At 36.7% G+C, this 57,671-nt stretch carries 44 protein-coding genes, 4 tRNA genes and 1 pseudogene (1 of these 49 running past the window's edge); 28 read left to right on the top strand and 21 right to left on the bottom strand.

Annotated elements, in window-relative coordinates:
* Together DPX34_RS04890 and DPX34_RS04885 are read right to left on the bottom strand one after the other, a co-directional pair.
* A protein-coding gene (locus DPX34_RS04890) for a ThuA domain-containing protein (RefSeq protein WP_111977295.1) crosses the window boundary here: on the bottom strand, nucleotides 1–837 show its 5' portion. It extends 189 nt beyond the left edge of the window; only the first 837 of its 1,026 coding nucleotides appear in the window; its start codon is at nucleotides 835–837; the stop codon falls past the left edge of the window.
* A 59-nt stretch (nucleotides 838–896) separates the two neighbouring features.
* Nucleotides 897–1,577, bottom strand: a complete 681-nt coding sequence (locus DPX34_RS04885) for a putative glycoside hydrolase (RefSeq protein ID WP_111977294.1) — start codon at nucleotides 1,575–1,577, stop codon at nucleotides 897–899.
* A 394-nt stretch (nucleotides 1,578–1,971) separates the two neighbouring features.
* Here DPX34_RS04885 and DPX34_RS04880 point away from each other — a divergent pair, with 394 nt between their 5' ends.
* The 3 genes from DPX34_RS04880 (at nucleotide 1,972) to DPX34_RS04870 (ending at nucleotide 7,169) form a co-directional block, all read left to right on the top strand.
* Complete coding sequence (locus DPX34_RS04880) at nucleotides 1,972–2,754, top strand: family 16 glycosylhydrolase (protein ID WP_111977293.1); 783 nt, start codon at nucleotides 1,972–1,974, stop codon at nucleotides 2,752–2,754.
* A 91-nt stretch (nucleotides 2,755–2,845) separates the two neighbouring features.
* Complete coding sequence (locus tag DPX34_RS04875) at nucleotides 2,846–6,091, top strand: glycoside hydrolase family 2 TIM barrel-domain containing protein (protein WP_198673627.1); 3,246 nt, start codon at nucleotides 2,846–2,848, stop codon at nucleotides 6,089–6,091.
* Nucleotides 6,092–6,212: 121 nt separating this feature from the next.
* Nucleotides 6,213–7,169 (top strand): family 16 glycosylhydrolase, encoded by a 957-nt coding sequence (locus DPX34_RS04870; RefSeq protein ID WP_111977292.1) that lies wholly within the window; start codon nucleotides 6,213–6,215, stop codon nucleotides 7,167–7,169.
* Between the two features lie 27 nt (nucleotides 7,170–7,196).
* Here DPX34_RS04870 and DPX34_RS22260 read toward each other — a convergent pair whose 3' ends face one another.
* Nucleotides 7,197–7,322 carry a hypothetical protein gene (locus DPX34_RS22260; RefSeq protein ID WP_269815510.1) on the bottom strand — a complete coding sequence of 42 codons (126 nt, stop codon included), beginning with the start codon at nucleotides 7,320–7,322 and terminating at the stop codon, nucleotides 7,197–7,199.
* Between the two features lie 3 nt (nucleotides 7,323–7,325).
* Here DPX34_RS22260 and DPX34_RS04865 point away from each other — a divergent pair, with 3 nt between their 5' ends.
* From DPX34_RS04865 to DPX34_RS04855, 3 genes are all read left to right on the top strand, one after another.
* Nucleotides 7,326–9,170 (top strand): sulfatase-like hydrolase/transferase, encoded by a 1,845-nt coding sequence (locus DPX34_RS04865; protein WP_111977291.1) that lies wholly within the window; start codon nucleotides 7,326–7,328, stop codon nucleotides 9,168–9,170.
* A 374-nt stretch (nucleotides 9,171–9,544) separates the two neighbouring features.
* The gene (locus DPX34_RS04860) at nucleotides 9,545–10,840 is read left to right on the top strand and encodes a c-type cytochrome (protein WP_157964621.1); all 1,296 of its coding nucleotides are present in this window, start codon (nucleotides 9,545–9,547) and stop codon (nucleotides 10,838–10,840) included.
* Nucleotides 10,841–12,292 (top strand): DUF7133 domain-containing protein, encoded by a 1,452-nt coding sequence (locus DPX34_RS04855; RefSeq protein WP_111977289.1) that lies wholly within the window; start codon nucleotides 10,841–10,843, stop codon nucleotides 12,290–12,292.
* A 540-nt stretch (nucleotides 12,293–12,832) separates the two neighbouring features.
* On the opposite strand, the gene DPX34_RS04845 is transcribed toward DPX34_RS04855, so the two are convergent.
* From DPX34_RS04845 to DPX34_RS04830, 4 genes are all read right to left on the bottom strand, one after another.
* Nucleotides 12,833–12,909: transfer RNA gene (locus tag DPX34_RS04845), tRNA-Met, on the bottom strand.
* Nucleotides 12,910–12,973: 64 nt separating this feature from the next.
* A tRNA-Met gene (locus tag DPX34_RS04840) sits at nucleotides 12,974–13,050 on the bottom strand.
* A gap of 64 nt (nucleotides 13,051–13,114) precedes the next feature.
* Nucleotides 13,115–13,191, bottom strand: a tRNA-Met gene (locus DPX34_RS04835).
* Nucleotides 13,192–13,256: 65 nt separating this feature from the next.
* Nucleotides 13,257–13,333, bottom strand: a tRNA-Met gene (locus DPX34_RS04830).
* Nucleotides 13,334–13,576: 243 nt separating this feature from the next.
* On the opposite strand from DPX34_RS04830, the gene rlmKL reads away from it, so the two are divergent.
* Genes rlmKL through DPX34_RS04805 form a run of 4 tightly spaced genes read left to right on the top strand, consistent with a single transcriptional unit; the run spans nucleotide 13,577 to nucleotide 19,683 of the window.
* Nucleotides 13,577–15,685 carry a bifunctional 23S rRNA (guanine(2069)-N(7))-methyltransferase RlmK/23S rRNA (guanine(2445)-N(2))-methyltransferase RlmL gene (gene rlmKL / locus DPX34_RS04820; RefSeq protein ID WP_111977287.1) on the top strand — a complete coding sequence of 703 codons (2,109 nt, stop codon included), beginning with the start codon at nucleotides 13,577–13,579 and terminating at the stop codon, nucleotides 15,683–15,685.
* Nucleotides 15,686–15,687: 2 nt separating this feature from the next.
* Nucleotides 15,688–15,921 carry a glutaredoxin family protein gene (locus DPX34_RS04815; protein ID WP_111977286.1) on the top strand — a complete coding sequence of 78 codons (234 nt, stop codon included), beginning with the start codon at nucleotides 15,688–15,690 and terminating at the stop codon, nucleotides 15,919–15,921.
* On the top strand, nucleotides 15,921–17,810 hold the full coding sequence (gene uup / locus DPX34_RS04810; protein ID WP_111977285.1) for an ATP-binding cassette ATPase Uup: 1,890 nt from the start codon (nucleotides 15,921–15,923) through the stop codon (nucleotides 17,808–17,810). The genes DPX34_RS04815 and uup overlap by 1 nt, the downstream gene beginning before the upstream one ends.
* Nucleotides 17,797–19,683: a DUF3466 family protein gene (locus tag DPX34_RS04805; RefSeq protein WP_111977284.1), complete on the top strand. Its 1,887-nt coding sequence runs from the start codon at nucleotides 17,797–17,799 to the stop codon at nucleotides 19,681–19,683. Before uup ends, DPX34_RS04805 begins: the two co-directional genes overlap by 14 nt.
* Here DPX34_RS04805 and DPX34_RS04800 read toward each other — a convergent pair.
* Nucleotides 19,680–20,744, bottom strand: coding sequence for a GGDEF domain-containing protein (locus DPX34_RS04800; RefSeq protein WP_111977283.1), 1,065 nt, complete (start codon nucleotides 20,742–20,744; stop codon nucleotides 19,680–19,682). The genes DPX34_RS04805 and DPX34_RS04800 overlap by 4 nt on opposite strands.
* A 139-nt stretch (nucleotides 20,745–20,883) precedes the next feature.
* On the opposite strand from DPX34_RS04800, the gene DPX34_RS04795 reads away from it, so the two are divergent.
* The 3 genes from DPX34_RS04795 (at nucleotide 20,884) to ydiJ (ending at nucleotide 25,993) form a co-directional block, all read left to right on the top strand.
* The gene (locus DPX34_RS04795; protein WP_111977282.1) at nucleotides 20,884–21,369 is read left to right on the top strand and encodes a low molecular weight protein-tyrosine-phosphatase; all 486 of its coding nucleotides are present in this window, start codon (nucleotides 20,884–20,886) and stop codon (nucleotides 21,367–21,369) included.
* A 123-nt stretch (nucleotides 21,370–21,492) separates the two neighbouring features.
* Nucleotides 21,493–22,839, top strand: a complete 1,347-nt coding sequence (locus DPX34_RS04790) for a class II 3-deoxy-7-phosphoheptulonate synthase (protein WP_111977281.1) — start codon at nucleotides 21,493–21,495, stop codon at nucleotides 22,837–22,839.
* Between the two features lie 100 nt (nucleotides 22,840–22,939).
* Nucleotides 22,940–25,993 (top strand): D-2-hydroxyglutarate dehydrogenase YdiJ, encoded by a 3,054-nt coding sequence (ydiJ, locus tag DPX34_RS04785; RefSeq protein WP_111977280.1) that lies wholly within the window; start codon nucleotides 22,940–22,942, stop codon nucleotides 25,991–25,993.
* 49 nt (nucleotides 25,994–26,042) lie between these two features.
* Here ydiJ and queC read toward each other — a convergent pair whose 3' ends face one another.
* Nucleotides 26,043–26,714, bottom strand: a complete 672-nt coding sequence (gene queC / locus DPX34_RS04780; protein WP_111977479.1) for a 7-cyano-7-deazaguanine synthase QueC — start codon at nucleotides 26,712–26,714, stop codon at nucleotides 26,043–26,045.
* A gap of 91 nt (nucleotides 26,715–26,805) precedes the next feature.
* Here queC and queE point away from each other — a divergent pair, with 91 nt between their 5' ends.
* Nucleotides 26,806–27,468, top strand: a complete 663-nt coding sequence (gene queE, locus DPX34_RS04775) for a 7-carboxy-7-deazaguanine synthase QueE (RefSeq protein ID WP_198673636.1) — start codon at nucleotides 26,806–26,808, stop codon at nucleotides 27,466–27,468.
* A 44-nt stretch (nucleotides 27,469–27,512) separates the two neighbouring features.
* On the opposite strand, the gene DPX34_RS04770 is transcribed toward queE, so the two are convergent.
* The 5 genes from DPX34_RS04770 to DPX34_RS04750 all read right to left on the bottom strand — a co-directional run bounded on the left by DPX34_RS04770 (nucleotide 27,513) and on the right by DPX34_RS04750 (nucleotide 34,828).
* The gene (locus DPX34_RS04770) at nucleotides 27,513–27,914 is read right to left on the bottom strand and encodes a response regulator transcription factor (RefSeq protein ID WP_111977278.1); all 402 of its coding nucleotides are present in this window, start codon (nucleotides 27,912–27,914) and stop codon (nucleotides 27,513–27,515) included.
* 4 nt (nucleotides 27,915–27,918) lie between these two features.
* Entirely contained in the window at nucleotides 27,919–30,582 is a 2,664-nt protein-coding gene (locus DPX34_RS04765) for an ATP-binding protein (RefSeq protein ID WP_111977277.1), read from the bottom strand.
* Between the two features lie 11 nt (nucleotides 30,583–30,593).
* Nucleotides 30,594–31,646, bottom strand: a complete 1,053-nt coding sequence (locus DPX34_RS04760; protein ID WP_157964620.1) for a polyamine ABC transporter substrate-binding protein — start codon at nucleotides 31,644–31,646, stop codon at nucleotides 30,594–30,596.
* Nucleotides 31,647–31,924: 278 nt separating this feature from the next.
* Nucleotides 31,925–33,367, bottom strand: a complete 1,443-nt coding sequence (gene rimO, locus DPX34_RS04755) for a 30S ribosomal protein S12 methylthiotransferase RimO (RefSeq protein WP_111977275.1) — start codon at nucleotides 33,365–33,367, stop codon at nucleotides 31,925–31,927.
* Nucleotides 33,368–33,814: 447 nt separating this feature from the next.
* Nucleotides 33,815–34,828 carry a tyrosine-type recombinase/integrase gene (locus tag DPX34_RS04750; RefSeq protein ID WP_111977274.1) on the bottom strand — a complete coding sequence of 338 codons (1,014 nt, stop codon included), beginning with the start codon at nucleotides 34,826–34,828 and terminating at the stop codon, nucleotides 33,815–33,817.
* A gap of 920 nt (nucleotides 34,829–35,748) precedes the next feature.
* On the opposite strand from DPX34_RS04750, the gene DPX34_RS04745 reads away from it, so the two are divergent.
* On the top strand, nucleotides 35,749–37,359 hold the full coding sequence (locus DPX34_RS04745) for a S16 family serine protease (RefSeq protein ID WP_111977273.1): 1,611 nt from the start codon (nucleotides 35,749–35,751) through the stop codon (nucleotides 37,357–37,359).
* Nucleotides 37,360–37,444: 85 nt separating this feature from the next.
* On the top strand, nucleotides 37,445–37,957 hold the full coding sequence (gene fabA / locus DPX34_RS04740; protein WP_111977272.1) for a 3-hydroxyacyl-[acyl-carrier-protein] dehydratase FabA: 513 nt from the start codon (nucleotides 37,445–37,447) through the stop codon (nucleotides 37,955–37,957).
* A gap of 76 nt (nucleotides 37,958–38,033) precedes the next feature.
* Here the strand turns inward: fabA and rmf are convergent, their stop codons facing one another.
* The 3 genes from rmf to clpS form a co-directional block, all read right to left on the bottom strand.
* Nucleotides 38,034–38,213 (bottom strand): ribosome modulation factor, encoded by a 180-nt coding sequence (gene rmf, locus DPX34_RS04735; protein WP_111977271.1) that lies wholly within the window; start codon nucleotides 38,211–38,213, stop codon nucleotides 38,034–38,036.
* A gap of 212 nt (nucleotides 38,214–38,425) precedes the next feature.
* Nucleotides 38,426–40,696, bottom strand: a complete 2,271-nt coding sequence (gene clpA, locus DPX34_RS04730; protein WP_111977270.1) for an ATP-dependent Clp protease ATP-binding subunit ClpA — start codon at nucleotides 40,694–40,696, stop codon at nucleotides 38,426–38,428.
* A 30-nt stretch (nucleotides 40,697–40,726) separates the two neighbouring features.
* Complete coding sequence (gene clpS / locus DPX34_RS04725) at nucleotides 40,727–41,044, bottom strand: ATP-dependent Clp protease adapter ClpS (RefSeq protein WP_111977269.1); 318 nt, start codon at nucleotides 41,042–41,044, stop codon at nucleotides 40,727–40,729.
* 189 nt (nucleotides 41,045–41,233) lie between these two features.
* Between clpS and cspD the strand changes: the two genes are divergently transcribed.
* The 4 genes from cspD to DPX34_RS04705 all read left to right on the top strand — a co-directional run bounded on the left by cspD (nucleotide 41,234) and on the right by DPX34_RS04705 (nucleotide 45,390).
* Nucleotides 41,234–41,455, top strand: coding sequence for a cold shock domain-containing protein CspD (gene cspD, locus DPX34_RS04720; RefSeq protein WP_111977268.1), 222 nt, complete (start codon nucleotides 41,234–41,236; stop codon nucleotides 41,453–41,455).
* Nucleotides 41,456–41,563: 108 nt separating this feature from the next.
* Nucleotides 41,564–43,492, top strand: a complete 1,929-nt coding sequence (locus DPX34_RS04715; protein WP_157964619.1) for a GGDEF domain-containing protein — start codon at nucleotides 41,564–41,566, stop codon at nucleotides 43,490–43,492.
* A gap of 262 nt (nucleotides 43,493–43,754) precedes the next feature.
* Nucleotides 43,755–44,093 carry a P-II family nitrogen regulator gene (locus DPX34_RS04710; RefSeq protein WP_111977266.1) on the top strand — a complete coding sequence of 113 codons (339 nt, stop codon included), beginning with the start codon at nucleotides 43,755–43,757 and terminating at the stop codon, nucleotides 44,091–44,093.
* Nucleotides 44,094–44,106: 13 nt separating this feature from the next.
* Nucleotides 44,107–45,390 carry an ammonium transporter gene (locus tag DPX34_RS04705; RefSeq protein ID WP_111977265.1) on the top strand — a complete coding sequence of 428 codons (1,284 nt, stop codon included), beginning with the start codon at nucleotides 44,107–44,109 and terminating at the stop codon, nucleotides 45,388–45,390.
* 58 nt (nucleotides 45,391–45,448) lie between these two features.
* On the opposite strand, the gene tsaA is transcribed toward DPX34_RS04705, so the two are convergent.
* Complete coding sequence (gene tsaA / locus DPX34_RS04700) at nucleotides 45,449–46,168, bottom strand: tRNA (N6-threonylcarbamoyladenosine(37)-N6)-methyltransferase TrmO (protein ID WP_111977264.1); 720 nt, start codon at nucleotides 46,166–46,168, stop codon at nucleotides 45,449–45,451.
* A 71-nt stretch (nucleotides 46,169–46,239) separates the two neighbouring features.
* Between tsaA and DPX34_RS04695 the strand changes: the two genes are divergently transcribed.
* A complete protein-coding gene (locus DPX34_RS04695; protein WP_111977263.1) occupies nucleotides 46,240–46,536 on the top strand; it encodes a hypothetical protein in 297 nt (98 codons plus the stop codon).
* Nucleotides 46,537–46,577: 41 nt separating this feature from the next.
* Here DPX34_RS04695 and syd read toward each other — a convergent pair whose 3' ends face one another.
* Complete coding sequence (syd, locus tag DPX34_RS04690; protein ID WP_111977262.1) at nucleotides 46,578–47,132, bottom strand: SecY-interacting protein; 555 nt, start codon at nucleotides 47,130–47,132, stop codon at nucleotides 46,578–46,580.
* A gap of 52 nt (nucleotides 47,133–47,184) precedes the next feature.
* Between syd and queF the strand changes: the two genes are divergently transcribed.
* Complete coding sequence (gene queF / locus DPX34_RS04685) at nucleotides 47,185–48,039, top strand: NADPH-dependent 7-cyano-7-deazaguanine reductase QueF (RefSeq protein ID WP_111977261.1); 855 nt, start codon at nucleotides 47,185–47,187, stop codon at nucleotides 48,037–48,039.
* Between the two features lie 13 nt (nucleotides 48,040–48,052).
* Here queF and DPX34_RS04680 read toward each other — a convergent pair whose 3' ends face one another.
* Nucleotides 48,053–49,840 carry a M61 family metallopeptidase gene (locus tag DPX34_RS04680; RefSeq protein ID WP_111977260.1) on the bottom strand — a complete coding sequence of 596 codons (1,788 nt, stop codon included), beginning with the start codon at nucleotides 49,838–49,840 and terminating at the stop codon, nucleotides 48,053–48,055.
* Nucleotides 49,841–50,011: 171 nt separating this feature from the next.
* On the opposite strand from DPX34_RS04680, the gene DPX34_RS04675 reads away from it, so the two are divergent.
* From DPX34_RS04675 to DPX34_RS04650, 6 genes are all read left to right on the top strand, one after another.
* A complete protein-coding gene (locus tag DPX34_RS04675; RefSeq protein WP_111977259.1) occupies nucleotides 50,012–51,616 on the top strand; it encodes a GGDEF domain-containing protein in 1,605 nt (534 codons plus the stop codon).
* 198 nt (nucleotides 51,617–51,814) lie between these two features.
* Entirely contained in the window at nucleotides 51,815–53,173 is a 1,359-nt protein-coding gene (ppnN, locus tag DPX34_RS04670) for a nucleotide 5'-monophosphate nucleosidase PpnN (RefSeq protein ID WP_111977258.1), read from the top strand.
* A 3-nt stretch (nucleotides 53,174–53,176) separates the two neighbouring features.
* A complete protein-coding gene (locus DPX34_RS04665; protein WP_111977257.1) occupies nucleotides 53,177–53,869 on the top strand; it encodes an SDR family oxidoreductase in 693 nt (230 codons plus the stop codon).
* A 31-nt stretch (nucleotides 53,870–53,900) separates the two neighbouring features.
* A complete protein-coding gene (locus DPX34_RS04660; protein WP_157964618.1) occupies nucleotides 53,901–54,278 on the top strand; it encodes a DUF3192 domain-containing protein in 378 nt (125 codons plus the stop codon).
* 9 nt (nucleotides 54,279–54,287) lie between these two features.
* Nucleotides 54,288–55,916 (top strand): hypothetical protein, encoded by a 1,629-nt coding sequence (locus tag DPX34_RS04655; protein WP_111977255.1) that lies wholly within the window; start codon nucleotides 54,288–54,290, stop codon nucleotides 55,914–55,916.
* Nucleotides 55,917–55,966: 50 nt separating this feature from the next.
* Nucleotides 55,967–56,974 (top strand): isocitrate dehydrogenase, encoded by a 1,008-nt coding sequence (locus tag DPX34_RS04650; protein WP_111977254.1) that lies wholly within the window; start codon nucleotides 55,967–55,969, stop codon nucleotides 56,972–56,974.
* 379 nt (nucleotides 56,975–57,353) lie between these two features.
* Here DPX34_RS04650 and DPX34_RS04645 read toward each other — a convergent pair.
* Nucleotides 57,354–57,671 (bottom strand): annotated as a pseudogene (locus DPX34_RS04645) (IS4 family transposase); the annotation flags it as partial.

Below are 57,671 nucleotides of genomic sequence, written 5' to 3'. Positions count from 1 at the left end.
ACCATATTCAATCACCATTAATACGGGTTCATGTTTGCCTTCACCACCTTTTGAAGCCGTCGCATAGCTAGTCGCTAAAATGGTCATGTTTTTAGCTGGGCCTCTTAATTTTTCATAAAGCTCGTCAATGCCATGCATAAATACAGGTGGTAAACCTTTTGTTATCGGGTGTGGTTCTCTAAGTTCTATTTTCAAAGGGCTTCTTTTTTTGTGAAATCCGGCTGCGCCAGGTGAAAAGTCACGAACAAGGTTGCCTTTTTTATCATAATAAACAAAAGGGCCTGATTTTTCGTTTCGACCACCCCATGCGCCTAAACCTATCATTTCATTGTAGGCGGGCCACTTTGGCCAAGAGTTATCCGCGGCATGCACAACAACTAAACCTCCGCCATTTTTAACAAATTTTTCTAGTGATTTTTGGGTATCAACGGGTAGTGGTGCCGCCTTCCAGCCAAAGTTTGAAATAACCACGTCGTAATTTTCAAAACTGGGCTTAAAATTTGGATCTGCTTTAGGCTCGGGTAAAGCTTGGGTTGGGGCTTGGGTGGTTAACGGAAATTGCTCAATTAACTTTTCGCCTTTCCATGTAAATTGACTACGTTGAACATCAACGGTGAACAAGCCTGTTTGCTCTAAATTTTGTTTCATCATCATGGTTGATTTTGGCCAAGTAAAATGGTTGTTTTGGCCATCAATGATGAGTGTTTTAATTATTTTCGCATCGTTAGTTTTGTCACTTTGGGTAGAGGTGAGAGTTGAATTAGCTAATTCAGCGCAACCCGTAAATAATAAGCTGATTGCCGATAGGGCAGCCAAAGGTTTAAATAAATTTTTCATGTTAGCTCTTATTCTTATCAGTTAAATACGTGAATAATCCACTTATTCACGTTTGTTTATTATTTTTTACAGCCTTTATTGCCTTCTGGTAACGCAACCAGGCCAACGTTGGCTAAATCTATTTCCATCTTTCCTTGGGTCGAGATAGAGAAAATATCAGTCACTTTTTTAAAGTCGAAATTACCTGTTTGATTAAAGCAATTTAAAGGTAAGGTTAACGTTGTCCATTGATCTTCAGGTAGCTGTTTTAATAGGGGTTTTAAAGGTAATTTACCTTCACATTTATTAGTCCAATTACATCGCATAGAGATACTCGCCAACTTATTAGGTTGGCGCAATACTTTAATATCAAATTGAATGGCGGCTAAGTCTTCGACACTTGATATATCGATATTATGTTTGGTTACGGTAAATGTTGAATCATGCAACATGTTTCCGCCCCATTCATTTTTGACTTCTTTACCACGCCATTTGATATTAATCGCATCGTTTTCAGCATCTTTACTCGTTGGCTTGACAACTAAGTTGCCACGCTCTGTTTTTCCTTGCTGATCAACTACCGGAATGCCCCAATTCAATCCATTACCAACTTGCATCTTCCATGCTCCAACTGGTTTGCCTGCTTCGATATAAGTCGAAACCGGATCTGCAGCTTGTACAGCGCTTGTAAAAAAGCCTAACCCCGTTGCCATTGTTAGTGCTTTAAAAATGTTTGCTTGTAAATATTTAGATTGTGGCATGTATACCTCTAAGCTTAGTTAATAGTTGAAATAACCTATTATTAACAATTATGTTAAGCAGTTATTTCGTTTTCAAGTGATTCAGATTTTTGATTAGTTAATTAACAAAAATAATAAACCTGTATTTCATTATAGAGTTTTTTAGAACGCTATTGATTCAAAATTATTCTCAACAAATTGAAGTTCAGAACAATAAAATATATTAAATTGTATTTGATTGTTTGTTTTTAGATATGAATCTAATGTATCATAGTTGGTAACAGGGTGTTAACAATAAATAATTTTAACACTGAATTTTTATTAATGGGTGTATAGGGTATATATGAGACATATTAATAATCAATATGGATTTCTTTTTATATTACTCGTATTGAGCCTTATAAATTATAAGGCTATGAGTGCGCCACCGGTATTAGAATTAGACCAAACTTGGCAGTCTGTCGATCAATTAACTGATGAATTTAATGAATCAAGTTTAGATTTAAGCATGTGGGATGATTATCACCCTCATTGGGAAGGTCGTGCGCCCTCGGCTTTCAAAAAAGGTCATTGTTATGTTGATAATGGTTTTTTAGTTTTAAAGTCGACAGTCAAAAAATTACCTGAAATGGTTAACGATCCTTATCAAGATATTTGGGTTAATGCTGCCGCTTGTGTAACAAAAAAGAAACAGGCGATACCCGGTTATTATTACGAGGCCCGTATGAAAGCGTCTTCACTTTCAATGACCTCTTCTTTTTGGTTTAGAGTGGGAAACTATTCTGAAATTGATGTTATTGAGCACATTGGCAACCCATCTGTCGGATCACGCCAAGCCGATTTACCTTATCAATATCATGCCAATACGCATTATTACGGGCCGGCAAAAGGGCCTAAACCGCTAGCCAAAGAATATAAAATGACTACGCGAGGTAGAGACGAGTTTCATGTTTATGGTTTCTGGTGGAAAGACCCAAACACACTTTGGTTTTACCACAATGATAAAAAAGTTATGGAAATCAAACCCCGTGTGCCTTTTGAAGAGCCACTAAAAATGATTTTTGATACTGAAGTTTTTCCTTGGGCGACTGCCGGTATTCCTAATATCGGTTTGCCCAAAGTCGAAAATTTAAACGATCCTAACAAGAATGCCATGTTAGTTGATTGGGTTAGAACCTACAAATTAGCAAACAATTAATTTAAATAGAGCGGGTGTCGTATTACGCACCTTTTTCGTTTATAGCCAAATACACGGTTATATTCATCAAGAACTAAAAGATAACTAAACTATGAATAAAACGTATAAATCCTTAATGAAGCAAATTACCGTTTCTTCGTTATTAATTTTTGGCGCGTTTAGCCAGCAAAGTATGGCGGCTAACGATTGGGAAAACCCTGAAGTCATTCAAATTAATAAAATGCCAGCACGTGCAACTTCTTATTCTTATACGGCGCAATCACTTGCGTTAAAAAGTGACCGGCTAGCCTCTGAATTGATCTCGCTTAATGGTTCGTGGAAATTTAAATTCGCCAGTGATACTTCAAATAGACCATTAGATTTTTACAAAATCGATCACAGTACACACGATTGGGATGATATTCCTGTTCCTTCGAATTGGGAGCTACAAGGCTATAGCCAGCCTATTTATACTAACTCTGTGTATCCGTTTCCGATTGATTTACCTAATATCAACCGTGAAAATGCGGTGGGTTCTTATGTAAAACAATTTACGATTCCAAACAAGTGGCAAGAAAAACAAATTATATTGCACTTTGGTGGCGTCAGTTCGGCCTTTTATTTATGGGTAAACGGCGAAAAAGTGGGTTATAGCCAAGGCAGTGCATTACCGGCTGAGTTTGATATTACTGACTTTGTTAAAACGGGAGCCAATAAACTTGCGGTGCAAGTTATTCGTTGGAGTGACGGCAGTTATTTAGAAGATCAAGATCATTGGCGCTTGAGCGGTATACAACGTGAAGTTTTGCTACTCGCGCAGCCTAAAGTGGCTATAAATGACTTTGGGGTAAGAACGGTTTTACATAGCAATTATACAAAAGCTAAATTACAAATAAAACCAGAGCTCACTAACTTAGCAAAGCAAGATATCAATGGCTGGACTTTATCGGCTGAGTTATTTGATGCCAACAAACAACCGGTTTTAAATGAAGCCCTTGTTGTGGATGCTAACACATTAAGCCCGGTTAAATACCCACCACGTGAAACGTGGAAGTTTGAAGTGCTAGAAGCGGATATAGCCCAACCGCATTTATGGTCTTCAGAATCACCTTATTTATATACTTTAACCCTGTCGTTAAATGATAAAGCGGGCAAATTAATTGAAGCTCGAAGTGTTAAAGTGGGCTTTAGAGAAGTCGAAATTATTGAAGATCAGCTTTATATTAATGGCCAAAGTATTAAGATTATTGGTGCCAATCGCCATGACCACCACGTAACAAAAGGTAAAGCATTATCGCATGAAGATATGCGCCGCGATTTTGAAATTTTAAAAACCTATAACTTTAACTCAGTCCGTACTTCACATTACCCTAATGACCCTTATGTTTATGAGCTTGCCGATGAGTATGGCATTTATGTCATGGATGAAGCGAATATCGAAAGCCATGATGTCGGTGGCAAAATTGCTAACTTACCGGCATGGACCAACTCAATTATGCGCCGTGTAGTGAACATGGTTGAACGTGATAAAAACCATCCTTCTATTATTTCATGGTCGTTAGGCAATGAGTCGGGTACCGGGCCGGGTTTTGCAGCCGCCGCAGGTTGGATAAAAGATTATGACCCAACGCGTTTTGTGCATTATGAAGGCGCGCAAGGTGATCCAACTCATCCATTACATACGCCTATTACGAGTTATTATGCGAGCAAAGCCGATATTGCTAATCGTCATACGCCGCTGGCTAACCCAACTGATCCTGCTTTTGTTGATGTGATTAGTCGCATGTATCCTACATTAGATGATTTACTCGGTTTAGCTGAGAGCCCTCATGTTAAACGCCCTATATTAATGTGTGAATATGCCCATGCGATGGGTAATTCTTTAGGTCATTTAGAAGAGTATTGGGAATTAATTTGGCAAAAAGATAATTTAATCGGTGGATATATTTGGGATTGGATTGACCAAGGTTTAGAAAAAACGGATGAAAATGGCGTTAAGTTCTTAGCTTACGGCGGCGATTTTGGTGATAAACCTAATTCATCTAATTTTTGTATAAACGGGATTATTGATTCTTATCGCAATCCAAAACCGATGATCGAAGAAGCCAAATATGTATTTCAGCCTTTAAAAGTGACAGCCGCCAATTTAAATAAAGGTGAAGTGACGGTTAAAAATCGTTTCTTTTTTAATAACGTAAACCAATATGATTTACGTTGGTCTTTATCTGAAGATGGCATGGTTATTCAAGAAGGCGATCTAGCTGAATTTGATTTACCCGCCCAACAAACCGGTATTTTGGCATTACCCATTACCAAACCTAAGTTAAAAGCGGGTCGTAAATATTGGTTACGTTTAAGTATGCATACGCGTTTTGATGAGAAATGGGCTCAAGCTGGATTTGAAATCGCAAAAGCCCAGTTTGAAATGCCATGGTATATCAAGCCACAGCAAAAAGAGTCAACTCATGCTGATGTTAATGTGATACAAACAAAAGAAACCGTAAAAATTGAAAATGCTGAGTTTGATGTTGAGTTCAATCCGCAAACGGGTTACTTGACTCACTATGCTCAACAACAAAAAAATAAACGTGTTGTCTTAATTAACGGTGAATTAAAACCTAATTTTTGGCGAGCTGAAACAGATAACGACCGACTCGGTTGGAAAACGCAAGAACACATGAGTTTTTGGAAAGACACCTACAAGCAATTTAAATTAAGCCAATTTAATGTTGATAAAATAGGTAAAAACCAAGTTGTTATCACCGCTAAACATGAAATTGCCAATAAATTGGCCTTAACCCTAACATACCGTGTTGCCGGGAATGGACATATTACCGTTAACTATGATTTAGACGCCGATAAAAGTTTACCTTCACTTTTACGAGTTGGCATGACTACAACCGTCAATAAGCAGTTTAATAATATGAGCTTTTACGGCAAAGGCCCATTTGAAAATTATATTGACCGAAATCAAGGTGCCGAGATGGGGGTTTATTCTGGCAAAATTGAACAATTTACGCACAATTATGTTCGACCTCAAGAAAACGGAAATCATACCAATGTTGAATGGTTACATTTGTTAAATGGGCGTGGGTTTGGTATTGCGTTTGATGGTTCGCAACCATTAAGTACATCGGTTTGGCCTTGGACAGCCGAGAGTTTAGAGCAGAGTGTTCACACTAATGAGCTCACTGTTCATAATGCATTAACGGTAAATATTGATTTAATTCAAGCGGGTATTGGCGGAACGGATTCTTGGTCTCCTAAAGCCGCGCCTATTGATAAATACAAAGTATTTCCGGGTCAATTCTCATACGAATTTACGATCGCGCCGGTTTCATTTAAAGCTTTACGCTAAATTCGACTGAACCATCAATATCGTGTAACGCCCCGTTTATTTTAAATTTGGGGCGTTAAACGTATCCAAGCACTTAACGACAACCTCAAGTGTTTGGATATGTCACTTACCGAGAAACAACATGCACAGACTTTTTAAAACCTTACTCGCGACATCTTTGATTAGTTTAGGCGCGTGCAGCTACCTTGCTGATGAGCAAGTATCAACTCATTCACTTCAGGCTAATTACGAATGGGGCAGCGAATTTGAGAGTTTGCCTACACCGCCACAAGGGCAAAGCTGGCAAATAAACCCGCAACACACTGATGAGTTTGACCATTGGGATAGTACTAAATGGCAAGCATTGCATAAGTGGTGGAATGGTTCTAGCAAAACCCGCCCTGGTGCTTATGTGGAGGCTGATCACATGAATGACACCGAAAACGTCGATATTAAAAACAGTGTTTTGTATTTATACGCTAAGCCAAATGGCCCTTCTGCCGAAAAATGGGTTGGTACGTCGGTTGTGTCTTCTAAACAGCCAATCTCTTATGGTTATTATGAAGTTAAAATGAAAGCCTCGATGCTCGCAACAACATCGGCTTTTTGGATGCAAGGTCGTTTTAGTGAAATAGACGTAATTGAAGCCATTGGTGCACCTAAAAAAGGGGCTAAAAAATTCGGCACCTCGCTAATGACAAATTATCATCATTTTCCAAACGGCTTTGGCAAACCGGGGTATAGCAATGGTGCCGTAGAAAACCCCGCTATTAAAAATAGCCATGGTTTGCCCGATGGTGCAGCACATGATTGGCATACTTATGGTATTTGGTGGGTAAATGAAAAGGAAGCCTATTTCTATCTTGATGGTAAAAGAGTTGATGATTTTCATGTTGCCAAAACGGGCGAAGTTACAGATAGATTGATCTTTCCGGCGCCGTTTGACGAAACCATGACGTTGTTTTTAGATACCGAAGTTTGGAATTGGGGTGATGGGAAGCCAGGCACGCCAACGCTTGAAGAGTTAAGCGCGACCGATGGCAGTAATGCAATGCAAGTGGAATGGGTACGAGCCTATCAATTAACGCCAATGCAATAATCAATGGTTTCATTTTGTATTCAACGGTTATTTACTCAAATCCGTTGAATCCAAGATAACGGTCGAATCATGACGACTACTGGATATACCCAAGTGATCCCAAGATGCAGGATCCACTGGGAATTTAACAATAACAATAATGAATAAGGCCATTAAATGAACAATCTATTCTCTTTAAAGCAACTGCTTTTTGCCTGTGTCAGCGCATCTATGTTGATCTCATGTTCAACTACGGTGACGCCTCAATACAGCCAGAACTCAGAGCATAAAAAAAATGTATTAGTCAGCCCCTTGGTTAAGCAAGGTAAAAAACCGAATGTTGTGCTTATTTTAATTGATGATTTAAGTCATTACGGAATGACAACTTATGGGGCTAATATTATTCGATCAAAAAGAGGTCACTTTGCCGATCGTGAATTTAGTACACCTAATATTGATAATTTAGCTAAAGGCGGTGTGCGGATCGAAAGCGCGTTTACGCATCCTATTTGTGAAAACACCCGTATTGCATTAATGAGTGGCAAAAATAACGACCGTAACTATTTACAACCCAAGTCACAACACCATTCGGATATTATTTTTAGTGATGTGTTTAAACAAGCGGGTTATGCCACAGGCATGTATGGAAAATGGAAACAAACGCGCGGAACTAAAGAAATAGCCGGTAAAGATTACATCAGTGAGTTTGGCTGGGATGATTACACTGCTTTTGATGTGGTTGAAGAGGGTCAGCGTTTTATTAACCCTAATTTAGTCATTAATGGCGAAGTTGTTAATTATAAAGGCCGAACTGATGTCGATCCTGCTACAGGGCGACGTTGGTATGGGCCGGATATTTTTAATCGTCACGCACTTAACTTTATTGAAAATAACCAAGACAAACCATTCTTTTTATATTACCCAATGGCGTTGGTACATGATGACCATAAACCGACACCTGATACTTTGCCGCATTCAATTTTTGATAATTTTGATGAGGCCGATCACAACCGCAATGGTCACACAGGAGATGATCCTAAATATTTAGTCGACATGTTGGAATACACCGATAAATTAATTGGTAAGGTGGTGAATAAAATAACGGAACTGGGTTTAAGAGAAGAAACCTTGATTATTGTGATGGGCGACAATGGCACTAAAGAAATATTTGCACATGTTAAGCCTGATGGTTCGGTTTATCCGGGGCGCAAAGGTGGCAATGCCGATAATGGTTTACATGTAGGTATGGTATTAAATCAACCTGGAACGATAATACCCAAATTAAATGAGGTTAAAACGTATGAAGGTTTAGTTTATGTAACGGATGTGTTTCCGACCATGGCTGAGGCCGCAGGTGTTGCTATTCCCAACACGACCGATCTCGATGGGATTAGCTTTTGGCAGCAAATGCTAGGCGCTGAAGGTGAAGCACGTGACTCTATTTATAGTTGGTTTATCGGTAACGAGCGTTACCATGATGAACATGATCCGGTGCGTATTCATTTTGCGTTTAACAAACAATTTAAACGTTATGGCCCGAGTCGTTATTTTCCCCAAGGTCGATTTTTTGATTTACGTACCGATTTGTTTGAACGTGAAGGTGAACGTTATGTTGAAATGCGTTGGGGCTTAAGGCGATATAGTGGCTTAAATATTAACAATTTAACCCCCGAGCAACGAGAAGCGTATCGATCATTAGGCGACGTGCTTGAAGCTAATAAAATAGTTAATGTGACATCGATTGAAATAAAAGGTGAGCAAACAACGCTGTCAGTCGGAGGTGAGTTAATGTTACAGGCTGAAGTGTATCCCGATAATGCTAAACGAGATGGTGTTGTTTGGGTATCAAGTAATGAAAATATCGCCAGTGTGGATAAATTTGGTGTTGTTACCGCGCATGCGTTAGGTGAGGCGACGATTAGTCTTTATTCATGGGACGATGCGTACCCTGTCGCCGCAAACCGAAAAAACACCTTTTATACAAAGGGTTTAAGTGACTCCATTATAATCCAAATCAAATAAACAAACATTTCAATATTAAGCCTAAAAATAATACAAAGTAATAAGCGCTTGAGCTTATTACTTTGTTCCTACCTAAAAGCATATTTAATCTATTATTTTATAAATTCAAATTTACCAAAATAATTAAGCCAAATTAGAAATATCACAACATAAAAAAGAAGAATTAGCCGTTATAAGGCTTGTTATATCTTATTATCTATTAGATACTTATTTGCATGTGATTCTTGTTTTTTGTATTTAATTTATCGCTTTTGGTGGTATTAAATCCAATACTAATCAGTTAATTAACCAAAGAGTTTATTATGTCCCTGATGAGTTTTACTTTTCGTAAAAGTATATTAAGTGCGATTCTGTGTTTACCTGCGACGTTTTCCATGGCAAATACAATCGATGATTCGGTTGTTAAAATGAGTTTAGATGAAAACCATGTTAAAGCAGGGCAACAATTATTTAATAGTGTTTGTGCGGCTTGCCATAAAAAAGATTTAAGCGGTGCGATGGGCTTTAATTTGAAAGATGGTGAATGGATCCATGGTAGCAAGCCCTCTGATATCGTAAAAAATATCAAAGACGGTTTTTCAACGGCTGGCATGCCGGCTTTTAAAATGATGTATAGCGATGAACAAATCCAGCAAATTGCCGCATACGTTGTTTCAAAACGTGAAGGTTGGGACAATTTAACTTATAAAATATATCAATTACCCGATAGTAAAGAGCGCGCGTTATCACAACTCAAAACCCTATCACCGGTTAAAGAAGGCAGGGCGAATAAAAATTTAGCTGATTTTCAAATGCCTGAAACGAAAGAGTTTGCGGCCGTATTTGAAGGTGAATTTTATGCACCAAAAACGATTAAATCTCTGCTTGTTGCTAAAACAGTACCTCAGATAAGAATGGATGTTTATATTGATGGCGAAAAGGTTTCTCCTAATGGTAAATGGCATCGTAATTGGCTATTGAAGCCAGGTAAGCAACACTTAAGAATCGAAATGATGACACCTCCGGTCCCTTTCCCTAAATGGACTCACACTAATTTAAATTTATTAGTAACCAATGTTGATCAAACCATTAAACTGATCCCCGTTACAACCCGCGCTAAAAGTGACTTTGAAGGCATTAATATCGAATTAAAAGCCACAAATAAGGCACTTGTGCAACGTAAAAAAGTCGTCGATTTACCAACGTATACGGTTTCAGTTGGCTTGCCTGAAAAGCTTAATTATGGTTTTAACACGAGAAGTTGTGCCATCGCCGGTGTTTGGCAAGGCGATTTACTTAATGTAGGTCCTAATGTAAAAGGTCGAGGCCAAGATGGCAGTATTATGTTAGGTAAAGTGGCATTTAATTATCCACAACAAATTAATGTGGCTAGCCAATCAACCTGTGAATTTATTAAATATAATCGACAAGGTAACCCGAGTTTTCATTATAAGATTGATGATTTAACGCTTAAAGTGCAAGCATCAGCGAAAGATAAAAATACCCTATCATTTAATTATCAAGTATTGACCAATCCTGAACAGCAGAAAAGTTTGATGATGTCTTTACCAACAAGTGATTTAATTCATTTATCAACTGAACAAGGTGTTATAAACAACAAGCAGCTTAAGGTCGATTTAACTAACCAAACGTCATTTACAATTGATGTAGCCATTAAAGGAGAAAAATAAATGAAAATTAATAAAATAATGACCTCTTTAATTGCGACCGGACTTTTTGCATGCGCTGTAAATTCTCAGGTTTGGGCTGTAGAAAAATATATCCCTGATGGCTATAAAGTTGTAACAGTCGAAACACCTAAAGATGTACGCTTTCATGTAACAGGCTTAGATACAGATAAAAACGGCAATGTTTTTGTCGCCACGCGATTTGGTGAGGTTTGGCAATTAAAAAATAATCAATGGTCAAAATTTGCCGATGGTTTACATGAACCCACTGGCTTGTTGTGTGATGATGATGGTACGATAATTGTTGCACAGAAACCTGAATTAACTCGCTTAATTGATGTTAACGATGACGGCGTTGCCGATGATTATATCCAAGTTTCGAGTGGTTGGAACTTCCACGATAACTATCATGAGTTTAATTTTGGGCCAGTGAAAGATAACGATGGCAATTTAGTTGGCACGTTAAACTTGAGTCATGGAGCTGCTAAAGCATTTTCACTTGGCACCATGGGGAGTGGAGGTGGCTACCGAGGTTGGGCTTATCAAGTAACGCCTGATAAAAAATTTGAATTATACGCATACGGTTTACGATCACCTGCCGGTATAGGGCGTAACCCTGAAGGCGAAATATTTTTTACCGACAATCAAGGTGATTGGGTCGAGACGTCTAAGTTACATATCCTACAAAAAGATAAATTTTACGGTCATCCGATCCCATTAATTGATCACCCTGATTATACTGAAAAACAAATTCGTAGTATGACGCCTGCACAATTTGATGCGATCCGAGAAAAGCCTGTCGTGTGGATCCCGCATATTGAAGTGGCTAATTCGCCTGGTAATCCAGAATGGGATACAACGAAAGGTAAATTTGGTCCATTTGCTGGGCAAATATTTATTGGCGATCAAACACAATCAAATATTTTTAGGGTTATTGTTGACGAGGTCAATGGTGCCTATCAAGGTGCTGTTATTAACTTTATTGGGGGGATGCAAAGCGGTAATATTAGAGCCGATTTTGATAACCAAGGCCAACTTTGGGTTGGTCAAACCGCAAGAGGTTGGGGCGCAAAAGGCGGTAAACCTTTTGGCTTAGAAAAAATAGTTTGGGACGGCACTAATCCGTTTGAACTGTATGATATTAAGTTAACAAAAACAGGTTTTGAGATAAACTTTACAGAAGCGCTCGATGCCAATAGTGTGTTAAATGAAAGCTTTTATATTGAAGAATGGAATTATTTGTATAGTGGGGCTTACGGCTCGGCTAAGCACAATAAAAAACAATTACCGATTAAAAAGCTAAAACTATCGCCTGATAATAAAAAATTGATTATTGATTTGGATTTATCGGCTGACAAAGTAGTTATGATTGATTTTAAAGGATTAGTGAGTCATTCGGGGCGTAAAAACAGTGTGAGCAAAGTTTATTACACACTTAATCAATTAATCAAGTGATCATTTATTACGTGATCTTTAGTTATACCAATCCGTAATAATAAGTGCCCACTCAGCGAGCGTTTAAATACGCTTACATGAAAGAATAGTGGTGCTCTTTTGAGTTCGAGCAACACAGAGTAAGCGAATTTAAAACTCGCCTGAAAGGAATGCCCCAGCGGCTTTTGACCTGCGTTATCGGTATTTGAAAGGGTGTACACCGACGCCTTGATCAAAAACCGCTGGATGCATTCTGAGAGATCACTTATTTATATGAATTGGTATTAAACTTAAGGCCCTGTTTAGCTTTTTTAACCTCTCGTTATTTAAAGTATCCTACCCATAAAGCGTATTTAATTTAGATTTTTAAATAAAGTTGAATACGCTTACATCTGCTGATTTAATGTTTTAGTGACTATTTTAAAAAAGAGTAAACGGTAAGATAAAAATACAAACAATTGTTTAGCTGTATTATTTATGCATAAAAAAATGATTAATTATAAAAGAATTAATGAAAATAAATAAAAGGATAGGGTAAGCCGTTATTGAAGGAAGAAGAATTGGTTGCGGGGGCCGGATTTGAACCGACGACCTTCGGGTTATGAGCCCGACGAGCTACCAGGCTGCTCCACCCCGCGACAGAAGTGGTTTAAGTAAATACTTAAACTAAGCCTTAGAAGTTTTAATTCATTCTAAAAGAATTGGTTGCGGGGGCCGGATTTGAACCGACGACCTTCGGGTTATGAGCCCGACGAGCTACCAGGCTGCTCCACCCCGCGACAGAAGTGGTTTAAGTAAATACTTAAACTAAGCCTTAGAAGTTTTAATTCATTCTAAAAGAATTGGTTGCGGGGGCCGGATTTGAACCGACGACCTTCGGGTTATGAGCCCGACGAGCTACCAGGCTGCTCCACCCCGCGTCCGAATGGTTTAAAGTAACAACTTTAAACAAGCCTTAGAAGTTTTAATTCATTCTAAAAGAAATTGGTTGCGGGAGCCGGATTTGAACCGACGACCTTCGGGTTATGAGCCCGACGAGCTACCAGGCTGCTCCATCCCGCGTCAACGAGGCGGCATACTACGCATTTGATTATATTTATCAAGTATTAATTACAAAAAATGTATTTATTATTACATCAAGGCCAATTTTTGGCCAAAAGGCTTATTTTTTTATGTTTAAAAGCTTAAATACCGTTAAAACACCTTATTGAGATATAAAATTATATTTATTTCGTTATAAGCGGCTCATCCGTTATAATCGAATATAACTAGTTGTACCTTACCTTAATATATTTGGAGAACCCGATGGCTAAATTTTTAGTGACCACATCTAAAGGCTTAGAAAATTTACTTTATGATGAACTTGAGTCACTAGGCGCTAGCTCACTAAAAATGTCTGTTTCGTCAGTTTGGGTCGAAGGCGACATAGCGTTAGGTTATAAAATTTGTTACTTATCTCGTCTTGCTAATCGCGTGTTATTAGAACTAACAAACGGCGAATGTTTAACCAAAGATGATTTATATCGTGTTGCCGGCACGGTCGATTGGACAATGCAATTTTCTAATAAACGCCGTTTTAGTATTCATTTTGTCGGTACAACGCCAGAATTACGCAATACACAGTTCAGTTCTCAAGTTATTAAAGATGCAATCGTTGATAATTTTACAGAAGAAGGCAGTAAACGACCTGATGTTGATAAGGTTGAATCTGATATTCGCTTTCAAGGCCGAATAATTAAAAAGAATGTGCATATCTTTTTAGATTTTGCCGGTGGCAGTTTGCATGAAAGAGGGTATCGTGAAAACGCAGGGCAAGCGCCCATTAAAGAAAACTTAGCTGCGGGTATGATCATGCGCAGTGGTTGGTTAAAAGACACCTCTCAACCTTTATGTGATTTCTTTTGTGGTTCGGGCACGTTAGTGGTTGAAGCTGCGTTAATGGCAATGAAAGTGCCGGCGCAACGTGATCGGATTAAATGGGGATTTGATAGTTGGATTTCTCACAGTAAAACTATATTCGAAACCGTTAAAGCAGAAGCCGATGCAAATGTAGATGAAGATGCCGAGTTAACGCTTTACGCTTCTGATTATAGCAAAAAAGAGTTATTAACCGCTCAGCGAAATGCAGATTTAGCCGGTGTATCGCAAAAAATCCAATTTATGCAAGCCGATGTGTTATCACCTAAAGTTAAAAACTTTTTTCCTACAGCTGGACATATTATTATTAACCCACCTTATGGTGAACGTTTAGAAGAAACCACACAAGTCGCGAATTTATATTTAGATCTTGGTCAAAAATTAAAAACTGAATTTGTTGATTGGCGTTTAACGGTCATTACATCGGCAGAATCGTCACTTAAATTATTAAAGCTGGCAGCCAATAAAAAATATAAATTAAAAAATGGTCCGTTAGATTGTGTACTCGCCACGTTTGATATTGAAAAAGCAAAAGCAGAAACCGTCAGAACAAACATCGCGGAAGAGTTTCAAAATCGACTTAAGAAAAATTATAAAAAATACGCGCCTTTAGCCAAAAAAAGTGCAACCAATTGTTATCGCGTCTACGATGCTGATTTGCCTAATTATAATGTTGCTGTTGATTTGTATGGCGAACATTTGGTTGTTCAAGAATATTCACCACCAAAATCAATTCCTGAGCATGTTTCGGCTCAGCGATTAAACGATGTGTTAATTACGGCGCCTGATATTTTAGGTATCGCACGTTCAAACGTACATGTTAAAACACGTTCTCGTCAAAAAGGTAAAGAACAATATCAACGAGCAGAACGCAAAAAAGATATTCGTTTTATTGTGCAAGAAGGTAATGCGCAATTTTTAGTTAACCTAGACGATTACTTAGATACCGGTTTGTTTTTAGATCACCGTAATGTACGCATGTTAGTGGGTGAGTTGGCTAAAGATAAAACCGTGCTTAATTTATTTAGTTATACCTGTTCAGTTTCGGTACATGCCGTATTAGGTGGTGCTAAAAAAGTGAAGTCTGTTGATTTATCAAAAACGTATTTAAATTGGGGGCAAGATAACTTTGATTTAAATAAGTTATCAACTCGATATCATGATTTTGACCAAGGCGACTGTATTGAGTGGCTTGCAAGACATGATGAGCAATACGATTTAATTTTTATCGACCCGCCTTCATTTTCTAATTCAAAAAGAATGAAAGACGTATTTGATGTGCAACGAGATTATGTCAAACTTTTGCAAGACGCTTTACCCCGTTTAACACCTGGTGGGACCGTTATCTTTTCGAATAATTTACGTAGTTTTAAGTTAGACCATGATCTAGTAACTGAAATGGGTTATGACATAAAAGATATTTCGCAGAGTACATTACCCTTTGATTTTGCCCGTAACAGCAAAATTAGACAATGCTGGCAATTAACTAAAAAGTGATCATGAAACCTTATATACTGTATGGCACGGATGGGTGCCATTTATGCGATTTAGCATTTGATGAATGCAAAATATTAGGGATCACCGATTTAATTGAACGTATAGATATTGTTGATTCAACTGAATTATTAGCTAAATACAGTTTAACAATCCCGGTATTTCGTCATGTAGATAAACACATTGATTTAAACTGGCCTTTTACGGCTACTGATCTTAAGGCACTATTAGATAAATAATGAATTTATATAGAATAACCAACGCTGAATTAGCTTTTGGCGATAACCCTTTATTAAGCGGCACCGATTTTTATATTAATAAAGGTGAGCGTATCAGTGTCGTTGGCCGTAATGGTGCGGGTAAATCAACCTTACTTAAAGTGATCGATGAACAAATTAAACTGGATTCAGGTGAAATTAACATTAGAACAGGCACCATCGTTCGTCGTTTAGAACAGGATCCACCTCGAAGTGCAGAAGGCGACGTATATAGTTATGTGGCATCGGGTTTAGGTGAAGCGGGTGATGCCCTTGCTAAATTTACCCTTGAAACGATGAAAGCTGAACCTGATATGCAAGCGATGGAACAATACCAAGCGATTATTGAAAAGCATGATGCTTGGCAATATGAACCTTCGATTCAGCAAATTATTTCTCGATTATCGTTAGAAATGTTTGCACCTCTTGAAAGCCTATCGGGCGGTTGGTTACGTAAAGTCGCATTAGCCAGAGCGCTTGTGGCTAAACCTGATGTTTTATTACTTGACGAACCGACTAACCATTTAGATTATCAATCGATTGAATGGTTAGAATCTTTTTTATTAGAATATCAAGGCGCGATCGTTTTTATTAGTCATGATAGAGCGTTTATTCGTAAAGTCGCTAATCGCATTGTCGATTTAGATCGCGGTCAATTAGTTAACTACGAGCATGGTTATGATAAGTATTTAATCGAAAAAGAAGAAAACCTGCGCATAGAAGAAGAACATAACAAAAAGTTTGATAAGCAACTCGCTCAAGAAGAAGTTTGGATCAGACAAGGTGTTAAAGCACGTAGAACACGAAATGAAGGCCGAGTTCGCGCGTTAAAAGCGTTACGAAATGAACGTAAAGAACGAAGAAATGTGCAAGGTAATGTTAAATTTAGCTTTGATGATGTAAAACGATCTGGCACGCTTGTCGCTGAACTCGAAAATGTCACTCATTCTTTTGGTGATTTGCCGATTGTTAAAAACTTTTCAAGTTTAGTTATTCGTGGCGATAAAATAGCATTTATAGGGCCAAATGGTTGTGGTAAATCAACTTTAATAAAATTGATTTTAGGTCAGTATGAAGCCCAAGAAGGGTTTATTCGTATTGGGACTAACCTTGAAATCGCTTATTTTGACCAATATCGTGACCAGTTAGATGAAGAAAAAACGGTTATGGATAATGTAGGTGATGGCCGTGAAGATATTATGGTTAATGGTCAACCGCGCCATGTATTAGGTTACCTTCAAGATTTCTTATTTTCACCTAAACGTGCACGCTCTCCAGTTAAATCACTTTCAGGTGGCGAAAAAAATAGACTTTTATTAGCCAAGTTATTTTTAAAAGAATCTAACATGTTGATTCTCGATGAACCAACCAATGACTTGGATATTGAAACATTAGAACTTTTAGAAGATCTGGTTACTCAATATAAAGGCACATTAATCATTGTGAGCCATGATCGTGAATTTGTTAATAATACCGTACAAACGAGTTATTTTTTCCAAGGTCAGGGTGTGGTCAAAGAGTTTGTTGGCGGGTATGATGCCATTCCGGTGAGCAATTTAACCGTAGATAAAACAATTAAAAAAGCACCGGCGGAACAAAAATCAAAACCGGCGGTCAAAACTGAACCAAAACAAAAAGTTAAACTTTCTTTTAAGCAAAAAGATAGATTAGAGAAATTACCGTTAGAAATAGAGAAACTCGAAACCAGTATTGAAGCGTTGCAAACGAAAGTGAGTGATCCAAATTTTTACAAGCAACCCGCAAACGATTCAAAAGTAGTATTAGATACATTAGCTAAAGAAGAAGCGAAACTCGATGACGCCTTTAGCGAATGGGAAGCATTAGAAGCTATTCAAAATGAAACCAATTAATATATTTATGAAAAAGACAATTATCTTAAGTACCTTACTCGGGCTAAGTTTCTCAGGTCAAGCCGCAAAATATGAAGTAATCGAACTTGCGACGCCTGATCAATTTCGCCATGCTTATGCGCGTGATATCAACGAGCAAGGCGACATGGTTGCCGCTGTTCGCGGTAATGATTTGAAATCCTATTTAGCAAATATATACGGCGTTCAATTTAATAGTTATGTGAATAGCAGCGTTTTATATAATCACCCATTTGATATTACGCAACTTAATTTTGAGAATGCAGAGTTAATTGCATTTTTAGGACAAGACAGTGCAGATAATATACAAGCGGGTGTGATTGATAACACCAGTTTAGAAAATATTGCTGGCTTCTTACATTCTACAGATTTGACATTTAACCTGTTTAATAAGCAATTGAGTGGTTATTATCATCAAATAGGTGAATATTGGGGGGCTGTAAGTACTAATGATTCATTATCACATTTCCCTGTTCTAGATACTATTAATGCCAATACTAACCAATATTCATTTGAATTTAATGAGTCGTTAACGGCAATCAATGATTTAGGCTGGGTTGTTGGCGCTACCGAGTCACCTTATCAAGATATTCCCTATCAGCAAAAACAAACAGATGCTGATGGCGTTGAAACGTTAGTTGATAAAACATTTCATGTTCAAGATTACATTGAGCGTGCTTTTGTTAAAATTGGCGGCAATGTCACTTTACTTGATCCACCATTTACTGATTTTAGAAATGGCCGCAGTATTGCAACCGATGTTTCTAATTCTGGTTATGTGGTAGGTCATGCCTCAACGGGTATGAAAGTACTAGAAGATTCAACGTTAGATGTTAAATTATCTAATTGTGAATTGAATGATACTGAATCGCAATTTGAACCTGAAGAAATTTGTTTATGGCGCTCACGTGAATTAAACTTCTCGACGAGCTCAAGCGCTGCCAGTAAAACGAGTGAAAATTTATATAAAACGATTACCACCACTCATCATGCCTACCGCTGGCGAGTAAATGCGGCCGGCGAAGTTCTTGAAGCAAAAGACTTAGGTGTTGCGTTTAACGAAAATGCGGATAATTATTTTAACCTATATAGTCAGGCAACGGCCGTTAATGAAAGTGGGATCGCAGTTGGACGTAGCCATGTTTATTTAAATGAAGCCGAAACCGCACTCACAACGTTTGCTACGATTTATAAAGATGATGAAGTGATAACCATTGCCGATGATTATCAATTATATTTTGAGAGTATTGCGACGGATATTAATAATAACGATATAGTGGTTGGACAAGCGAATGTGAGAAAATCGTTTGGTATTGTTAACCAAGCTTTTTATTATGATATAAATCAGCCAGAACAGGGCATTGTATTTATTGATTCTTCTGATGAGTCTGCTCAAACCACCGTTAATGCCATAAGTGATAATGGTTTTATCGTGGGTAAAACTCAAGTCACTTCATTAAATGGAGGCGGTATTATTAACCATGGCTTTATTTATGATATGAATGAAAAAACATTCACTGATTTAAATAACCTTATTTCTTGTGAATCGGGTGTTACGATTGTTGAAGGTGAAGGCATAAATGAAGATGGCGAGATCATTGCAACCGCGACTGTCGCTGCTGATGCGAAGCTTTTAGATGGTTCGACCATATTTAACTCTCAAGGCGAAGCCATTCAAGAATCAAACACAAAAGTGGTTAAGTTAAAGCTTATTCCTGGTGGAGATGATTCTGAAGGTTGTTTTGATGAGCAAAATAAAGTTAAACGTAAAGGCGCGAGTATGGGCTATGGTATTTTAGCCTTTATAAGTGGCCTGTTATTTGTTAGACGGCGCGTAATAAAAAATAACGCTTAATCTGCAATTACTTGATTTCGACCTGCTGCTTTTGCTTTATAAAGTAAGGCATCAGCAGCTTTAACGGTTTCATCAAATCGTGCAATAGATTGTGTACTCGATAAACCAAAACTACACGTTATATCAATTTCCATGTCATCTACTTCATACGTATTGTCCGCAATATGATCACAGAGTTTGCTTGCCACTAAGAACCCCTGTGACTCTTCGGTATTAGGCAGTAAAATCATAAATTCTTCACCCCCGGTTCTTATCACAACATCTACTTTTCTAATAAATAAAGAAAAACGCTGCGCGGTTTCAACTAAAACTTGATCGCCCACATCGTGACCGAAAGTATCGTTGATTCGTTTAAAATGATCCAAATCAGCAACAATTATCGTCAATGGAAAATAATGATCCGGTCTGGAAGTCGCATTTTCGTAAAAAACAGAATCTAAATATCGGCGATTAGGCAGACGCGTGAGCGGGTCGGTATTGGCAAGTTTTTGTTTATCGTTAGTGATTTTTGTCATTTCTTCATGGCTTCTGAACCTGAAAAATTCCGTGATAAACATTAAGGTAGCCATCACTAAAAAGGAAGATAAAAACCGGCTGATTTCTTCAGGTCTATAATCGGCTTTAATATATGAAGGGTTATAAAGTAAAAAACAAAAAGCTGCAAATAAGAGTAAATTTAATAAAATACCGTAGCGATGACCAAACAAAACATACAGCACAATAGGGAAAGGATATAACCAATAAAGTCCAGTATTTTCGAAACCACCTGACATTAATAGCAAGAGCATAAAAGTGGCGACACATAATCCAGCAATGGTCGCAAATACCATGAATTGATTAATAAAATGAGACAGAGCTGCGGTAAAAAATAAAACAAAGCCGCCAGAATAAAGTAATGTTTTTAATTGAGGATCGTCAGTGCCATTATGACGACTTGCAAAGACAAATATAATAAAACTTCCAATGTAACAGCTGAAATAAAAAATGAGCTTTTTTCGTTTCATTTCAACATTTTCAGCTGATTCACAGTCGGTAAAGTTATCCCACCACGACCTTTTCATAACGTTCCTATTCGATGACCTTATATCAGTATAAAATAAATTTAAAAAAACGAGCGATTTATCAAATATTTTTTGATTTTTATCAGCATATTACAGACAATGCATGACTGTTTAATGATTTAAAATATAATCCATAATAATGAAAGATTTGAATCACGCTATCAACTCCGTCTTGTTTGTTTGCTTAGGCAACATCTGTCGTTCACCTACTGCACATGCAGTATTTCGTCAAAAGGCTATCGCGGCTAAATTGCCTACCAAATATGATAGTGCAGGTACGGCAAATTATCATTCTGGGGCAACACCCGATAAACGTTCACGTAAGCACGGGGAATCTAGAGGTTATGATTTTTCTAATTTATACGCGCGCTCGGTTAATGACAATGACTTTGAAGATTATGACTTAATTTTAGCAATGGATAGTGCTAATTATCAGGATCTTATTCAACAATGTCCGCATTATTATCATGACAAAATAAAATACTTTTTGGACTTTGCGACGGATTTTCCAACGGTTCAAGAAGTGCCTGACCCCTATTATGGCGGCGATAAGGGCTTCGAATATGTATTAGATCTAGTAGAAAATGCCTGTGACGGCTTGATAACGTATATAGAAAGTCATTAGTTTTGTGTGACTTGGGTATATCGTATTTCGTCTGCTAAACTCTTATCTATCAATTTGTTTTACCTGAATATTTTTAGTATCCACTAACTTATTTAAGGTACCTGTTTTAAAAGGTTTTATATTGTGAATCAATGGTCTCCTTCAAGCTGGCGCTCAAAGCCTATTTTGCAACAACCGACTTACCCTGATCAAGCGGCACTAAATCGAGTTGAAACTGAGCTTGCAAAATATCCACCACTGGTTTTCGCGGCTGAAATCCGTGATTTAAAAAGTCAGTTAGCTAATGTTGCACAAGAAAACGCTTTTTTATTACAAGGCGGAGATTGTGCAGAATCTTTTAATCAATTTAACGCCCCCAAAATTAGAGATACGTTTAAAACATTATTACAAATGGCAGTTGTTTTAACGTTTTCTGGCCAATGCCCAATTGTTAAAGTAGCGAGAATGGCAGGTCAATATGCAAAACCTCGCTCAGCGGATATGGAAACGATTAATGGTGTTTCATTACCCAGCTATCGTGGCGATATTATTAATGGTTTTGATTTTACCCCTGAAGCGCGTATTCCAGATCCTCAACGTATGTTAACGGCATATAATCAGTCGGCAGCTACACTCAATTTATTACGCGCATTTGCACAAGGTGGCTTAGCCGATTTACATGAGGTTAACCGTTGGAATATGAGTTTTGTTGATGCTAATCCGTTAAAAGATCAATATAAATCTATGGCTGATCAAATCCACCAGTCTTTGTTATTTATGGAAACATGCGGTATTACGGCTAAAAACACGCCTGCAATCAGTGAAACATCTTTATTTACTTCACATGAAGCTTTATTGCTCAGTTATGAGGAGGCCTTAACTCGTAAAGATACGCTAACGGGATTATGGTATGACTGTTCAGCACATATGGTGTGGATTGGAGAGCGTACACGTCAACTTGATCATGCGCACATAGAATACTTTAAAGGCATTAATAACCCGGTAGGTATCAAAGTGGGGCCGACGATGGACCCTGAAGAACTCATTCGATTAATTGATGCGGTTAATCCTGAAAATGAACCCGGACGTTTGACCTTAATCACTCGTATGGGGGCCGATAAATTACCAGAAAAATTGCCTGCTTTAGTTAGAAAAGTGAAAGAAGAAGGTAAGCAGGTCGTCTGGAGTAGTGATCCTATGCATGGCAATACGTTTAGTGCTAGCAGTGGTTACAAAACCCGCAATTTTGATGCCATATTAAGCGAATTAAGAGGTTTCTTTGCTGTACATAAAGCAGAAGGGACTTATGCGGGGGGGATCCATCTTGAAATGACCGGTCAACATGTTACTGAATGTACCGGTGGCGCTTACGATATTTCAGATGATGATTTATCGACCGCTTATCAAACCCAATGTGACCCTAGGTTAAATGCAGATCAAGTACTTGAAATGGCATTTTTAATCTCTGAATCGTTAAAAGATGCTCGATAAGTAATAAGACATTTTTAAATACAATAAAGACGCTGCCCAGCGTCTTTATTTATCCCGTATAATAGGGTTAAAACTATCCGTTTAAGATACCTTTTCCTATATGACTACTTTACCTCGTTTAACGGCTGTTGATTCAGTTGCTAAAGATTATTTACATTATTTAACTGCGCTAGAAAACAGTCGTTTTGCTGGCGATATCGAAACTAGCTACGCTAGCCGTTTTTCAGTGGCAACCGATAATAGTATTTATCAATCTTTGCCACAGGCTATTATTTTACCTAAAAATAATGATGATTTAATTATTTTAACCAAGCTTGCCAATAAGCCTGAACACATGTCTGTTAAATTTTCGGCTAGGGGCGGCGGAACAGGGACTAATGGCCAGTCATTGACTCAAGGTATTGTGGTTGATTTAAGTCGTTATATGAATCAAATTTTAGAATTTAACGCCGAAGAAAACTGGGTGAGAGTACAAGCGGGTGTGGTTAAAGATCAACTCAATGCTTTTTTAAAACCCTTTGGATTCTTTTTTGCTCCCGACTTAAGTACCAGCAATCGAGCAACTATTGGTGGCATGATCAGTACCGATGCTTCGGGTCAAGGATCTTTGGTTTATGGTAAAACGTCTGATCATGTACTGGGCATTAAATCTGTTTTAGTTGATGGTACACAACTCGACACACAAGCTTTATCGCTAGAAGCAGCCCAGTTAAAAGCTGAAAATAATAATACAATTGGGCATATCTATAAACAAGTGATGGCAACGGGCCGCGATTATCGAGAAGAGATATTAGCTAAATTTCCGCGCCTTAATCGCTTTTTAACCGGTTATGATTTAGAGCATATTTATAATGATGAGTTAACTGAATTTGATTTGACTCGTTTAATTACCGGCTCTGAAGGGTCATTAGTTTTTTTATCGGAAGCAAAGCTTAATGTCACACCGATTGCTAATTTTAAAGCGTTAGTAAATGTTAAGTATGATAGCTTTGATTCTGCCTTGCGCAACGCGCCTTTTCTTGTTGCAGCTCAAGCGACCTCTGTCGAAACCATTGATAGCAAGGTACTCAATTTAGCTAAAGAAGATGTGATCTGGCATTCGGTTAATCATTTGATTGAAGATGTACCCAATAAATTTATGGATGGCATTAACATTGTTGAGTACAACGCTAATGATCAAGCCGAAATAGAGTTACGGGTTGCTGAGTTGTCTCAAAAATTAGACGACATAATAGCGGTGGGTGATAAAGGCGTTATTGGTTATCAAATAACGTATGATTTACCCTCGATACAAACAATCTATGCGATGCGTAAAAAAGCAGTTGGATTATTAGGGAATACCAAGGGCAATAAAAAACCATTAGCGTTTGCCGAAGACACCGCGGTACCACCAGAAAACTTAGCTGACTTTATCGCAGAATTTAAAGTATTACTCGATAGTTATGATTTGCAATACGGTATGTTTGGTCATGTTGATGCCGGGGTTTTGCATGTTAGGCCGGCACTGGATATGTGCGATGAGCCTGATGAAAATTTATTACGTGAAGTTTCAGATAAAGTTGTTGAGTTAACCGCTAAATACGGTGGCCTTATGTGGGGTGAGCACGGTAAAGGTTATCGAAGTGAATATGGCCCCAATTTTTTTGGTGAAACCCTTTTTAATGAATTACGTAAGATAAAAAGTGTTTTTGACCCTTATAATCGAATGAACCCCGGTAAAATTTGTACGCCTATTGATTCGACTGAAAGCTTAGTTTCTGTGGATGATACAAAGCGCGGCTATTTTGATCGCCAAATTCCGGTCAATGTTAGAGATAGCGTTGATACCGCGATGACGTGTAATGGTAATGGTTTATGTTTTAACTGGGATACATCATCACCTATGTGCCCATCATTCAAAGTAACACGCGATCGTCGACATTCTCCAAAAGGTCGTGCGGGTTTAATGCGTGAATGGTTACGTCAATTAAGTCAGCAGAATATCGACTTTGAGCAACTTGAAAATAAAATACAAAATCAAAAATCATCTATTGTTTCGAGTTTTAGCAAATTAATGAATACTTGGAAGAAAAAACAAGGTGAGTATGATTATTCGCATGAAGTTTTAAATTCAATGGATGAGTGTTTAGCCTGTAAAGCCTGTTCAAGTGCTTGTCCTATTAAAGTGGATGTACCTACTTTTAGAGCTCGCTTTTTACAAGTTTATTACAGCCGATATAGTCGCCCCATAAAAGATCATTTAGTGGGCACTATTGAAAAAACCGCACCTTTATTAGCTAAAGCCCCTCGCTTAGCTAATTTTGTTACTGATAATATGTTGAGCAAGTTTATTATTAAACATGTTATTGGCTATATCGATTCGCCGACTTTAAGTTACCCAACATTAAAGCAACAAGTTGGTCAACTGAATGTGTTAGATTGGGACCTTGAACGTATTACTGCGATGGAGCCCACACAACGTGAAAAAATAGTCGCGATTGTGCAAGACCCTTTCACTTCATTTTATGATGCAACGGTAGTAAAAGATTGGATCCAACTGATTAACAAATTAGGGTATACACCTTTATTGTTACCTTTTCAGCCAAATGGTAAACCGCAACATGTAAAAGGTTTTTTACAAAAATTTGCTAAAACGGCGTCGAGCTCCAGTGAATTTTTAAACAAAGTGAGTGATTTAGGTATTACCTTAGTCGGAACTGATCCTTCACTGGTTTTATGTTACCGCGATGAATACAAAAAAGTGTTAGGTGAAAAACAAGTCAATTATGATGTTTTATTACCTCATGAATGGTTAGTTTCTATAGAATTACCGACATTAAAAGACCAAGCTAGAAATTATAAACTCCTTGGACATTGCTCCGAGAAAACGGCTTTACCAAAAAGTCAGGGTCAATGGGTTACTATTTTCAGCAAGTTTGGTTTAACACTTAATACCGTTGAAGTCGGTTGTTGCGGCATGGCAGGTACATACGGCCATGAAGTTGATCATTTAAACAATAGCGAAGCGTTATATAATTTGAGTTGGCGAGATGCAGTGGCTAAAGAGGAAAAAACGCAAATTATTGTGACCGGTTATTCATGTCGATCGCAAGTTAATCGTTTTGAGTCGTTTAAACCTAAACACCCAGTTCAAGTGTTAAACGATTTGTTGTAAATAAAAAGACTCATCAAAGTCCAGTCAGATAAATCTGGCTGGACTTTATTTATTCATAATCAAGTGGATCTACTAAATTGTTTAGTTTAAATGCCTCTAATCGTTCTTGGCAAGCCCCACATTTACCACATGCCTTTTCTCTACCGTTATAACAAGTCCAAGTTTTAGCATAATCCAAACCCAATTTTAAACCGGCGGTTAAGATCTCTATTTTTGATTTATCTAAATAGGGTGTAACAATTTCAACGGCGTCATAGTTTGCGATTGCACATACATCATTCATTCGATTAACAAATTCAGGACGACAATCAGGATAAATAGCATGGTCTCCTGAGTGTGCACCATAAAATACTTTTGTTGCTTCAAGTGATACAGCATACCCAACCGCAAGTGATAATAAAATCATATTACGATTAGGGACAACCGTTGATTTCATCGATTCTTCCGCATAATGGCCTTCTGGAATATCAATTGAATCAGTCAGCGATGAACCGGCTATTATTTGATTAATCGCACTAATATCAATTACTTTATGTTTCACGTTTAAAGCTTCACAAGCTGATTTAGCATAAGTGATTTCTTTAATATGGCGTTGACCATAGTCAAATGTTAATGCATAGGCATCATAGCCTTGTTTGATTGCATGGTTGAGGACGGTATAAGAATCCATGCCACCGGAGAAGATTACGACGACTTTTTCAGGTGAATTTGTATCAGACATATTAACCATTTTTTTGTTCAGGTATAATTTACACTGATTTTACCTAATCAACGTGTAATAAACCATCGAATTAAGGAACACATAGTTAATGATTTATCCGGTTAATGAATTTTTTCAAACGATCCAAGGTGAGGGCAGTTATACTGGCACGCCTTCAATATTCATTCGTTTACAAGGCTGTCCGGTCGGTTGTTCATGGTGTGATACAAAACAAACATGGGATGTTGATCCTAATGATGAAGTCGATGCAAACGCCATTATTACAAAATCAGCGGATAGTCCAACTTGGTTTAACACCACACCTGAATCATTGTTATCTATTATCCAACAAGAAAAGTTTACGGCTAAACATATAGTCATCACCGGTGGTGAACCTTGTTTGTATGATTTACACCCATTAACCAATTTATTTATTGATCAAGGCTATTCTATACAAATAGAAACAAGTGGCACATTTGAGATTAAAACACATGAAAAAACATGGGTTACTGTGTCGCCAAAAGTGAATATGAAAGGTGGCTACCCGGTTTTAAATTCTGCATTACAACGAGCTAATGAAATAAAGCACCCGATAGCAACAGAAAACCATATATTTGAACTTGAAGCTTTGTTACAAAATTTAACGGTGATACCGCTTGTTTATTTACAGCCAATATCACAAAAGAAACGAGCAACAGAATTAGCGATTGAAACCTGTATTAAGAAAAACTGGCGTCTTTCAATTCAAACCCATAAATACCTGGGTATTAGTTAATATACGCAAGTCACTTGGATATATTAACAGTAAAGTGAACATTGTTAGGCAATGTTCACTCCCATGTTTCTCAGCGTTGAAATTAATTTTTTAGGTTTATAAGGTTTAACCATAAAACCTTTAGCGCCTAAATCCATTGCTTTGCGTACATTAACAATTGTGCTGTGTGCGCTGACAATCGCAATCTTTGAGTCTTCATCCATTTTACGCAATAGTTGTAATATATCCAAACCATTATCTTCTTCTAGTTCAATGTCTAAAAACACGATATCTGGTTTTTCGTTTTCAAATTTTCTGAGTGTTTCTGCTTTTGTTTCAGCTTCAATAAAGCGACTAAAGCCTAATTCCGTTAGCATGTTGCGTAAAAAATCACGCATTAATCGTGCATCATCAACGATTAAAATAGATTGTTCACGACGTAAAATTTCACCAGTGTTTAATCTCATGAATTTATGAATCCTTAATAGCTTTATTCATTGCTTGCTGTAATTGATTTAATTTGACAGTCACTTCATTAGTATCGTTTGCCTTGGCACTAATTTCAATATCTGAAGCAATAAAACTTAGATCTGGAAAGCCTAAACTGGCGGCCGAGCCTTTTAATTTATGCGCCTCAGACTGTACAACCACTAAATTATTTTGTTCATGATTATCTACCATGACTTTATATACTTGAGTTAATGAGCCTTCAAATTGCTTAACGAGTTTTTTATATTCATCACTGTTTTTGAGTTTGTCATCTAAATCGTCGATAGTCAGATCAATTTCAGTATCGTTTGCAAGGTAATCTCGAAGCATTTTATAAAAAGCAGTGTTATCAATGGGTTTTGCTAATGTCATTGTACAACCAGCGACTTTATGTTGATCTAAATCAGCTTGCATACAATTAGCGGTTAACGCAATAATTGGGGTATCAATACCAGCTTGTCTTAGCATACTGGTAGCTTCTAAGCCGCCCATGAGGGGCATTTGCATGTCCATGAGTATTAAGTCATATTCTTCAGCAATCGCATGCTCAACGGCTAATAAACCATTTTCCACAACTTCTAGTTCGGCTTGCAAAGGCTCTATTAATAATTTGAGTAACGTTTGATTATCAGGGTTATCCTCAGCCAATAAAATCGACTTATTTTTTAAGTTTAGCAATTCTTTTTTAGCCGCATTGTTAGCTTTGGTTGTAAACGGTTTTTCATCAACCAAATTATTAACATTGTTAAGCGCTTTTATTTTTAACGTAAAACGTGAACCTTTTAGTTTTTCGCTTTGAACAAAAATTTCGCAATTAAGTATTTCAGCTAAATATTTAGTAATCGCTAACCCTAAACCCGTACCACCAAAATTTCGTGTTGTGGAAATGTCAGCTTGAATGAAAGGATTAAATAAGTTTTTAACTTCTTCTGCGCTCATGCCAATTCCGGTATCTATAATTTCAACAATTAAATTATTAACAGAAGGATAATAATTAATATTAACCGTCACCGATCCTTTTTTAGTAAATTTAATGGCGTTAGAACATATGTTGAGTAATATTTGTTTTAATCTAGTTGGATCAATATTGAATGTTTCAGGAATTGGATAGGTGTAATTAATTTTAAAATCTAAGTCTTTGTCATGTGCTTTATCTGCACAGGATGTTTCAATATCCGCCATAATGTCAAATATTGATGTTGGTATATTTTCGACCTGCAGTTTGCCTGATTCTATTTTGGCTAAATCTAAAATATCGTTAATAAGCGCTAATAAATGACGACCATTTTTTTCAACACGTTGTAGTAACGAGCGATTTTCTAAATCTTCAGTACCACGTGATAAAGCATGTTCGGTAAAACCGAGAATCGCGGTTAGCGGCGTTCTAATTTCATGGCTCATATTAGCCAAAAATCGACTTTTTAGTTCATTCGCTTGCTCTGCTTCTTGCCGAGACTGGATCAGTTCTTCATTTGCACTTTGTAATGCGAGGGTACGAGAGTTAACACGTTGTTCTAATTCAGTTTGGTATTCTTTAATTGAGTAGCGTGATGATTCTAAAGACGCGGTCATTTTATTAAATGATTCAAATAATTGACCGATCTCATCTTCTCTTTTTATGTTAATTCGTACCGCTAATTGGCCATTAGCGACCTTTTTACTCACTCTAATTAATCTTTCAAGCGGGTTTAATAAGGTTCGAGTGATCATGTAGTAACTGATGATACAAGCCGTAATAATCATGATTAACGTTAAAAATATAGTAAATAATGATAGTTTTCGTGTATTTGAGTAAAGCTTATCGACCGATGTACCCACGGCTAAATAATAACCAAAATCTAAATTATTGGCCTTAAATATCATATCTTCATTTTTATAATTTAATGAAAAATCAGTATCTTTGTTAGCCGCTTCTAATAACTTCTCATACATATAATGTGGGATTGTTTTTGACTCTAGTTGCTCTTGATTATTAAAAAAAGCTTGTTGGTTAGGTGTTAATAATAAGCTGATACCAGAGTCAGCTTCACTTTCTATCATCACTTTAGATATTAAATTAGGTTCAATCGTAATGACTAAAAAGCCCCAAACAGCTTGATTAAGTTGTAAACCCGAAGGTAAAGGTTTAAATAATTTGTGAATAGCATATAAAGCGGTTTCGTCATTATCTCTATTTTCATCAAAGATTAATGCTTGATTATGATCAGAAGTCGACATAACTTTAAACCAATTAGTATTAACTTCGTTTTCATTGATGTTATCTAAAAAACGTGGATTAAAACGTGCATCTTCTTCACCCTCAATGGTGATAATTCTGATTTCATAAAAATCTGAGTAGGCATGTGCAAAATTGCTAAAGGCCTTTAACAGTGAATTTAAAGCGATTGAGTAACGATCAGTTGGGTTCTCTATTTGAATGTATTGATTAACAATTTCTGATTTGGCTAATAATTGAAGGGCAGCCAAATGGCTATCAAAATAGTGTTTTATTGAGACGGTTTTTTGATCTAATTCGTATTGTTGATAAATTTCGGCTTGGGTGTCGGCATGTGTTTTTGTTTGTTGATAAGCATACAACCCTAGAATAGCTAAAGGGAAGAATAAAATTAATACAACAAACAATAATATTTTAGTTTTTAATTTCATCTATCCATGACTCATTGTTTTGGTTTATCTAATAAAAAGTTTAATTGACTATATATAGTTTGATGATTCTTTTGTACCACTGGTTTTAAAATTTTATAAAACTCTGACCGATCAAGTGTTTCTTTTTTTATATAAACCTGAGGATCGTCTAATATCTCTTTTGGAATATATTGCTTTGCCGTTTCGTTTGTTGATGCATAATACAAAGATTTTGTAATATGCGCTGCGTTTTTTGGTTCATGTATAAAGTTAATAAATTGATAAGCGAGCTTTTTGTTTTTAGATTTTTTCATTACCGTTAAACAATCTAACCACAATGAGGTGCCTTCTTTGGGGACGACAAATTTTAAACGGTTATCTAATTTAGTTAGCAGCATCGCATCGCCATTGTAAGCCATTGCCATTGTAATTTTATCTTGGATTAATAGTGAACGTTCACTTAATTCAAGTGCACCAAACGAATCTATATTTTCTAAACGATTAAATAGCAATTTTCCTGCTGAGTTAATAATATCAACGTTCTCTTCATTTGCTGAATACCCAAGCGAAATAAGCGCGGAACCAATGACGTCTCGCGAGTCACTTAAAAGTTTTATTCGAATATTAGGGCTTAATGGATCCGTAAAAAAATGCGCCCAAGTTTGCATTGGGGTTTTTACGACATCAGCATTATATATAATACCAATGGATCCCCAAACATAAGGTACACAGGTTTGATCACTGTTTTTATATTCTTTAAACCAAGTTGGTGATACATGTTTAATGTTAGGGATATCGGTTTGAGATACAGATTCTAACCAATTATTAGCTTGATAGTTTTTAGCTCTAAACATACTCGAAACAACAACATCATAATTTTCGCCTTGATGGGTATTGAGTAAATAATCTTTTCGTTCGTCAGATTCAAAGTATATTTGTGTAATCGAAGCATCATATTGAGCTTCGAAATTTTTAATTATTTGAGGCGGTAAATAATCAGGCCAATTTAAAACAACGAGTGTTGTTTTGGCACTAACGTAAAAGCTTGTGATAAAAATAAAACATGCAATACCAATTTTAATCATTCTTGATTCTCTGCACTTAAGCATATAATTAAATTAGTAAAAATTACTGATAAAGCAAGGATTTGCTAAAACTTATAGTCTACATAGATGTGATTATACCTAGGGCGTGTTTATCTTTGTCGTATAGATTTTATTCAACATGACCAAGCTATAGGTTAAATTTTAAAGTTGACTGCATCCGTGCGTATTAAAAGCGTTTTAAAATAAAACACAATGATAATCCAAAAACACGGACATCATTGTGTTGAGTAAAACATTGTTCATGTTTTGGTGATTATTTAATCATTGATAAGCTCAGCCCATAAGTCATATTCATCTGAATGGGTGATAACCACATCCACTAACTGACCGACGTTTAAATGGGTAATGTCATTCAAATATACCACACCATCAATTTCCGGCGCATCAGCGTAAGTACGGGCTATCGCGCCTTCTTCAGTGACTTCATCAATAACGACTTGCATTTCCCAGCCTATTTTGTCGGCTAATTTTAAGCGGCTGATTTCTTGTTGTAATAACATGAAGCGTTGAAAACGATCTTCTTTTACATCTTCCGCTATTTGATCGGGTAATGTGTTTGATTCAGCGCCATCAACGGGAGAATATTTGAAACAGCCAACCCGATCCAGTTGAGCTTCTTGGATCCAATCTAATAATATTTGAAAATCTTCTTCGGTTTCCCCCGGAAAACCAACAATAAAGGTAGAGCGAATAACCAGTTCAGGGCATATCTCTCGCCACTTTTTGATGCGGTCTAAAACTCTTTCAGCCGCCGCCGGACGTTTCATTCTTTTTAAGACGGCAGGGCTTGCATGTTGAAAAGGAATATCTAGATAAGGCAATATTTTGCCTTCGGCCATTAATGGAATTATTTTGTCTACATGCGGATAAGGATATACATAATGTAATCGAACCCAGATCCCTAAATCAGCTAATGCTTCACATAAACCTTGCATACTCGTTTTAACGGGTCTGCCATCCCAAAAGCCGGTTTTGTATTTTACATCAACACCATAAGCACTGGTGTCTTGCGAAATGATCAATAATTCAGTTACGCCTGCCGCTTTTAATCTTTTCGCTTCATCTAAAATTTCACCGATAGGGCGGCTGACAAGATCACCACGAAAAGAGGGGATAATGCAAAAAGAACAACGATGATTACAACCTTCCGATATTTTTAAATAGGCAAAATGTCTTGGGGTTAATTTAACGCCCGTATCGGGGATTAGACTGGTAAATGAATCATGGGCAGGTTTGGGTACATGAGTTCGAACTTGTTCCATTACATTTTCATATGCGTGTGGCCCCGTGATCCCTAATACATTTGGGTGAACTTCTCTAATTTGGTCTTCTTTAGCTCCCAAACAGCCTGTAACCAAAACTTTACCATTTTGAGTGAGCGCTTCACCAATTGTATCTAATGATTCTTTCACTGCACTATCAATAAAGCCACACGTATTAACTATCACTAATTCTGCATCATCATACGATGGCGTAACCTCGTAACCATCACTGCGAAGTTGAGTTAAAATACGTTCAGAATCAACCGTGTTTTTGGGGCAACCTAAGCTAACAAAGCCAACTTTTGCCGCTTGATTTGTGTCAACAGATTGATGCTGCTCTTTGATCATTTTTGATGGCGTTTCTAGCGTTGTTGTTTGTTTATCTGTGGATTTATTGGCATGGGTCGGTGTTTGTGGATCAAATTGCTCTACAGTCATAGTTCGCTCTGTTGCTTTAATTTATCAAAAAAGAATGAATTAAAACGTCATAAATAATAGTTTAATGGCCAATAAGAATAATACTGACCATTCATAATGTTTTAAATTATACAGGAGAATAATTGATATGACAGAACAAAATGTATAGTCAAAGCGATCGGGTTTTAGGGGCAGGTTTCTCGTTCCAGACGAAACCTAAGTACTTACATCCATGATAAGCAAAGCCGTCAAAGCTACCGCGTCCTGCTCTCGCCCCTTACCTGCATCCATGCAGGCAAGCTTCGAGACCCCATGAGCATATGCTCTATTATGTGATTGGAGCCGCGTAAATGGATTTAGGTGTTAGAACGACGCAGGAGCCAAAGTCGAGAGTAAGCGCTGACAATGAACCATAAAACCTGAGCCAGAAGACTATAGATAGGCTTTTCATCGAATAAATAAAGTTAGTTAGCGTTTGAGTTTACGAGCGGTATTCGCCATGCCACCTTGTTGCACACGAGTTTGCTCTGTATAACGAGCTACCATTTCTTGTGACTTCCAACCACCTGAGCGCATGATTGCTATCACATCTTCACCGGCTTCTGCCATCGCAATGGCTGCACCAACACGAGCACTGTGTGTGGTTAAACTCTGAGCGGTTGTTAAATTAAGCTTTTTAGAAATAAGTTTAAAATCATTTAAAACAGCACGATATTGCATACCTGAACGTTGAATGGTTAATTTAGGACTCAGTGACCGAAGCAGGGGGCCTTCATGTACATTGGCCTCAAATCGCCATTCACTTAACAACGCTAAACTGGTTTTTGTGATCAAGCGATGTGACCCGTATCCTGCTTGATCTGTTTTACTGTGATTTAAATAAATTAATTTTTTGTGAGTATCGACATCATCAACTGTAAGGCTACATAATTCACTCGCGCGTAAGCCCCCATCAAACATAATATTTACGACTAATCGAGCCCGCATATCACGTAAATTATCAGGAATAAAATAGTCATTTATATATTCTAGTGCTTCAACAGTGACCGGTTTAGCTTGTTTTTGTGCCGCAGTTCGATATTTATCAAGTTGTAGCTTGATGCTATGCGGGGTGGTTTTGGTGGTGCTTAAAGGGTTAGGCCACTGTAATGCTTTTAAAAAAGTTGAAATAACAGCAAGCCGGCGTTCTATTGTGGCACGAGCTAATGTGGTTTTATGAATTAAATAGGCGGCATATTCTTCAATAACAATAGCGCAATGCCTCAAGTCAGGTGTTAAACCCATCGAACCCGCAATTGCACACCAATTATTAAATTCTCGCATATCACTTAAATACGCTCGACGTGTATTTTCAGGTAGATACACAAAAACCTTACTGTAATAATCGTTTAATAATGTTTGATCATCCGCTTGAAGTGATACCGCTAAAACGGGTAAATTGCGATGAGGATCAGAGTTTTCAACGGTATTATTTCGATACAAAATACCAAGGCGCCTTGTTGAACGCTAATATAAACTAATTTACATTAGCGAATTAATCATTAAATAGATTTTACTGTGTTTTTATACATATATCTATTATTACCGATAATTGTTAGTTATCGGTAATAATAGCTTTATTAAATACATTAAGAAAACGCTTTTGAGGCGGTGTTAAACAAGTGTATAACGATTGGATTCTTTGTTATTTGGCGATTTATATAGTCAAAGCGATCGGGTTTTAGGGGAAGCCGTCAAGCTTCGAGACCCCATGAACATATGCTCTATTATGTGATTGGGGCGAGTAAGCGCTGACAATGAACCATAAAACCTGAGCGAGAAGACTATAGTTAACCTCGATATATATTTTACCCCAATACAATTAGTGCCTATAAAATCAAATCGGCAACACATAATGTATAGTGACTTCAATGATCCTACATATTTTTATTGAAAAATAGTTCGGCATTGGATTTCATTCATTGTTTAATTGATGGTTTCGTTGCTTATGTTATTTTGCAAAAATAAACGGCGCGCCATACATTCGTTATTACTTAACAACTTAAGATTTAAAGCATACATAGCAACTCTGAAACTCACTATTCTTTTATAATTAACAATATCATTAATAGCCCATAATGTATATTATGTTAAATTGTGTTTATATTAAATAGTAGAGTTCTGTAATTGTAAGATACAAAGTCTGCTTCCCTATTTAAAGTCATGTAAGGAGTAACTTTCATTTAATACACTTTTCTGCAGTACTGGATAATATTGAATTGTAAATTAGATTACGTGCCTGTAATTCTACAAATGAGTTATGCATCTGTTTTAGACTTAGGTGTGATAATAATTATGTTAAACATGTCGGTTTAATTTAAAACACGTTAAACTAGCGTTAATTGTAAAATATAGATAAGAATATGCCTGATAATCTAAACGGTTTAACTGAAAAATTGAACAACCAGCAATTTATAAAATCGTTACTTGAAGATGCTCCATCATTAGCGGCTCTTGATACAAATAAGAGCAATCAATTTTTGTTCCCTAAGTTAGCACAATTTATTCAATCCACGCTCAACAGTGCTGATAATTGTTTTATGTTAGCCTCTATTAATAAACCGACTGATATCTTTGTTGTTAATGAATTGAATGCAGGCTCTGTTTCAGAGTTATTTGGTGTGTTTGCGCACAGTGAAAGTGCTAGTGATGAAGTCCAATTTATTCCTAGTCTGTATTTTAATCACGATTCACCACTTTATATTCCTGCGGAACTATTGATGCAGGATCAATATTTAGCGCAAATCTTAATTGAATCACTCATCGCAAAGCAGTTTAATTCGCGTTGTTTAGTTGATAGAAACTTATCAAGCACGTCACTTAAAATTGTACATCAAACAATACCGTTTAATTTACGGATAGTCATCTATGGGTTATCAAGTGACTTAGCTGATCTACGTTATCATTTCCCTAGATTAAAAAATATAAACAAAGCAATCACTTACGAAGCTGATTTAGCGTTTAAACCTGACTGTTCAAATATCCAACATTTTAAATTTTTTATTTCTCAGGTCTACAATCAAGATATTACATCTGAGCAATTTATATCAATCTGTTGGGCTTTATCGAGACATATTGAAGATCAAAATTGGTTAAGTTTAGACTTACATTACCTATTAAGCCTTAAACACTTGTTACCTAAGGATTATGTTAAATCAGATGTTGAGGTAGCCGTTAGTCAATTAACCGGTTTCTATTCGCACGCTTGTGAATTTAACTATGAGCAAATCATTAGCGGTTCAATTAAGGTGGATACTCAAGGCGAAGTTATTGGTCAAGTTAATGGGTTAACTGTTGTAGAAACGGATAATGCTGAATTTGGTGAGCCTTCACGTATAACTGCTAATGTATTTTTAGGCGATGGAGATATTGGAGATATTGAACGAAAATCAGACTTAGGGGGTAATATTCATGCGAAAGCCATGATGATTTTATCTTCATTTGTATCTCGCACATTTGCACAAAACTCACCCATGCCTGTGTCTTCAAATATCGTTTTTGAACAGTCTTATCATGAAGTTGACGGCGATAGCGCGTCTATTGCTGAGTTATATGCTTTACTCTCTGCGTTAGCTAAAGTGCCTGTTCAACAAAATGTGGCGATCACAGGGGCTATGGATCAATTAGGGAATGTTCTAGTGGTTGGAGGTTTAGATTTAAAGATTGAGAGTTTTTATGCAATCGCTAAGCAACAGTCACCCGATATAGTGCATAAAGTTATCATCCCTGCGGGTAATGTGAGTCACCTCAATTTATCAATTCAAGTAACTGAAGCGATAGAAGCAGGAACATTTGAAATACACCCTATCGAACATGTGACTCAGGCCTCCCCTATTTTGCTTAACTTACCAGCAGAATCCGATGATGAAAATAATTTGTATCATAAGGTTCGTGCTTCATTAGACCAATTTGATCATGAATCGGAGCCTGAACTTACCTTCTTTGAAAAATTTAAACATTTATTTAGGATTTAATATCAATTAATTACTGTTCAGAGTTGTTTAGCGCACACATGTTCGCTAAAGTATGCGCGTTTTTAATCATTAAAATAAACTTAATATGAATCAGAATAGTTTTACAAAAGAAGACTTATTAGCCTGTAGCCGTGGCGAATTATTTGGTCCAGGCAATAGCCAGCTTCCAGCGCCTAATATGTTGATGATGGATCGCATTCCGCTTATCTCTGAAGAAGGTGGTGAGTATGGTAAAGGTATTATCAAAGCTGAACTCGATATCACACCTGATCTATGGTTTTTTGATTGTCATTTCCCAGGTGATCCGGTGATGCCAGGCTGTTTAGGCTTAGATGCCATGTGGCAATTAGTTGGCTTTTTCTTAGGCTGGTGTGATGGTCCTGGTAAAGGTCGCGCATTAGGTGTAGGCGAAGTTAAATTTACAGGCCAAATATTACCAACGGCTAAAAAAGTAACTTACACCATTAACATGAAGCGTGTTATCAAACGTAAATTGTTTATGGGTCTAGCTGATGGTGAAGTCGCTGTTGATGGCAAAGTGATCTATGTTGCTAAAGATTTAAAAGTAGGCTTATTCCAAGATACATCTGCTTTTTAATTGTATAAGTTTAATCGCTTATAAAGAACAAAGCCCCTTTATAGGGGCTTTTTGCATTATGTTGTTAGCACTTTTATTATTTTGTATTAATAAAGCCGTCAGCCCTATCCTCCATTGCGGCTCGCCAACCGCCTAACCATTGGGATTTTGAATCAACACTTTGATATGGACACGTTTCTTTATTTTTACCATATACACCTGCCTGATAACCTTTAGAATGCGCTCTTTCTAAACGATCTCTTTTTTGTCTTTTCATTGACTACCCCTTAGTCTTTTTCTTAAACAAAGCCGCTACTATTAACGACTCCGTTTATAAAATTAGGAGAACAATGGCTGGGTTGCAAGGATGATTTTTTAATAATCTTGTCATTTTGCTGTCATTTAAGTTAAAACGTTGAAACATAAATATAAAATATTTTAGCCTTAGTATATGCAAAACAAGGTTATATAAATCACATCCTTTATAGCTTAATGAGCATCTGCTGTTGATTTTTCAGTTTCGTAAGTAAAATCAAGTTCATCGCCGTTAACTGATACGATAACATTACCGCCTTTAACTAAAGTACCAAAAAGGAGTTCATGTGCGAGTGGCTTTTTAAGATGCTCTTGTATGACACGAGACATCGGTCTTGCCCCCATCGCTTTATCATACCCCTTGTTAGCTAACCATTCACGTGCATCACTTCTAAGCTCCAACGTAACTCCTTTATTATCAAGTTGTGTTTCTAACTCAGCAATAAATTTATCAACGACTTGTACAATAATCTCTGGTGATAAATGGTTAAACCAAATCGTGTTATCAAGACGGTTTCTAAATTCAGGTGCAAACGTTCGGTTAATTTCTTCCATTGCATCTGAGCTATGATCTTGATGATTAAAACCAATTGATTTTCTCGACGTTACATGGACACCCGCGTTAGTTGTCATGACTAACACAACATTACGAAAATCGGCTTTTCGACCATTATTATCCGTTAACGTGCCGTGATCCATTACTTGTAATAACAAGTTAAATACATCTGGATGGGCTTTTTCAATCTCATCCAATAAAACAACACAATGCGGATGCTTTATAACAGAGTCGGTTAATAGACCGCCTTGTTCGTATCCAACATAACCTGGAGGCGCACCGATTAATCGAGAAACCGCATGTCTTTCCATATACTCAGACATATCAATTCGCACTAATTCGAGGTTTAAAATTTTAGCCAATTGTTGCGTTATTTCGGTTTTACCTACACCAGTGGGACCCGCAAATAAGAAACTACCAATAGGTTTATTTTCATTAGCTAAACCTGAACGTGATAACCTAATCGCTGACGAAAGTGTATCAATAGCCGGATCTTGTCCAAATACCATCATTTTCAGGTTGCGAGAGATATTTTTAAGTACATCTCTATCAGTTGAAGAGACCGATTTTTCTGGGATGCGGGCCATTTTTGCAATGATATGTTCTATATCACTCACACCAACTGTTTTTTTGCGCTTGCTAGCCGCTAACAAACGTTGTTCAGCGCCGGCTTCATCGATGACATCAATGGCTTTATCAGGTAAGTGTCTTTCATTAATATATTTTTCAGATAACACGGCGGCGGCACGGATCGCTTTATTGGTATAGCGAATACCATGATGCTCTTCATAGCGCGATTTAAGACCATGTAAAATTTTAGTTGTATCATCAACCGACGGCTCTAAAATATCGATTTTTTGAAAGCGTCGAACTAACGCTCGATCTTTTTCAAATATACCTTGGAATTCAGAATACGTCGTTGAGCCAATACATTTGACTTTGCCACCAGATAAAAGGGGTTTTAATAAATTAGACGCATCCATAACGCCACCCGATGCGGCTCCGGCACCAATAATGGTATGAATTTCATCAATAAATAAAATAGCCCCTTCATCTTCTTCTAATTCTTTTAAGATCGCTTTAAAGCGTTTTTCAAAATCGCCTCTGTATTTTGTCCCCGCTAGTAAAGACCCCATATCAAGTGAATAGATCGTTGAATTTAAAATAACTTCTGGCACTTCTTCATTAACAATACGATAAGCCAAGCCTTCGGCAATGGCTGTTTTGCCCACACCCGCTTCCCCCACTAATAGTGGATTATTTTTACGACGGCGACACAACACTTGTATGGTGCGTTCAACTTCTTGGTCTCGACCAATAAGCGGATCAATTTTGCCATTACGGGCTTGTTCATTTAGATCACTAGCATAGTTTTTTAGTGTGCTTTCTTGCTCACCTTCTACTTGAGCTTCATTGATATTGTCGGAATTAAAGGCGTTACTATCGTCGGTACTATTTCGTGAGATACCATGAGATATAAAGTTAACGATGTCGAGTCGAGAGATGTCTGATTTTTTTAATAAAAAAACAGCATGAGATTCTTGTTCACTAAATATGGCAACAAGTACATTCGCCCCTGTTACTTCTTGCTTGCCAGATGATTGAACGTGAAAAACGGCGCGTTGCAGAACACGTTGAAAACCAAGCGTGGGCTGAGTTTCTCTTTCTAGATCATCTTCAGGAATTAAGGGTGTAGTTTGAGAAATGAACTCTGATAATTCACTTTGTAATTTTTCTTTTGGAGCACTACATGCGGATAACGCGGATAATGCAGCTGGATTGTCAATTAACGCTAACAGTAGATGTTCAACTGTCATAAACTCGTGGCGTTCAGCTCGTGCATTACGAAAAGCATCGTTTAATGTTTGTTCTAAATCTTTATTAAGCATACTTATACTCCAACAACGAATAAAAAAATACTATGCTTCTTCCATTGTGCACAATAGCGGGTGTTGATTCTCTCTTGCATATTCCCTAACTTGTGCAACTTTGGTCTCGGCAATTTCTGCTGTAAAAACTCCACACACCCCCTTACCTTCATAATGAACAGCGAGCATTATTTGCGTCGCTTTTTCTTCATCAACTCTAAAAAATTTCATTAATACATCTACGACAAAATCCATCGGCGTGTAATCATCATTATTTAGCAGTACTTTGTACATTGGTGGTGGTTTAATCGCTTGTTTTTCAGAACTAATCTGTTTATCTGCGATTGTACCCGAATCTTTATAACTCATAACTTAACTATAGTCTCACTCGTAGTGAATGGGTAAAAAAAAATGTAAATAACGCGTATTTTATTCATCCAACATTTTACGTCAAAAAACTTGACGCATGTTAAATATTATCTAAAGTTAAATATGTAGGTTCCGACAGAAAATTCAACTGCGGGTTCTAAATTTTTAAAAAACCAAAGGAAAAGAAGTATGGCTACCGGTAAAGTTAAGTGGTTCAATAATGCCAAAGGTTTTGGGTTTATTGTTCCTGATAGTACAACAGAAAATGAAGACATTTTTGCACATTATTCAACTATTACGATGGATGGATACCGCACACTAAAGGCGGGTCAAGATGTTGAATTCGAATTAACTGAGGGTCCAAAGGGAATGCACGCAACTAATATTAAAATACCAGGACAAGTTAAATAATTTTAGTTAGTATATATCCGGTACACCGTATCGGATATCGTTTTATATTATTAATTTAACGATTGTTGTATCCATCTAATAGTTCATCGTATGTTAAGGATGATATCTATGGCTTTTAGATTCAAATTATTTTGCTTCTTATTTCTTTCTTTATTTGCGCTAAATCTAAGTGCCCTCGAACAAAGTACAATTGATGAATTAAAAAATGATGTCGCTAATCATCATTATCAGCCTTTTATACAACTACTTGATAAATATAGCATTGAGCAACCTTCTGTTGCAGTACAACTGGCAGAGCAAATTATAATAGATGATGTTAATGACTTAGCTTATATTCAATTTAGAACACTCTATGCATTAGCGTTGTATCGTTATGGTAATTTTAAAAACCTCAATAATTTAATACAAACAAATTTGTCACATGCTTTAATTAAGGTTGATGCTCGTATATACCAAACAAATATAATTTTGTTAGCCAAATTATACAGTGCGGATAGTCACTTTATTAAAGCTGATAAATTATTGTTAGAATATATCACTAAGACTGCTCCTTCTTCATCAAGTAGTAATAACACTCTACCTGCCGTTAATACTTTGGCTGAGTCATTCATTACACAAGGTTATAATGAAAAGGCGCTCGCCATCATCTTTAGCTCTTTTAGCCAAATTAATTTAACAAACATTGAGCAAGATACCTTAAATAAACAACAAGTTAAATTGATCATTAATACGGCTAATATTTTAATCGATACTGCAAATTTACAAGCCGCATTAGCCCTACTTAAATCAATTGAAGCTCATTCACACCTTGATGATCCTGAAATATATGCAAGTTGGTTATTATCTTATGCCACGTGTAAATCTAAAATTGGCTATTTTAATGATGCTATTAGTGCGATTGAATCTTTTAGAACCATCGTCGGACGAGTAAACGATTTGCCTTATTTAGCAATATTAATGGAACAAGCGGCCCAATTAAGTATATACCTCGAATTAACTGATTCTGCTAAGCGTTGGGCTGAACGTGCTAAAAATTTATTTTTGACTATCGATAGTAAAACCGGCTTGTTGATTAATCAGATTACTTTTTTCGAACTCACCCATTTGACTGGTCAACAAATAAAGTCTGAAGCGTTAACAAAACTGAAATTATTAATATCAAGCCATTCATTGTATCGATTACCCAAACTTTCAAAACGATTGCAGCAAATAAACACCGTGATTTCGACTAAATTAAACTTAGAAAAACCACTAGAATTTTCGAATACGCAACTCAAATTAAATCAACCTACTGATGAAAATGCCATCTTTAACTATCAGGTTAAAAACATTGAGTTATTTTTAGCCGAAAAAGAATTATCGATGGCTAAAAATGCCCAAATATTACTTTCTTACCAACTAAAATATACTTATATAGCTTTTGCTATTTTTATCGTTTTAATTTTGTATCTATCAAATAGTCGAATTAAAAATAATAGAAAAATTGTCTGCTTGCAAAATCGAATCATTAATCTTGAGAAAAAGCTCGAAACCTCAAATGAAGTTAATAACCATGATTCATTGACTGGTTTGTATAGTCATCGTTATATCACCAAATTTCTTCGGCAAGCTTCAAATGAAACTCAAGTTAAGTTTATCCCTTATACGGTTATTTTATTAAGTTTAGATAAATTTCAAGATTTGGTCGACGATAATGGTTTTGCTTGTGGCGATACTATATTAAAAAATGTCGCCCATATATTAATCAAAGAAAATAAAAATAATTACACTTTAGGTCGTTGGGGTAATGAAGAGTTTATTATTTGTTTACCCAATACTCGGATTGAAAAAAGTAAAAAATTAGCTGAACAAATTAGAGTTTTAGTTGATCAATCGACAATGGCTTATAATGATACGTTTCATAATGTAACAATCTCATTAGGTATCGCATCTGCCCATCCAAAAGAAACATTTGATCAGCTTTTAGCCAGAGCCGATCATGCATTACTCCAAGCCAGTAGAAAAGGAAACCGAATTAATGTGCATCGCGATCATTAATCAACCTTAAATCCTTTTGTTGTGTTATACCAACAAGTCAATCTCAATTGTAAATTACGTTTTTAACGTTTCATTAACTTTGTACTTGATAGAAATTTTCTTATGTGTTGAAGTGGCGCCCTCAGATATTTTTTATAGAAAATATAATGAAAATCTGAAATTAGCTAGACAAGCTATAATTTCAATTGCTCTATAACTTATTGATTTAGAGCATCTAAGAATAAAATTTCCAATAACATTATTGTTAACAAAGAGGTTAGCCATGAAATTAATAACGGCCATTATCAAACCCCATAAATTAGATGAGGTAAGAGAGGCGTTATCAGAAATCGATATCAAAGGTATTACTGTAACTGAGGTTAAAGGTTTTGGCAGACAGCGTGGTCATGTTGAACTTTACCGAGGTGCAGAATATACCATTGATTTCGTGCCGAAAACAAAACTAGAGATTGCGGTGTCAGGTGATATTGTCGATCAAGTCATTGAAGCGATTATTGGTGCTGCTAATAGCAGTACCATTGGCGATGGTAAAATATTTGTCACAACGCTCGAACAAGCAATTCGAATTCGTACTGCAGAATCAGGTAACGAAGCTTTATAATTTAGAGGTTAAAATGAAGTTTTTTATGGGTCTATTGGCCACTCTTTTATCTTTCAGCGCTTTTGCTGATGAATTAAATTCAGGTGACACGAGTTGGATATTAGCATCGACTGCGCTTGTATTATTTATGACTTTGCCTGGATTAGCTTTATTTTATGGTGGCTTGGTTCGCTCTAAAAATGTGCTGTCTGTTTTGATGCAATGTTTTGCGATTGCCTGTGTAGCTTCAATTATCTGGTTAAGCTTTGGTTATAGTTTATCATTTAGTGAAGGTAATGCTTTTATTGGTGACTTTAGTAAAGCCTTTATGTCGGGTGTTACACGAGATACTCTCGCCGGCACAATCCCTGAACCCTTATTTTTCATTTTTCAAATGACATTTGCCATTATTACCCCCGCGTTAATTGTAGGTGCTTTTGCTGAACGAATGAAATTTTCTGCCGTTATACTATTTAGTGCAGCTTGGTTAATTTTAGTTTATTTTCCTATATGCCATTGGGTTTGGGGCGGCGGATGGCTTGCTCAAATGGGGTTACTGGATTTTGCCGGTGGTACAGTTGTGCATGTTACAGCCGGTGTTGCCGCATTAGTAGCGGCAATCGTTATAAAAAATCGTCACGGTTACCCAAGTTCTGCAATGATGCCTCATAATTTAACAATGACGGTTATTGGTGCCGGTATGTTATGGGTTGGCTGGTTTGGCTTTAACGGGGGATCTGCATTAGCGGCTAATGGTGATGCAGCCATGGCGATTACCGTTACACACATTTCAGCGGCGGCAGGATCACTTGCTTGGATGATGATGGAGTGGTTAAAACATGGTAAACCGTCGGTATTAGGCATTGTTACGGGTATGGTTGCAGGGTTAGGTACAATCACGCCAGCTTCGGGTTTTGTGGGTCCTGCCGGTGCATTAATTATTGGCTTAAGCGCCGGTGTCATTTGTTTTTATGCAACGGTATTAATTAAGCAAAAATGGAAAATTGATGATTCATTAGATGTTTTCCCTGTGCATGGTGTAGGTGGGATCATTGGTACTTTATTTGCGGGCGTATTTGCTTCAACAGAATTAGGTTTGTTTAGTGGCTATGGCTTTGCCGATGGCATAACGTCAATATCTGAACAAGTAACGGTTCAAGCTATTGGTGTTTTAGCAACAGGACTTTATACCGCGGTTGTTACGTTTATTATTCTTAAGCTTGTTGGTTTATTAACGGGCGGAATAAGAGTAGATCATGAAGATGAAATTAAAGGTCTTGATTTAGTCAGTCATGACGAACGCGGTTATAATTTATAATTTATAATTCGTAAATAGATTTTAGTAAGCATTTTTATAATCATTGAAAAGGCTGCACTTAACTTAAGTCAGCCTTTTCAAATTCCCTTATTTTTACCACGTCTTTTATCACTTCAAACCGAACATCAAAATCGCCTATTTTAACCGAGTATACTTTGGTATCGAGTTTGTTTTTTTTATACGCGGGTCGAGGATCTTGCATTAAAACAGCCTCTATAAAATCAATAATCGGTTTATCAATTTTGTTCTTTTGTCTCTGTGCCAATTCAGTGTATGTCACACCGGCTATCGTGCTCTGAGGCTCAGCTTGGGCAAACCCACTGCTCGCTTTAGGTATGCAATCGACATATTTTATATAGGGTTTAATATCGATTACGGGCGTCCCATTAACAAAGTCCCCTCCTTTAATATTAAGCACAATTTGATTATTAATAATACTGTGTCCTAAATATTCAACGGCCGATAAACCAATGGGGTTGGGTCTAAATGGCGAGCGCGAAGCATATACGCCAATTTTTTTATTACCCCCTAATCGAGGTGGCCTAACCAAATAATGCCATTTCCCAGGTTCGTTTTGATTAAAAACAAATTGCACCCAAATATGGCTGAAATCAGCAAGCCCTTTAATAGAGTCTTCATTGGCAAACTCAGGTGATAAAATAATCTGACATTGTGCTTGCGTGATTATATTGGGTTGTCTGGGGACTGCGAATTTTTCTTTATAGAGTGATTGAACATAGCCAATACTATTAAATTCATAGCGTGGTTTAGAATCCATATTTATTAAACACCTGATTGATAATATTGTGATAAAATTAAATAATAATTAATTCAAATTAGACAAACTTAATGGATCACCTTTTAAAAAGCGCTATCGTCAATTTACATAAAGATAATAAAATGGTGTCAGTGGCCACAATTAAGTCAAAAGTAGGTACTCGGATCCCCTTACCTTTTATTACTCGTGAAATAAGTACTTATAAAGTTGACCCTGAAGCATATGTTACTCAATATCAAAATATGGCTACGCCACCTCAAGTAAAAGAGAAAGTCGAACCACCACAACCACTTGAAAAAAGAGTCGAGATTCTGGAAGCCCAAGTAAAAACACTTCATGAACAATTTCAATCGCTAATGAATAAATAAAACGTTATTCATTAGCAATAAATCAAATAGACTCTTCTTTATCAAATTACGATAGGGTCTAATTTAGCGATAAAATCGGCTAAATTATTAGCTAGCACCTTAGAGTGTGGTTTACCAACAGGCTCAAGCACGACTTCACCCGTTTCGTTTAATATTGAAATCATCAATGAGTCATCGTCTGTTACGGCAATAAAAAAAGTCAATGGTTGCTTTAATTTTTGCTTCATCATTGCATGAGCAAGCAAGTTTTGCTGTAAATTCTGGTCGTCGTCTTCACTCCAAGGTTGCAGTAATTCTAACCAATTTTCTTCGTATGTAGCAGGTATATTATTACAATATTGCGTACTATAAAAAGCAATAATGCTCGGATGTAAATCAATATTTAATGCGCTTTTAAAATCAGCAAATTTTGCATTGTGCGGTTTAGCAACCGGTTGCCAATGAATAAGGCCTTCAGCGTTTACTTTTTCGACTTCACAAGGGCTGCTAAAATGGGGGTCATGTTCAATTAAAGGTAATGTGCCATGAAGTGTTTTAAATTGGCGCATATATTGTTGGGTAAATTTTTCTAAATTTTCTTTTACTGCTTCGGACATTTGATTTTATTTCGCTTAAACTACATTTTTTTATTAATCAATATTAAGCCCGATGTCAGAAAACAAAACAAGTGATTTACTGCAACAACTTTCTTTAGGTAAGCAATCTGACTATAAATCAAACTACGATGCTGATTTATTAGACACTGTACCGCGTTCTTTAACCCGTGAAGCACTTGGTTTATCATCACAAACGCAATTACCTTTTGTTGGAACCGATATCTGGACAGGTTATGAAGTTTCGTGGTTAAACTCAAAAGGCAAACCTCAAGTGGCGATAGCTGAATTTTATTTCGATCATGATTCGGAAAACTTGATAGAGTCTAAGTCGTTTAAATTATATTTAAACAGTTTTAACCAGATGCGTTATGAAACCCAAGATCGTATCATCAGTATTATTGAGCATGATTTATCATCTTGCTCTGGTGCGCCTGTAAGCGTGACATTTTATTCATTGTCTGACTACGCAAAAAAAGGCTTAGTAGAAACACCCGGCATATCAATTGATCAATTAGATATTGAAATTAATGATTTTGATTACAACCCGTTGTTGTTAAAAAAAGCACCAAACAAAGCCTTAACGAATGTGACAGAAATACTTGCTAGTGATTTACTCAAATCAAATTGTTTAGTAACCGGCCAACCTGACTGGGCCAGTGTCATTATTCAATATTCTGGAACACCGATTTGTCATGAATCCCTACTAAAATATTTAGTGTCATTTCGTGGGCATAACGAATTTCATGAGCATTGTGTAGAGCGGATATTTTGTGATCTTACTCGACATTTTGAGTTAGCTAACTTAACCGTTTATGCACGTTATACACGCAGAGGCGGCTTGGACATTAATCCAATACGTTCTACGCATGCCGTCAACTTTGATTGGTTAAGATTAGCTCGACAATAGTGCCTTTGACTTATTAAAAATCATATTCAACGCCGAGCCACGCTTGATATAATTTACGTTGTGAGGCGGATGGATTAATGAGAGGTACAATTTTATATTCACTTGTTGTTTCATTCGGCACCACCAAGCGACGGGTAATTAACTCATCACGTCTAAATAACGTTAATTGAATCTCTTGGTTCGGCTGGTAATCATCTAAACGCTGGTCAAATGTATGAGGGTATAATCGTAAGTCATTAATAGCGATTATTATATCGCCCGCTGTTATTCCTGCTTTCCAGGCCGGTGATGCCTCTTTTACTTGTCGCACCTGGTTTAGATTCTGCTTTATTTGAAAGTTTATGCCACTTTGTTTGTATTTAATTGATTTTTCTAAGGTTAATCCAATAGTATTTAAGGCGGGTTCAAAAATGAGATCTATTGGTTTTTCCACATGTGAGCGCCACCAATCAGAATAATCTTCGCCTGTTAAATCTTTTAAAATCGTTAATACATCTTGTGTATTAAAAGCAATTGTCGTGGCGAAGCGTTTATAAAGTTCGGCATGAACATCTCGATAGCTTATTTTTCCTAAACTTTGTGACAGTAACTTCATGTCTAAAATAAATGATAACAATGCGCCTTCATCATAAATATTGACACTATGGTTTAATGCTTGATGACCCTTTACGGCTATCCATTTATCTAAACTAGCATCAGCCAGAGATTGTTTTTGTGTTCCGGGAGTTGCATGGTGCTCAAACATTTCGTTAGCTAAAATTTGTAAATATTCACTTGGGGTCATTAACCCTGCGGCAATTAATAAATGATACTGAAAGTAACGAGTTGAACCTTCACTGATCCAAAGTAACGGGCTGTACTTTTCTTTTAAATAATCATAAGGCACAAACTCGGCAGGACGATAAGATTTAACGTTCCACGTATGGATAAATTCATGAGCTGCTGTTGCTAAAAATTCAAGGTATTGTTTACGCGGAGCAAAAGTAAAGCGTTTACGTTGAATTATCGTCGAATTAAGGTGCTCGGTTGCCCCGCGAGTATCAGTAGTGGCATGCACCATAAACACATATTTAGAATAAGGCTTATTGGGCCATATGCGGCGATAAGTTGCGACTAACTTGGATAAGTCAGCCACCATCTGCTGACTGTCGTAGTTACCTTTTCCCCAAATTGCGAGCTCATAGGGCGTATTCTCGACTATAAACGTATGGCGTTCAATGATTCCCGCTTCAATTGGAGAATCAACTAATTGATCATAGTTAATGGCTAAATATTGATGAGACTGATTTTTAACCGCTGGAAGTCCGGTAACACTTTCCCATAATGTAGGTAGATTTAACTGCACTTTCAATGGCCAAGATCGTGAAACATTAGTATATAAAAAATAGCCAGATGCATTAATAAAAGCATGTGTATCATCAATATGACGACTTCGAGTGGATAGTTGATTAGCATAAACTGTGTAACGTAGCGTAAAGGCTTGTTTAGAGGGATTATAAATACGCCAAGCATTTTTATTCACTTTGCGCCAGTGAAGCTCATTACCTTGTTTATCAAGTGCCTTAAATGAACTGATCCCGTTGGCAAGGTTTAAAATTTCATAACGTCCAGTTCGCCAAGCGGGTAATGAAAATTCGATTTCATTATTTGGTGTATGAGGGTGATGAAGCTCAATTTCGGCTAAATGCTGATCAGCATCGGTAATTGTTAAGTAATAATTAATAATTTCATTTTGACTATATACCGGTGATAAGAATAAAAACAATAAAATCGTTATACAATATCGACGCTTTTTTATCATTTGTTACCACTCTACAATTATTCGTATAAAAAAAATGAAAATTACTTATTCTCTTTAATATATGACGACTATCATTAAAGACATATTTTATGTTAATGTTAAATATAGCATTTTGCTCAGAATAATTTACAAGTTATAGCTTAAGAAAGAGCGTGAAGGAAATTATAATACGTGTCTGGTCAATTAGAATTAATCACTAAAAAATTAGTTAAAACACAAAAAGCTAATAAATTGTTAGAAAAAAGCTATCAAAATCAATTTGATAAGCTTACTCAATTAATTAGTCGACTTTCACAAACTTGTAAAGGAATCGATCTCGAACTCGATAACAAACTCGCGCAACTAAGAGCGGTGATAGCTCAAGGTAAAGACTTTCAAAATGTTGAAACGTTTATCACCAGTGTACTTAATGTTTTAAGCCAACACAGTAATCGTGTTGCTCGCGATATGCAAAAATCTCAAGACTCTTTATTAGATGTCGCTTCAAATTTACAAAAAGTGAAAGGTTTGCCTAAAGATTTAAAACGTGAACTTGACACTGTCGCAAAAGAGCTTGAAACAACGCCGTTATCTATCGTTGGTTTTTTACCGCAAATCGAGCTTATTGCGCGGCTTTATAACAAATCATTAGAGCTCGCAAAATTAGAATCAATCCCTAAAGGTGGATTACTTAATGCGCTTGCTAGCGGAACACCTACCCCAACTGGTAAAGCGGATGAGTCTGTTGATCTGGTTGAGTTGCAAAAGACGATTTCAAATGAATTACTCAATATTTTAAGTAACCTTGCATTTTCGGGTGAGTCATCACAAAAAATTGAAAAAATCAGAGATGATTTGAGTAAACCAATTAGTCCTCGTATTTTAGTGGATTGTTGTGTTGATGTTATTCGTATAATTGTTGGTAACATAACGGAAGAACGGCAATCTGCCCAAAGCTTTTTATTAACTCTTAATGAAGCCTTATCATCTGTTCATGATGCGGTTTCTAACTCGTTAACAGGTACACGCCGTACATCGAGCACGAAAGTTGCACTCAATGAAAAATTACGTAATAGCCTGTCTTTAATCGGTGATGATGTAAATAGTGCAACAGATTTAAATGAACTTAAAATCAGTGTAACGTCTCGAATTGGCGATATTGCTGAAGCGCTAGCCGAAAAAGAAAGCATCGAACAACAAGAGCAAGGTCTGTTACTAGACAGCTTGACTCAAATGCAAACTCGCTTGGGTGACTTAGAAAAAGAAGCTGAAAGTTATAAATCAAAACTGTCTGAACAACGATTTAAATCATTACAAGATGCTTTAACTAAATTACCGAATCGTGCCGCATTTGATGAAAGGTTAGAGATAGAATTTACGCGTTGGGATCGTTATAACCATGACTTATGCTTGGCCGTTATTGATATCGATCACTTTAAACGAATAAATGACACATTTGGTCATTCTGCAGGGGATCGTACTTTACAAGTTATAGCCCTCGCGCTGCGTAAATTTTTGCGTGAAACCGACTTCATTGCACGTTACGGTGGAGAAGAATTTGTTGTATTGGTACCCGAAACAAAATTAGCAGCTTTAGAGGCTAAATTGAATTTAATCAGAGAACAAATAAAACGCATTCCATTTAAATTTAAAGATAAAAGTATTAACTGTACCATCTCAATTGGCGCAACACAGTTTAGAAAGGGTGACTCCCCTCTTGGGGCTTTTGATCGTGCTGACGAAGCATTATACAAAGCGAAAAGAACAGGACGCGATAAAGTCATTATTACAAAGTAATGACTTTTTCTTTAAATTAACTCAGCCCTCCTAACCTCTATTTTTATTAATTTTATATTAATTTCAATCATATAGCGTTTTTAAAACGCTATTTTTAAATTCCTAAGCTATAGTTGTAACATAACCCTTTTTTTATAAAAAATAGGTATATGTCAATGAATAATTGAGATATAAAAAACAATTGGCTAAGGAACTTATATGAAAATATTCCAAGTTAACCCAGTGGGTAGTATGGATCTATTATCTCAACTTGAGGTGGATAGATTAACTAAATCAACTAACTCTCCTCTTTACATTATGTATAGGAATTGTTCTTTAGCGGTACTCAATGTGGGTAGCGATACCGACGACAGTGAAACCATCTATAAAGCTTATTCAGATTTTGATATTAAAGTAATAAGACGCGAACGAGGTGTTAAATTAGAACTCATTAACCCGCCTGAACATGCTTTCGTCGATGGTGAATTAATTGCGGGTATTCGAGAACTATTGTTTACCGTTTTACGTGATATTTTATATACTGATATCAAACGAAATATAACAATTTCAGAAGCTGATAATGCTAACTACATAACGCACTTTGTGTTTGATATTTTACGTAATGCAGGGGCGCTTCAAACAGCTGTTGACCCGAGCATGATAGTTTGTTGGGGTGGACACTCTATCAAAGAAATTGAATACAAATATACTAAAGAAGTCGGTTATCAATTAGGTTTACGCAGTCTTAACTTATGTACGGGTTGTGGCCCTGGCGCAATGAAAGGGCCAATGAAAGGTGCAACTATTGGTCATTTAAAACAAAGAATCAATAATGGGCGCTATTTAGGTTTAACAGAGCCTTCTATTATTGCGGCAGAGCCCCCTAACCCGATCGTCAATGAGTTGGTTATATTGCCCGATATAGAAAAACGTTTAGAAGCGTTTGTTAGGGTTGCGCACGGTATTGTAATCTTTCCAGGTGGGGTCGGAACGGCAGAAGAATTACTGTATATTTTAGGGATTTTAATGAACCCCGCTAATACGCATCAAGCTTTACCGGTCGTATTAACAGGGCCTAAAGAAAGCAAAGCCTATTTTGAAAGTATTGATGCATTTATTGGCCAAACGTTAGGTGAAGAAGCGCAACGTCGCTACACCATAGTTGTTGATGATGCAGAGCGAGTGGCAACAATTATGAAAAGCCAGATGAATGAAGTGCGACAATACCGTAAATCAATTGGTGATGCTTATCATTATAATTGGTCATTAAAAATTGAAGCAGATTTTCAATACCCTTTTAATCCGACGCATGAAAATGTAGCTAAATTAGATTTACATTTGGCACAAGACAAAGCCAAATTAGCCGCCAATTTACGACGAGCCTTTTCATCAATTGTGGCAGGCAATGTGAAAGATGAAGGTGTTAAACAAATAAAGAAACAAGGCCCATTTAAAATACATGGCGACAAAGCATTAATGGATTTAATGGATACTTTGTTACAAGATTTTATGGCGCAAGGTAGAATGAAATTACCTGGAACTCAATATGTTCCTTGTTATGAAGTAATCAAAGAGTAGACAATGAAAACAATACTAATAACTGGAGCCAATCGTGGGATTGGCTTTTCATTAACAAATCATTACGCCAGTGAAGGTTGCAAAGTTTTTGCTACCTGTAGAAACCTTCATCATGCTGAAGATTTACTCACGTTAGCAAAAGAAAATGAAAATATTATAGTCCATGATCTGGATGTGTCTGAAGCGACTTCGATTAAAAACCTTGCTTTAGAATTATCAGGTGAAACCATTGATATATTGATAAATAATGCTGGTGTTTATGGACCTAAAGGCATTGAAAATCATATGATTACGGCTGATGAATGGCTTGATGTACTCAGAATCAATACAATTGCTCCTTTTATGGTTACTCAAGCGTTTGAAGCTAATCTTGCTCGTTCTCATGTTAAAAAAATTGCATTTTTGAGTAGTAAAATGGGAAGTATGGCAGATAATGGCTCGGGTGGAAGTTATATATACCGTTCATCCAAAGCGGCCTTAAATAGTGTGGTTAAAAGCTTATCTATCGATTTAGTAACAAAAGAAATTAAAGTCGTCGCCTTGCATCCTGGCTGGGTACTCACCGAAATGGGAGGGCCAAATGCGTTAATTAATACCGATGAATCGACACTCGGTTTAACTAAAGTGATTGATAACCTGACAGATGAACAATCTGGGCAGTTTATCAGCTTTGATGGCACAGTTATCCCTTGGTAAAATACATTTATTTCAGCCATTGGAGCGGATAATGAAAACCAAAGCCCCATTAGTTTTGATGATAGGTTTAATTACTTATTTATTTTTTGGTTCGTGTGTGTGGTTTGTCGTGAAAGATGATCAAAGCCAAATGCAATTTGAAGATAGGCAAGCTTACAATTTAAAAATAATTGAAAAGTTACAGCTTTCACAATCGAAAGCATCAATCATTGAATTAATGGGGCCGCCAGATATCACTGAGGCAAAAAAAACCCAATTGGGAATGGCACAAGTTTTGTTTTATCGCACCCATCATATTAAAAAAGATGGTTTCACAACTCAAGATGAATGTACAAGCCTACTCTTTATTAATGACAAGTTAGTCAGCTGGGGTCATGACTCTTACCAGCAATATCAACAAGCATCATAAGGCACATTGATGACTAAACAATCTTATGCACAAATTGTTAAATTGCATTTAGATTTAATAGAAAACGTCCCTCATTATCAACCAGAAAATATTGTATTACATCTAAAAATAATAACCGATTTTTGGCACTCTCATTTTCAACACTCCGCAGATATTTTAAAATTAATTATTATGAGTCAACAGCAAATTAATTTAGGCTGTTTACGGGCGATTAAATCGATCGCGTTATTAAAGTTGTTATCGATAGAACTCGATTTACCACCAACCTTTGTTAAGCAATTAATTTATATTTTTTTAGTTAAAGAACTTTGTGTATCACGTTATCTAACAAAGGCGCTTAATTCAGACAAATTAGCCATTGTTTATATAAAATCAAGACAATCAATTGGATATTTGTTTAAAAATAATATCATCAACGCTCAACATGTTACGCATTTAAAATTACCTTTTGTTAACCGCGATAAATTAAATCAAACGCGCCACACATATTTATACAGTCAGCATTTATTTTTATATATTACTCAAACAATCGAATTGTTATCACCGCTAAGTGCCAATAGCCCGATAAATTCATGGGAAAAACTATTAAAGTTAAAATGTAAAAATGAATTATCAACGGAAATCCATTTTAATAACGCCTTGTATTTACATTTATCGTTAATCGGCACATCGGTTTTAATTGATGATGTAGCTCATGTTGTAGTAAACCAAACTAACCACCATTTAGACATAGTTGGTGCAGAACAAGCAGATGTGCAAAGCCAACCTAAACCAGACGGCATTGAGTTTACAAGCGGAGTTAAATTATCGTTAGTGTCGATCGATAATGCTATATCCCACTTAACTAAAAAACAACTTGCGACCCCGAACAAGGCGGAGTCTATTTGTGGTAATACGAATACAGCAGTTGGTATAGATTACGAAACGGCCACCACTAAAGAGATCGCAGAAATTATTTCATTAGACGATAGCTTTGCTAATGCATTAAAAAACTATGCACGAACATTACTAATAAAGGCCAATACAGTTAATTCAGTAACCCACGCGGTGGCTATTATAGGCCGAGAGAGGATCATTATTTGGAGTTTACGTTATGCTTTACTCTCCCATTTTAGTGATGTTCACGTTAATCACTCTGAATTGTTGCAGTTAATCATTGAGTCAGCTCATGACGAAGTCGAAATCGCCTGTCGTTTACGAGGTTATAATGCTGAAGAATATAAGCTTTTCACAGATTGCTGTTTATTGCCGATTTTTTCATTGCTCCAACAACAAATAAGCGTAAATTATCCAATTAAAATAGAAAAACAAACAAACTATATTTTTGATTGTTTTAAGGTGAGTAAAAAAGGAATTGAATCAAAGACCACTGATTTGGCAAGAGCACAACCAAAATTAAAAAATTATATTAAGCTAACGACGTTAAATTTAAATGATATTCATAAATTAAGCCCTAAGCAACAAAGTCTTTTTAACCTCTGTTTTTCGTGTATTTTATCGAGCATTAAATCCCATGCAAAAACAGAAATGATGACAAAAATAACTAAATTAAATCAGGTGCTTATTAAAAATAACCCTTATGTAACCGTTAATGACAATCATAAGGGCCATATGCCAATTCATTATAACCAAATGTAGTGAATTTATTGCTAGAATAACAATATAATTATTAGCAATTCAAGAGAGCTATAATGATTCAACGTATTACTGTAATACCAGGTGATGGAATTGGCCCTAGCATTGTAGATTCTACCCTTAAGATCCTAGATAAAGTTGGCTGCAATTTTGAATATGATTTTGTTAACGCCGGTTTAACCGCTTTAGAATCTATCGGCGAATTGTTACCTCAAGCCACCCTTGACACGATAGCAAAAAATAAAATAACACTTAAAGGCCCATTGACGACCCCTGTTGGTGATGGCTTTACCTCTGTAAACGTAACACTTCGGCAGCAATTTAATTTGTATGCGAATATGCGACCGGTATCGAGTTTTAAAGGGACGAAGGCTCGATATGAAAATATAGACATTGTAACCATTCGTGAAAATACTCAAGGTTTGTATTCAGGGGCCGGCCAAATTATCTCTGAAGATGGTTTAACCGCAGAAGCGACAAGTATAGTAACGCGGAGTGGCTCTGAAAAAATAGTCAAATTTGCTTATGAATTAGCGGTTAAAGAAGGCCGTAAAAAAGTCACAATTGTACATAAAGCCAATATTCTAAAATCGACTTCAGGCTTATTTTTAACCGTCGCTCGCGAGATTAGTAAACAATACCCAGACATTACAACCAATGAAATGATTGTTGATAATGCCTGTATGCAATTAGTGATGAACCCACAACAATTCGATATTATTGTCACAACCAATTTATTTGGCGATATAATTTCTGATTTATGTGCAGGGTTAGTCGGTGGTTTAGGGATGGCTCCAGGCGCTAATATTGGTGATGAAGTTGCTATTTTTGAAGCGGTTCATGGTAGCGCACCTGATATAGCAGGTAAAAATTTAGCGAATCCCACATCGGTGATTTTGGCTGCTATACAAATGTTAGAGTATTTAAACATGCCAGATAAAGCACAAAAAATAATGATTGCATTAAGGTCGGCAATTGAAGCAGGTGATCGAACAACACGCGATTTAGGTGGACGATCAGGTACAACCGATTTTACCGCCGCCATGTTAGAAAGACTTTAAGTTTGATGAGTTAACTTGATTTAAAAAATTGATAACAATATACACCACGATAAAGCATACTCAATTTATCGTGGTCACTTCACTTCGATTCACAAAACTTTTTATTAATTCGACTTACGTATAAACAAGGATTACTTTAATTGATTCTCGTGCTTACTGTTTTTTGTCTATCTATTCCTCATTTTTAACAAATAGTCTAATATAGTCTTCTCGCTCAGGTTTTATGGTTCATTGTCAGCGCTTACTCGCCCCAATCACATAATAGAGCATATGCTGATGGAGTCTCGAAGCTTGCCTGCATGGATGCAGGTAAGGGGCGAGAGCAGGACGCGGTAGCTTTGACGGCTTTGCTTATCATGGATGTAAGTCTGTCTCTTGATCACAAGTCTCCAGCCTGCTGAAGTGATTTTAACATCGCAATTGACTCTATCATTTCGGCCAATTTTATCCAACCTTGCCATAACACTTTCATCCCTACTCGTCCGTTGCGTTTGCTGTCATACCAGCCACCGTACCTTGCTATAGCGTAATACAACCAATAAAGTGAAGGAGGTTTAGTCGGAAGGCCTTTCCCTTTTTCTACTTTCATCCACAGCAATTGCCATGTCGTACTTTCTACGTAACAAGTACAATCTATCGCTTTAGCTTCTTCTTTGTTTTGAGCCCATTCTTGAAGTTGCATTAACCTTACGGCGAT

It is taken from the genome of Algibacillus agarilyticus, assembly GCF_003286125.1.
Lineage (GTDB): Bacteria > Pseudomonadota > Gammaproteobacteria > Enterobacterales > Alteromonadaceae > Algibacillus > Algibacillus agarilyticus.
The sequence above is the reverse complement of the archived record's forward strand: the minus strand, read 5'-3'. Positions and strand labels throughout refer to the sequence as shown.

Coding starts and splice junctions, on each gene's coding strand:
- DPX34_RS04885 (WP_111977294.1), bottom strand. CDS start 1,577: ATGCCACAATCTAAATATTTACAAGCAAACATTTTTAAAGCACTAACA.
- DPX34_RS04880 (WP_111977293.1), top strand. CDS start 1,972: ATGAGTGCGCCACCGGTATTAGAATTAGACCAAACTTGGCAGTCTGTC.
- DPX34_RS04875 (WP_198673627.1), top strand. CDS start 2,846: ATGAATAAAACGTATAAATCCTTAATGAAGCAAATTACCGTTTCTTCG.
- DPX34_RS04870 (WP_111977292.1), top strand. CDS start 6,213: ATGCACAGACTTTTTAAAACCTTACTCGCGACATCTTTGATTAGTTTA.
- DPX34_RS22260 (WP_269815510.1), bottom strand. CDS start 7,322: ATGGCCTTATTCATTATTGTTATTGTTAAATTCCCAGTGGATCCTGCA.
- DPX34_RS04865 (WP_111977291.1), top strand. CDS start 7,326: ATGAACAATCTATTCTCTTTAAAGCAACTGCTTTTTGCCTGTGTCAGC.
- DPX34_RS04860 (WP_157964621.1), top strand. CDS start 9,545: ATGGCAAATACAATCGATGATTCGGTTGTTAAAATGAGTTTAGATGAA.
- DPX34_RS04855 (WP_111977289.1), top strand. CDS start 10,841: ATGAAAATTAATAAAATAATGACCTCTTTAATTGCGACCGGACTTTTT.
- rlmKL (WP_111977287.1), top strand. CDS start 13,577: ATGGCTAAATTTTTAGTGACCACATCTAAAGGCTTAGAAAATTTACTT.
- DPX34_RS04815 (WP_111977286.1), top strand. CDS start 15,688: ATGAAACCTTATATACTGTATGGCACGGATGGGTGCCATTTATGCGAT.
- uup (WP_111977285.1), top strand. CDS start 15,921: ATGAATTTATATAGAATAACCAACGCTGAATTAGCTTTTGGCGATAAC.
- DPX34_RS04805 (WP_111977284.1), top strand. CDS start 17,797: ATGAAACCAATTAATATATTTATGAAAAAGACAATTATCTTAAGTACC.
- DPX34_RS04800 (WP_111977283.1), bottom strand. CDS start 20,744: ATGAAAAGGTCGTGGTGGGATAACTTTACCGACTGTGAATCAGCTGAA.
- DPX34_RS04795 (WP_111977282.1), top strand. CDS start 20,884: ATGAAAGATTTGAATCACGCTATCAACTCCGTCTTGTTTGTTTGCTTA.
- ydiJ (WP_111977280.1), top strand. CDS start 22,940: ATGACTACTTTACCTCGTTTAACGGCTGTTGATTCAGTTGCTAAAGAT.
- queC (WP_111977479.1), bottom strand. CDS start 26,714: ATGTCTGATACAAATTCACCTGAAAAAGTCGTCGTAATCTTCTCCGGT.
- DPX34_RS04770 (WP_111977278.1), bottom strand. CDS start 27,914: ATGAGATTAAACACTGGTGAAATTTTACGTCGTGAACAATCTATTTTA.
- DPX34_RS04765 (WP_111977277.1), bottom strand. CDS start 30,582: ATGAAATTAAAAACTAAAATATTATTGTTTGTTGTATTAATTTTATTC.
- DPX34_RS04760 (WP_157964620.1), bottom strand. CDS start 31,646: ATGATTAAAATTGGTATTGCATGTTTTATTTTTATCACAAGCTTTTAC.
- rimO (WP_111977275.1), bottom strand. CDS start 33,367: ATGACTGTAGAGCAATTTGATCCACAAACACCGACCCATGCCAATAAA.
- DPX34_RS04745 (WP_111977273.1), top strand. CDS start 35,749: ATGCCTGATAATCTAAACGGTTTAACTGAAAAATTGAACAACCAGCAA.
- fabA (WP_111977272.1), top strand. CDS start 37,445: ATGAATCAGAATAGTTTTACAAAAGAAGACTTATTAGCCTGTAGCCGT.
- rmf (WP_111977271.1), bottom strand. CDS start 38,213: ATGAAAAGACAAAAAAGAGATCGTTTAGAAAGAGCGCATTCTAAAGGT.
- clpA (WP_111977270.1), bottom strand. CDS start 40,696: ATGCTTAATAAAGATTTAGAACAAACATTAAACGATGCTTTTCGTAAT.
- clpS (WP_111977269.1), bottom strand. CDS start 41,044: ATGAGTTATAAAGATTCGGGTACAATCGCAGATAAACAGATTAGTTCT.
- cspD (WP_111977268.1), top strand. CDS start 41,234: ATGGCTACCGGTAAAGTTAAGTGGTTCAATAATGCCAAAGGTTTTGGG.
- DPX34_RS04715 (WP_157964619.1), top strand. CDS start 41,564: ATGGCTTTTAGATTCAAATTATTTTGCTTCTTATTTCTTTCTTTATTT.
- DPX34_RS04710 (WP_111977266.1), top strand. CDS start 43,755: ATGAAATTAATAACGGCCATTATCAAACCCCATAAATTAGATGAGGTA.
- DPX34_RS04705 (WP_111977265.1), top strand. CDS start 44,107: ATGAAGTTTTTTATGGGTCTATTGGCCACTCTTTTATCTTTCAGCGCT.
- tsaA (WP_111977264.1), bottom strand. CDS start 46,168: ATGGATTCTAAACCACGCTATGAATTTAATAGTATTGGCTATGTTCAA.
- DPX34_RS04695 (WP_111977263.1), top strand. CDS start 46,240: ATGGATCACCTTTTAAAAAGCGCTATCGTCAATTTACATAAAGATAAT.
- syd (WP_111977262.1), bottom strand. CDS start 47,132: ATGTCCGAAGCAGTAAAAGAAAATTTAGAAAAATTTACCCAACAATAT.
- queF (WP_111977261.1), top strand. CDS start 47,185: ATGTCAGAAAACAAAACAAGTGATTTACTGCAACAACTTTCTTTAGGT.
- DPX34_RS04680 (WP_111977260.1), bottom strand. CDS start 49,840: ATGATAAAAAAGCGTCGATATTGTATAACGATTTTATTGTTTTTATTC.
- ppnN (WP_111977258.1), top strand. CDS start 51,815: ATGAAAATATTCCAAGTTAACCCAGTGGGTAGTATGGATCTATTATCT.
- DPX34_RS04665 (WP_111977257.1), top strand. CDS start 53,177: ATGAAAACAATACTAATAACTGGAGCCAATCGTGGGATTGGCTTTTCA.
- DPX34_RS04660 (WP_157964618.1), top strand. CDS start 53,901: ATGAAAACCAAAGCCCCATTAGTTTTGATGATAGGTTTAATTACTTAT.
- DPX34_RS04655 (WP_111977255.1), top strand. CDS start 54,288: ATGACTAAACAATCTTATGCACAAATTGTTAAATTGCATTTAGATTTA.